This window comes from Microbacterium sp. Root280D1 (assembly GCF_001428975.1).
Taxonomy (GTDB): Bacteria; Actinomycetota; Actinomycetes; order Actinomycetales; family Microbacteriaceae; genus Microbacterium.
In genome coordinates this window covers 1-56,130 of record NZ_LMJK01000003.1, presented here as the reverse complement: position 1 = coordinate 56,130, position 56,130 = coordinate 1, and the positions used below count along the sequence as shown (strand labels likewise).

At 69.1% G+C, this 56,130-nt stretch carries 53 protein-coding genes, 1 rRNA gene and 1 pseudogene (1 of these 55 only partly in view); 25 read left to right on the top strand and 30 right to left on the bottom strand.

Annotated features, from left to right (window positions below; genetic code table 11):
• The 5 genes in view from ASE34_RS12685 to ASE34_RS12665 are tightly spaced (each overlapping or abutting the next) and all read right to left on the bottom strand, a layout consistent with a single transcriptional unit that may run on beyond the window.
• On the bottom strand, window positions 1–1,281 hold the 5' portion of the coding sequence (locus ASE34_RS12685; RefSeq protein WP_056279219.1) for an ABC transporter ATP-binding protein. It extends 303 nt beyond the left edge of the window; only the first 1,281 of its 1,584 coding nucleotides appear in the window; it begins with the start codon at window positions 1,279–1,281; its stop codon lies beyond the left edge, outside the window.
• Complete coding sequence (locus tag ASE34_RS12680; RefSeq protein WP_056279216.1) at window positions 1,278–2,144, bottom strand: ABC transporter permease; 867 nt, start codon at window positions 2,142–2,144, stop codon at window positions 1,278–1,280. Before ASE34_RS12680 ends, ASE34_RS12685 begins: the two co-directional genes overlap by 4 nt.
• A complete protein-coding gene (locus tag ASE34_RS12675; RefSeq protein WP_082586693.1) occupies window positions 2,141–3,097 on the bottom strand; it encodes an ABC transporter permease in 957 nt (318 codons plus the stop codon). The genes ASE34_RS12680 and ASE34_RS12675 overlap by 4 nt, the downstream gene beginning before the upstream one ends.
• Window positions 3,094–4,752 (bottom strand): ABC transporter substrate-binding protein, encoded by a 1,659-nt coding sequence (locus ASE34_RS12670; RefSeq protein ID WP_056279213.1) that lies wholly within the window; start codon window positions 4,750–4,752, stop codon window positions 3,094–3,096. The genes ASE34_RS12675 and ASE34_RS12670 overlap by 4 nt, the downstream gene beginning before the upstream one ends.
• Window positions 4,749–6,449, bottom strand: a complete 1,701-nt coding sequence (locus ASE34_RS12665) for an amidohydrolase (protein ID WP_056279210.1) — start codon at window positions 6,447–6,449, stop codon at window positions 4,749–4,751. Before ASE34_RS12665 ends, ASE34_RS12670 begins: the two co-directional genes overlap by 4 nt.
• A 162-nt stretch (window positions 6,450–6,611) precedes the next feature.
• On the opposite strand from ASE34_RS12665, the gene ASE34_RS12660 reads away from it, so the two are divergent.
• From ASE34_RS12660 to ASE34_RS12645, 4 genes are all read left to right on the top strand, one after another.
• The gene (locus ASE34_RS12660; protein WP_072591912.1) at window positions 6,612–7,268 is read left to right on the top strand and encodes a TetR/AcrR family transcriptional regulator; all 657 of its coding nucleotides are present in this window, start codon (window positions 6,612–6,614) and stop codon (window positions 7,266–7,268) included.
• 94 nt (window positions 7,269–7,362) lie between these two features.
• Window positions 7,363–8,631, top strand: coding sequence for a flavin-dependent oxidoreductase (locus ASE34_RS12655; protein ID WP_056279208.1), 1,269 nt, complete (start codon window positions 7,363–7,365; stop codon window positions 8,629–8,631).
• Window positions 8,628–9,083, top strand: coding sequence for a MarR family winged helix-turn-helix transcriptional regulator (locus ASE34_RS12650; RefSeq protein ID WP_056279205.1), 456 nt, complete (start codon window positions 8,628–8,630; stop codon window positions 9,081–9,083). Before ASE34_RS12655 ends, ASE34_RS12650 begins: the two co-directional genes overlap by 4 nt.
• Window positions 9,080–9,553, top strand: coding sequence for a DUF3237 domain-containing protein (locus ASE34_RS12645; protein ID WP_056279203.1), 474 nt, complete (start codon window positions 9,080–9,082; stop codon window positions 9,551–9,553). The genes ASE34_RS12650 and ASE34_RS12645 overlap by 4 nt, the downstream gene beginning before the upstream one ends.
• A gap of 56 nt (window positions 9,554–9,609) precedes the next feature.
• Here ASE34_RS12645 and ASE34_RS12640 read toward each other — a convergent pair whose 3' ends face one another.
• Window positions 9,610–11,076 carry a carboxylesterase/lipase family protein gene (locus tag ASE34_RS12640; protein WP_056279200.1) on the bottom strand — a complete coding sequence of 489 codons (1,467 nt, stop codon included), beginning with the start codon at window positions 11,074–11,076 and terminating at the stop codon, window positions 9,610–9,612.
• 124 nt (window positions 11,077–11,200) lie between these two features.
• On the opposite strand from ASE34_RS12640, the gene ASE34_RS12635 reads away from it, so the two are divergent.
• Window positions 11,201–11,746 (top strand): hypothetical protein, encoded by a 546-nt coding sequence (locus tag ASE34_RS12635; protein ID WP_056279197.1) that lies wholly within the window; start codon window positions 11,201–11,203, stop codon window positions 11,744–11,746.
• A gap of 51 nt (window positions 11,747–11,797) precedes the next feature.
• Here the strand turns inward: ASE34_RS12635 and ASE34_RS12630 are convergent, their stop codons facing one another.
• The 5 genes from ASE34_RS12630 to ASE34_RS12610 all read right to left on the bottom strand — a co-directional run bounded on the left by ASE34_RS12630 (window position 11,798) and on the right by ASE34_RS12610 (window position 16,447).
• A complete protein-coding gene (locus ASE34_RS12630; protein WP_056279195.1) occupies window positions 11,798–12,763 on the bottom strand; it encodes a DNA-methyltransferase in 966 nt (321 codons plus the stop codon).
• Window positions 12,764–12,801: 38 nt separating this feature from the next.
• The gene (locus tag ASE34_RS12625) at window positions 12,802–13,851 is read right to left on the bottom strand and encodes a biotin/lipoate A/B protein ligase family protein (RefSeq protein ID WP_056279192.1); all 1,050 of its coding nucleotides are present in this window, start codon (window positions 13,849–13,851) and stop codon (window positions 12,802–12,804) included.
• A 49-nt stretch (window positions 13,852–13,900) separates the two neighbouring features.
• Window positions 13,901–14,638: a DUF1684 domain-containing protein gene (locus ASE34_RS12620; protein WP_056279190.1), complete on the bottom strand. Its 738-nt coding sequence runs from the start codon at window positions 14,636–14,638 to the stop codon at window positions 13,901–13,903.
• A gap of 161 nt (window positions 14,639–14,799) precedes the next feature.
• Window positions 14,800–15,654 carry an alpha/beta fold hydrolase gene (locus tag ASE34_RS12615; protein ID WP_053097778.1) on the bottom strand — a complete coding sequence of 285 codons (855 nt, stop codon included), beginning with the start codon at window positions 15,652–15,654 and terminating at the stop codon, window positions 14,800–14,802.
• Between the two features lie 55 nt (window positions 15,655–15,709).
• Window positions 15,710–16,447: a copper homeostasis protein CutC gene (locus ASE34_RS12610; RefSeq protein WP_056279187.1), complete on the bottom strand. Its 738-nt coding sequence runs from the start codon at window positions 16,445–16,447 to the stop codon at window positions 15,710–15,712.
• An 81-nt stretch (window positions 16,448–16,528) separates the two neighbouring features.
• On the opposite strand from ASE34_RS12610, the gene ASE34_RS12605 reads away from it, so the two are divergent.
• The 3 genes from ASE34_RS12605 to ASE34_RS12595 all read left to right on the top strand — a co-directional run bounded on the left by ASE34_RS12605 (window position 16,529) and on the right by ASE34_RS12595 (window position 18,853).
• Complete coding sequence (locus tag ASE34_RS12605; RefSeq protein ID WP_056279186.1) at window positions 16,529–16,969, top strand: MarR family transcriptional regulator; 441 nt, start codon at window positions 16,529–16,531, stop codon at window positions 16,967–16,969.
• A gap of 5 nt (window positions 16,970–16,974) precedes the next feature.
• The gene (locus tag ASE34_RS12600; RefSeq protein ID WP_082586691.1) at window positions 16,975–18,321 is read left to right on the top strand and encodes an MFS transporter; all 1,347 of its coding nucleotides are present in this window, start codon (window positions 16,975–16,977) and stop codon (window positions 18,319–18,321) included.
• A gap of 91 nt (window positions 18,322–18,412) precedes the next feature.
• Window positions 18,413–18,853 carry a hypothetical protein gene (locus ASE34_RS12595; protein ID WP_056279180.1) on the top strand — a complete coding sequence of 147 codons (441 nt, stop codon included), beginning with the start codon at window positions 18,413–18,415 and terminating at the stop codon, window positions 18,851–18,853.
• 70 nt (window positions 18,854–18,923) lie between these two features.
• On the opposite strand, the gene ASE34_RS12590 is transcribed toward ASE34_RS12595, so the two are convergent.
• The gene (locus ASE34_RS12590) at window positions 18,924–19,184 is read right to left on the bottom strand and encodes a hypothetical protein (RefSeq protein ID WP_056279173.1); all 261 of its coding nucleotides are present in this window, start codon (window positions 19,182–19,184) and stop codon (window positions 18,924–18,926) included.
• Between the two features lie 173 nt (window positions 19,185–19,357).
• On the opposite strand from ASE34_RS12590, the gene ASE34_RS12585 reads away from it, so the two are divergent.
• From ASE34_RS12585 to ASE34_RS12565, 5 genes are read left to right on the top strand one after another with little or no spacing between them, the layout of a single operon-like run.
• Window positions 19,358–20,293, top strand: a complete 936-nt coding sequence (locus tag ASE34_RS12585) for an iron-siderophore ABC transporter substrate-binding protein (RefSeq protein WP_056279169.1) — start codon at window positions 19,358–19,360, stop codon at window positions 20,291–20,293.
• On the top strand, window positions 20,290–21,342 hold the full coding sequence (locus ASE34_RS12580; RefSeq protein ID WP_082586634.1) for an iron chelate uptake ABC transporter family permease subunit: 1,053 nt from the start codon (window positions 20,290–20,292) through the stop codon (window positions 21,340–21,342). The genes ASE34_RS12585 and ASE34_RS12580 overlap by 4 nt, the downstream gene beginning before the upstream one ends.
• Entirely contained in the window at window positions 21,339–22,403 is a 1,065-nt protein-coding gene (locus tag ASE34_RS12575) for a FecCD family ABC transporter permease (protein ID WP_230100900.1), read from the top strand. Before ASE34_RS12580 ends, ASE34_RS12575 begins: the two co-directional genes overlap by 4 nt.
• A complete protein-coding gene (locus tag ASE34_RS12570) occupies window positions 22,396–23,232 on the top strand; it encodes an ABC transporter ATP-binding protein (RefSeq protein WP_056279167.1) in 837 nt (278 codons plus the stop codon). Before ASE34_RS12575 ends, ASE34_RS12570 begins: the two co-directional genes overlap by 8 nt.
• The gene (locus ASE34_RS12565) at window positions 23,229–24,080 is read left to right on the top strand and encodes a siderophore-interacting protein (RefSeq protein ID WP_056279166.1); all 852 of its coding nucleotides are present in this window, start codon (window positions 23,229–23,231) and stop codon (window positions 24,078–24,080) included. Before ASE34_RS12570 ends, ASE34_RS12565 begins: the two co-directional genes overlap by 4 nt.
• A gap of 73 nt (window positions 24,081–24,153) precedes the next feature.
• Here the strand turns inward: ASE34_RS12565 and nrdF are convergent, their stop codons facing one another.
• The 4 genes from nrdF to nrdH are packed head-to-tail and all read right to left on the bottom strand — an operon-like array spanning window position 24,154 to window position 28,010.
• On the bottom strand, window positions 24,154–25,134 hold the full coding sequence (nrdF, locus tag ASE34_RS12560) for a class 1b ribonucleoside-diphosphate reductase subunit beta (protein ID WP_056279164.1): 981 nt from the start codon (window positions 25,132–25,134) through the stop codon (window positions 24,154–24,156).
• Window positions 25,135–25,167: 33 nt separating this feature from the next.
• Window positions 25,168–27,288, bottom strand: a complete 2,121-nt coding sequence (gene nrdE / locus ASE34_RS12555; RefSeq protein WP_056280194.1) for a class 1b ribonucleoside-diphosphate reductase subunit alpha — start codon at window positions 27,286–27,288, stop codon at window positions 25,168–25,170.
• 20 nt (window positions 27,289–27,308) lie between these two features.
• Complete coding sequence (gene nrdI / locus ASE34_RS12550) at window positions 27,309–27,770, bottom strand: class Ib ribonucleoside-diphosphate reductase assembly flavoprotein NrdI (protein ID WP_053097788.1); 462 nt, start codon at window positions 27,768–27,770, stop codon at window positions 27,309–27,311.
• A gap of 6 nt (window positions 27,771–27,776) precedes the next feature.
• Window positions 27,777–28,010: a glutaredoxin-like protein NrdH gene (gene nrdH, locus ASE34_RS12545; RefSeq protein WP_042537838.1), complete on the bottom strand. Its 234-nt coding sequence runs from the start codon at window positions 28,008–28,010 to the stop codon at window positions 27,777–27,779.
• Between the two features lie 389 nt (window positions 28,011–28,399).
• Between nrdH and ASE34_RS12540 the strand changes: the two genes are divergently transcribed.
• From ASE34_RS12540 to ASE34_RS12515, 6 genes are all read left to right on the top strand, one after another.
• Complete coding sequence (locus tag ASE34_RS12540) at window positions 28,400–29,608, top strand: MFS transporter (RefSeq protein WP_187250725.1); 1,209 nt, start codon at window positions 28,400–28,402, stop codon at window positions 29,606–29,608.
• Window positions 29,605–30,519, top strand: a complete 915-nt coding sequence (locus ASE34_RS12535) for a sugar kinase (protein WP_056279160.1) — start codon at window positions 29,605–29,607, stop codon at window positions 30,517–30,519. Before ASE34_RS12540 ends, ASE34_RS12535 begins: the two co-directional genes overlap by 4 nt.
• 44 nt (window positions 30,520–30,563) lie before the next feature.
• Entirely contained in the window at window positions 30,564–31,322 is a 759-nt protein-coding gene (locus ASE34_RS12530; protein WP_056279158.1) for an alpha/beta fold hydrolase, read from the top strand.
• Complete coding sequence (locus ASE34_RS12525; protein ID WP_053097792.1) at window positions 31,319–32,479, top strand: acyl-CoA dehydrogenase family protein; 1,161 nt, start codon at window positions 31,319–31,321, stop codon at window positions 32,477–32,479. The genes ASE34_RS12530 and ASE34_RS12525 overlap by 4 nt, the downstream gene beginning before the upstream one ends.
• 88 nt (window positions 32,480–32,567) lie before the next feature.
• Window positions 32,568–33,035, top strand: a complete 468-nt coding sequence (locus ASE34_RS12520; protein WP_053097793.1) for an Lrp/AsnC family transcriptional regulator — start codon at window positions 32,568–32,570, stop codon at window positions 33,033–33,035.
• The gene (locus ASE34_RS12515) at window positions 33,032–34,426 is read left to right on the top strand and encodes an aspartate aminotransferase family protein (RefSeq protein ID WP_056279156.1); all 1,395 of its coding nucleotides are present in this window, start codon (window positions 33,032–33,034) and stop codon (window positions 34,424–34,426) included. The genes ASE34_RS12520 and ASE34_RS12515 overlap by 4 nt, the downstream gene beginning before the upstream one ends.
• Window position 34,427: 1 nt before the next feature.
• Here ASE34_RS12515 and ASE34_RS12510 read toward each other — a convergent pair whose 3' ends face one another.
• Entirely contained in the window at window positions 34,428–35,891 is a 1,464-nt protein-coding gene (locus tag ASE34_RS12510; RefSeq protein WP_230100901.1) for a PucR family transcriptional regulator, read from the bottom strand.
• A 174-nt stretch (window positions 35,892–36,065) separates the two neighbouring features.
• Between ASE34_RS12510 and ASE34_RS12505 the strand changes: the two genes are divergently transcribed.
• Both ASE34_RS12505 and ASE34_RS12500 read left to right on the top strand, forming a co-directional pair.
• Complete coding sequence (locus ASE34_RS12505; protein WP_056279153.1) at window positions 36,066–37,550, top strand: CoA-acylating methylmalonate-semialdehyde dehydrogenase; 1,485 nt, start codon at window positions 36,066–36,068, stop codon at window positions 37,548–37,550.
• A gap of 36 nt (window positions 37,551–37,586) precedes the next feature.
• Complete coding sequence (locus ASE34_RS12500) at window positions 37,587–38,975, top strand: aspartate aminotransferase family protein (protein ID WP_056279151.1); 1,389 nt, start codon at window positions 37,587–37,589, stop codon at window positions 38,973–38,975.
• A 34-nt stretch (window positions 38,976–39,009) separates the two neighbouring features.
• Here ASE34_RS12500 and ASE34_RS12495 read toward each other — a convergent pair whose 3' ends face one another.
• The 5 genes from ASE34_RS12495 to ASE34_RS12475 are packed head-to-tail and all read right to left on the bottom strand — an operon-like array spanning window position 39,010 to window position 44,045.
• Window positions 39,010–39,738, bottom strand: a complete 729-nt coding sequence (locus ASE34_RS12495; protein WP_053097799.1) for a FadR/GntR family transcriptional regulator — start codon at window positions 39,736–39,738, stop codon at window positions 39,010–39,012.
• A 33-nt stretch (window positions 39,739–39,771) separates the two neighbouring features.
• Entirely contained in the window at window positions 39,772–40,551 is a 780-nt protein-coding gene (locus ASE34_RS12490; protein ID WP_053097800.1) for a 3-oxoacyl-ACP reductase, read from the bottom strand.
• A gap of 47 nt (window positions 40,552–40,598) precedes the next feature.
• Window positions 40,599–41,960 (bottom strand): aldehyde dehydrogenase family protein, encoded by a 1,362-nt coding sequence (locus ASE34_RS12485; RefSeq protein ID WP_056279149.1) that lies wholly within the window; start codon window positions 41,958–41,960, stop codon window positions 40,599–40,601.
• On the bottom strand, window positions 41,957–42,709 hold the full coding sequence (locus ASE34_RS12480; RefSeq protein WP_056279147.1) for a gamma-glutamyl-gamma-aminobutyrate hydrolase family protein: 753 nt from the start codon (window positions 42,707–42,709) through the stop codon (window positions 41,957–41,959). Before ASE34_RS12480 ends, ASE34_RS12485 begins: the two co-directional genes overlap by 4 nt.
• Window positions 42,690–44,045 (bottom strand): glutamine synthetase family protein, encoded by a 1,356-nt coding sequence (locus ASE34_RS12475; RefSeq protein WP_056279145.1) that lies wholly within the window; start codon window positions 44,043–44,045, stop codon window positions 42,690–42,692. Before ASE34_RS12475 ends, ASE34_RS12480 begins: the two co-directional genes overlap by 20 nt.
• Window positions 44,046–44,201: 156 nt before the next feature.
• On the opposite strand from ASE34_RS12475, the gene ASE34_RS12470 reads away from it, so the two are divergent.
• A complete protein-coding gene (locus ASE34_RS12470) occupies window positions 44,202–45,749 on the top strand; it encodes an amino acid permease (RefSeq protein ID WP_053097808.1) in 1,548 nt (515 codons plus the stop codon).
• A 22-nt stretch (window positions 45,750–45,771) separates the two neighbouring features.
• On the opposite strand, the gene ASE34_RS12465 is transcribed toward ASE34_RS12470, so the two are convergent.
• From ASE34_RS12465 to ASE34_RS12455, 3 genes are read right to left on the bottom strand one after another with little or no spacing between them, the layout of a single operon-like run.
• The gene (locus ASE34_RS12465; RefSeq protein WP_053097810.1) at window positions 45,772–46,044 is read right to left on the bottom strand and encodes a metal-sensitive transcriptional regulator; all 273 of its coding nucleotides are present in this window, start codon (window positions 46,042–46,044) and stop codon (window positions 45,772–45,774) included.
• Window positions 46,045–46,073: 29 nt separating this feature from the next.
• Entirely contained in the window at window positions 46,074–46,487 is a 414-nt protein-coding gene (locus ASE34_RS12460) for a type II toxin-antitoxin system VapC family toxin (RefSeq protein ID WP_056279143.1), read from the bottom strand.
• Entirely contained in the window at window positions 46,484–46,765 is a 282-nt protein-coding gene (locus ASE34_RS12455; RefSeq protein WP_053099257.1) for a type II toxin-antitoxin system prevent-host-death family antitoxin, read from the bottom strand. Before ASE34_RS12455 ends, ASE34_RS12460 begins: the two co-directional genes overlap by 4 nt.
• A gap of 127 nt (window positions 46,766–46,892) precedes the next feature.
• Here ASE34_RS12455 and ASE34_RS12450 point away from each other — a divergent pair, with 127 nt between their 5' ends.
• Both ASE34_RS12450 and cls read left to right on the top strand, forming a co-directional pair.
• Window positions 46,893–48,170 carry a DUF445 domain-containing protein gene (locus tag ASE34_RS12450; protein ID WP_056279141.1) on the top strand — a complete coding sequence of 426 codons (1,278 nt, stop codon included), beginning with the start codon at window positions 46,893–46,895 and terminating at the stop codon, window positions 48,168–48,170.
• Between the two features lie 141 nt (window positions 48,171–48,311).
• Window positions 48,312–49,770 (top strand): annotated as a pseudogene (gene cls / locus ASE34_RS12445) (cardiolipin synthase).
• Window positions 49,771–49,792: 22 nt separating this feature from the next.
• Here cls and ASE34_RS12440 read toward each other — a convergent pair.
• From ASE34_RS12440 to hutH, 4 genes are read right to left on the bottom strand one after another with little or no spacing between them, the layout of a single operon-like run.
• Window positions 49,793–50,698 (bottom strand): arginase family protein, encoded by a 906-nt coding sequence (locus ASE34_RS12440; RefSeq protein ID WP_053097818.1) that lies wholly within the window; start codon window positions 50,696–50,698, stop codon window positions 49,793–49,795.
• A complete protein-coding gene (gene hutI / locus ASE34_RS12435) occupies window positions 50,679–51,896 on the bottom strand; it encodes an imidazolonepropionase (RefSeq protein ID WP_056279140.1) in 1,218 nt (405 codons plus the stop codon). Before hutI ends, ASE34_RS12440 begins: the two co-directional genes overlap by 20 nt.
• Window positions 51,893–53,572, bottom strand: coding sequence for a urocanate hydratase (gene hutU, locus ASE34_RS12430; RefSeq protein ID WP_056279137.1), 1,680 nt, complete (start codon window positions 53,570–53,572; stop codon window positions 51,893–51,895). The genes hutI and hutU overlap by 4 nt, the downstream gene beginning before the upstream one ends.
• Complete coding sequence (gene hutH, locus ASE34_RS12425; RefSeq protein ID WP_056279135.1) at window positions 53,565–55,106, bottom strand: histidine ammonia-lyase; 1,542 nt, start codon at window positions 55,104–55,106, stop codon at window positions 53,565–53,567. Before hutH ends, hutU begins: the two co-directional genes overlap by 8 nt.
• Window positions 55,107–55,179: 73 nt before the next feature.
• Between hutH and ASE34_RS12420 the strand changes: the two genes are divergently transcribed.
• Entirely contained in the window at window positions 55,180–55,935 is a 756-nt protein-coding gene (locus ASE34_RS12420) for an IclR family transcriptional regulator (protein WP_056279134.1), read from the top strand.
• Between the two features lie 104 nt (window positions 55,936–56,039).
• On the opposite strand, the gene rrf is transcribed toward ASE34_RS12420, so the two are convergent.
• Window positions 56,040–56,130 (bottom strand): 5S ribosomal RNA (gene rrf, locus ASE34_RS12415); the annotation flags it as partial.

The following is a 56,130-nucleotide window of genomic DNA, read 5'->3' as shown; positions in this document are numbered from 1 at the left end:
CACACGCTGACGTTGGCCGCCTGACAGCGTGCGCGGGCGGGCGGTGAGATGCTCTTCTCCCAGCCCCACGGCGGTGATCAGTTCGCGCACGCGCTCGGCCGCGTCGTTCCCCGTGCGGCCGCCGTGGAGTCTCAGCACATCCTCTATCGCTCGCCCCACGGGAATTCGCGGATCGAGCGAGAGGTACGGGTCTTGGAAGACCATCTGCACGCTCTTGGCACGCTCGAGCCGCTCGGCGCGCGATCGCGGGATGCCCGCCATGGATCGGCCGCCGATCGTGATCGCTCCGGCATCCGGCTCCTCGAGTCCGACGATCATCCGCGCCAGAGTCGACTTGCCCGACCCGGATTCGCCCACGACGGCGAGCGCACCGCCGCGGGGAACGACCAGACCCGCGTCGATCACGGCGGAGACCGGCTCCGCACCGCGCCGCCGATACGTCTTGCCCACCCCCGTCACGACGAGTTGCGCCTCGGCACCCGACACGGCCGTCGGCGGTGAGATCTCCCCCGAGATGCGGGGGGTCGCCGCGACCAGACGCCGGGTGTACTCGGCGGTCGGCGCCACCAGCACGTCCCGCGCCACCCCCTCCTCGACGATCGCGCCGTCCTTCATGACGACGAGCCGATCGCAGAGCGACCCCGCGAGGTTGAGGTCGTGGGTGATGAACAGCATCCCCATCCCGCTCTGCTCGCAGAGATCCCGCAGCACCTGGATGATCTCCGCCTGTGTCGTGACGTCGAGAGCGGTGGTCGGCTCATCGCAGACGAGCAGGCCGGGAGATGTGCTCAGGGCCCCGGCGATCATGACCCGCTGCAGCATGCCGCCCGACAGCTCGTGCGGATGCTGCGACAGATGTTCCGCCGGAGCGGGAAGCCTGACGGCGGAGAGGAGCTCGACGGCGCGGGTGCGAGCGGCCTCCTTCGCCCACCCCTCGCAGAGCCGCAGCCCTTCGGTGATGTGATCGCCGATCGTCCGCATCGGGTTGATGCCGGCGCGCGGATCCTGGAAGACCATCGCGGCCTCGTGCCGACGGATCTCCTGTCGCTCCGCCGCGCCCGCGAGCGGGGACCGTCCGTTCACAGCGACGGCTCCGCCGACGGTCGCACGATCGGGAAGAAGACCCAGCACCGCACGGGCCGTGAGCGACTTGCCCGAGCCGGACTCGCCGACGAGGCCGACGGTCTCGCCGGAGGCGATCCGCAGCGAGATGCCGTGCAGCAGTCTGGTGCCGTTCGGAAGATCGAGCGTCAGGTCGCGGATGTCGAGCAGAGCGTTCATGAGGGGTTCCCTCCGCCGATTCGGTCGGACAGTTCTTCGCCGATGATGTTCACGCACACGACGACGAGCACGACGGCTATGGCCGGGGCGATCGCCGGCAGGAACTGCCCTGCGGCGACTCCCGACTGCGCCTCGTTGATCATCGCGCCCCAGTCGGCGGTCGGCGCCTGCACGCCGAGCCCCAGGAACGACAGGCCGGCGAGCTCGGCGAGCACGTATCCGAAGTTGAGGGTCGACTGCGCGCCCACGATCGGCGTGACGTTCGGCAGCACTCGCCGCGAGGCGATCCAGCCTCCGCCGAATCCCTGCACCCGATAGGCCGAGACATACGGCCTCGAGCGCTCGGCCATGACCAGCGACCTCGTGAGCCGTGCCACGAACGGCGCGTACGCGATGCTCATGGCGATGACCGGGGCGACCAGCCCCTTGCCGAACAGCGCGACCGCCATGATCGCGATCAGCAGAGACGGGAAGGCGAACAGCACGTCGAACATCCGGCTGAGTGCGGCATCGATCCACCCTCCGCGCCACCCGGCCCACAGCCCCAGCAGGATGCCGAGGACGGTGGAGAACAGCACGACGAGCAGCGGGCCGATGAGCGCCGTGCGACCGCCGTAGATGAGGCGGCTCAGCAGGTCACGTCCGAGGGAGTCGGTGCCGAGCCAGTGGGCCGCGGACGGCGGCGCGAGGAACGACGTGAAGTCCACCGCATCCGGGTCGTAGGGTGCCACGAAGGGGGCGAAGATCGCCGCCAGCACGACCGCGCCGAGAACGACGACGCTGGCCAGGTAGAGGAATCGCGGGCGGCGCCCGCGAGGTGCGCGCAGCACCCGCATCGCGAGCGTCGGAGTCGAGGAGGTCATCGGGCACCAGCTCCTGCAGCGGATCGGGGGTCGATCCAGGGTTCGAGGACGTCGACGATCGCGTTCATGACGACGAACGCGCAGACGACGAAGAGGACGATGGCCTGCACCACGGGGAAGTCGAGCCGATCGACGGACTGCACGAGAAGCGACCCGATCCCCGACAGCCCGAACGCCGCCTCGACGATCGAGCTGGCGACGATGAGCCCCGCCACGAGCACGCCGCTCACGGTCAGGATCGGACCGAGGGCGTTGCGCAGCACGTGCCGCCGCACGACGATCGATCGACGCACGCCCCGACTCGTCGACACCTCGACGTGCTCACGGCTCAGCTGATCGACCATGGCCGACCTGGTGACCTTGCCGACCAGCACGATGAAGACGAGCGCCAGGGCGATCGACGGCAGGGTCAGGTGATAGACCATGTCGATGAAGCCCTGGCCCGACCCGAAGGAGGGGAACCAGCCGAGCTGCACGGAGAACACCGCGATGAGGACGATCGCCCCGACGAACGACGGGATCGCGCCGAGCACCGTGAGTCCGATCAGGACGAAGCGATCCAGCGCCCTCCCGCGGTTCAGCGCCGCGACAGCACCGAGCACGACGCCGGCGACCAGCACGATCGTCCCCGCCATCGTGACGAGCATGAGGGTCACGGGAAGCCGGTCGCCTATCACCTCGGTGACGTCCTGCCGGTACTGCAGCGAGCGCCCGAGATCGCCGTGGAGCAGACCGAGAACCCATCGCAGGTACTGCTCCCACGGCGGCAGGTCCAGTCCGTACTGGGCGGTCACCTGCGCCACCGCCTCTGCACTGGGCTTGCGCCCGCGCAACAGGAAGCTCACCGGGTCGCCGGGCACGAGGAAGCGCGAGAAGAAGACGAGCAGCGATGCCAGGAACAGGGTCAGCAGCAGCCCACCGAGCTTCCCGGCGACCCGGCGCGCGGCTGTCATCGGGCGCCGATCGTGGCCGCCCACGGGTAGTACATGAAGGCGATCGACGGCTGGACTCCGGTGATCCTCTCGCCCAGATAGAGCGATATCGGCGCCTGATACAGCGGGAGCCACGGCAGCTCCGCATTCGCGATCCGCTGGGCCTCGGCTGTGAGCTCGCTGCGCGCGGCCGGATCGTCGATCGTGACGGCCTCCTGCAGGATCGCGTCGAACTCCGGGTCGGACCACCCGCCGTAGTTGCTGAAGTCGCCTGTCCGAAGCACGGAGTACATCTCCAACGCATCCGGGCTCGAGAGATACCAGCTCGTGTAGAAGAGGTCGACGCCTTCGCGGGCGGTGGGGTCGGAGAACAGCGCGGTGTAGGCGTTCGGGGTGACGGTCTCGACGTTCACCGTCAGCCCGATCGACCGGGCAGCGGCGACGGTCGCCTGCGAGATGACGGCGAAGTCGTTGCTGATCGGCGCGGTGACGTAGGTCAGCTCGGCTCCTTCGGCGCCGGCTTCGGCGATGAGGCTCTTCGCCTGCTCGAGGTCCTGCTCGTAGGAGGTGACGTCGTCGAACGCAGCGGTGCGCGCGGCATCAGAGGCGTCCTGCCAGACCGACGGGGTGGTCATCACGTCGGTCGTCTCGCCGACGCCTCGGTACGCAGCCTGAAGGATGTCGTCACGGTCCATCGCGAGCAGCAGGGCCTTGCGCACGCGCACGTCGCCGAGGGGACCGTCGAGATCGCTGACCACGATGTTGCCCACCGCGGTGCTCATCCCGAAGAGCACGTCTCCCTTGCCCGCCGATCGGAGCGTGGAGACGGCCTCCATGGGAACCATCCACGATCCGTCGACGCTTCCGGACTTGAGTGCGTTGATGCGCGCGGTGGGGTCGGTCATGAAGACGAACTCGACCTCGCCGGACCGCGCCCGGAGTCCCTCATCCCAGTAGTCGTCGTAGCGGGTCATCGTGATCGACTCACCGGACTCCCACGAGGTCAGCTCGAAGGGACCGGTGCAGTTCACACCGCCCGTCGAGTTGCCGTAGTCGGCGCCCTTCTCGGCCAGGGTCGCGGCCGACTCGATCACGCCGGCGGACCCGCCCATGCCGAGATTGAACTGCGAGTCGGGCCCGGTCATCGTCACCGTCACCTCGCGCTCGCCGGTCTGCTCGATCGACTTCACGTTCTGGTAGACGGAGTACCAGAACGATCCGACGGCCGGGTCGAGGTGTCTGCTCATCGACGCGACCGCATCGGCCGCTGTGAGCGCAGTGCCGTCGTGGAAGGTGACGCCCTCTCGGATCGTGTACACCCAGGTGTCGGGCGTCGGATGCGCGAACGATTCCGCGAGGCCGGGGCTGAGGGAGTAGTCCGGGTTCAGCCGCAGCAGAGACTCGCAGGTGTTGGCGAGGATCGAGTTGTCGGCGTAGTCGAAGGCGTAGGCGTAGTCGAGCGAGTAGGGCTCGGCATAGGTCGCGAACGTGAACGAGTCGATGTCGCCGCTGGGCGCGGCCGTCGTCTCGGTCAGCTCCCAGTCGATCGGCTCGTCCGACCCGGAGCCGGTCGTGTCGGCCGGGCCGCAGCCGGCGAGCGCCGCGACGGCAAGGACGCCGACGAGCGCGGTCGCGCCTCCTCGGGCGAGGGAACGGGAGCGGAGCGTGCGGTTCATCGGGACTCCTTGCGGTCGGTGCCGGGCGAGGTGGAGGCGAGAGCGTCTGCCGTGTGGACGCGGCGCCCGTCTATCCAGGTGGACGTGACGCGCGCCCGGTGCAGTTCCGCCACCGGCAGTCGGAAGGGATTCGGTTCGATCACGACGAGATTGGCGAGGTATCCCTCGCGGATGCTGCCGGTATCGTCATCGCGTCGGTTCACGTACGCGGACCCCGAGGTGTACGCGGCGAATGCCGTCTCGAGGTCGAGTCGCTGATGCGCTCCCCCGAGCGGCGGCCGCTCGGACCCCGGATACGAGCGGTTCACGGCGACATGGATGGCCGCGATCGGATCTGCCGTGGAGACCGGCCAATCGCTGCCCGCCGCCAGTCGCGCACCCTGTCGCACGAGATCGCCGAACGGATACTGGCGGTCCACCTGTCCGTCCTGCAGGAACGGCAGCGTCAGGTCGTCGAGCTGGTCTTCGTGGGTCGCCCAGAGCGCCTGGATGTTGGCGATCGCGCCGAGCGGCGCGAAGCGGGTGGTGTCGTCCTCCGAGACGACCTGGAGGTGCGCGAGGTGGTGGCGTCCGTCGGTGTCGCCGTTGGCGTCACGGGCGACCTGCAGAGCATCGAGGGCCTCGCGCACGGCGCGGTCGCCGAGCGCGTGCATGTGCACCTGCTGACCGGAGGCGTCGAGGGCCGTCACGTATTCGCGCAGCCGGTCCGGGTCGATGAAGCTCAGCCCGTGATTGCACGTGTCGTGTCCGGACTCGTCCCGATAGGGGGTGAGCATCGCCGCGGTCTGGTTCTCTGCGACGCCGTCGACCATGATCTTCGTGGTTCCGAGGTCGATCCGACGATCGGGATGAGCGGCGGCGGCGCGCTCGCGGCGTTCGGTCATGCGGGCGACCTGGTCGACTCCGCCGTCTCGCAGCCACCATTGCGCCCCCACGACGTGCACGAGCAATCGCCCCTCGGCTGCGGCCCGCTCATACGCGGCGAGCGGATCCGAGATCCCGCCGGAGTCCGCACCGACCATGGCGTCCTGCCACCCGGTGATCCCGAGGGCGATGAGCTCTTCCTGTGCACGCAGAAGTCCCTGGTAGGCGAGATCGGCAGAGGTCGCGGGGCGCACCGCGGCGAAGAGGTCGCCGGCGCCCTCGTGGAACGTACCGGCGGGAGAGCCGTCGATATCGCGGACGATCCGGCCGTCCGCCGGGTCCTCCGTCTCGGCCGTGATCCCCGCCCGCTCGATGGCCGCCGTGCTCGCCCACGTGCTGTGGTGATCCCGGCTCTGCAGCAGCACGGGCCGACCGCCTGTCGCGTCGTCGAGCAGTTCACGCCGCGGGTTGCCCCCGGCGAAGTGGTCCATGCTCCAGCCTCCGCCGAGGATCCATTCCTCCTCCGGGTGCGCCTGTGAGTACGCGCGGATGATCGCGACGGTGTCGTCCGCATCGGCCGCGTCCGAGAGATTGCACTGCAGAAGCTCGATTCCGCCGCCCACCGGGTGGATGTGCGCGTCCTGGAAGCCGGGGCTGAGCAGCGCCCCGCCGAGGTCGATGCGGCACGAGTCGGGGAAGGTGTCGAGGTCCGCCTCGGATTCCGGGACGACCGCCGCGATGCGACCGTCGCGTACGACGACGGCATGATCCGCGAGCGGAGAACCGCTGCCGGTGAACACGAGACCTCCGTGGAAGACGAACTCGCTCGCCATAGTGGACCTTCCCTCATCGTCGATGCTGCTGGAACGCGACAAACGTATCCTCGGTCATCTATGGTGTCAACAGTGTTGTCAGAGGCGATGCGATTCCGTTGCCATCGGCTCGGGATCGCCGCATCGCATGGCACGATGGAGCAGAGAAGACCGGAGAGACGAATGGCGAACAAGGCATCCGCGCGCGTGCGGCTCGACAGGGCGACGATCATCGACGCCGGCATGGAGCTCGCCGAGACCGGAGCGGCATCCATCTCGGTGCGAGAGCTCGGTGCCCATCTCGGCGCCGACCCGACCGCCATCTACCGTCACTTCGCGAGCAAGGACGCCCTGATGGGCGCACTCCTCGACGAGCTCAACGGCCAGGCCGCAGCAAGCGTCGACCTTCCGGTCGACGACTGGGCGGGCCGCCTGCGCATGCTGAGCGAAGCGACCCTCGCCTCCTTCACCCGCTACCCGGCCATCGGCGCGGAGGCGACGAGCCTGACCACGCACGGCGCGGGCGAGCTCGCGGCGATCGAGCTGATGCTCGATGCCTTCCACCGCGCCGGGCTGCGAGGGCAGGAGCTGGTGCGGCACTACGCACTGCTCGCCTCGCACGTGCTTTCTGGCGCCGCGGGGATCGCTCGAGCGAGAGCGGACCGCAGCCACGACGGCGAGGACAGCCCCTGGATCGACTCGCCGCTGCTCGCCGATCCGCGACAGTTCCCCCTGATCGCCGAGAACAGCGCGCTGCTGTCGGATCTGCAGGACCGGGAGCTCTTCCTGCTGGGCGTCGACGTGATCATCGAGGCCGCACGCACGGCCGCCGCTCGCTGAGGAGCTAGGTCGATCCGCCTCTTGCGTCAGATATGGTTTTGTGACAAAACTATATCTGACGGCGGCTCGGATGAGCCGCGAACAGGAGCGATCAATGAAGATCATCATCATCGGGGCGGGGATCGGCGGACTCGCCACAGCGGTCAGCCTGCACGAGGCCGGGTTGCGCGACGTCGCCGTGTTCGAGCGGAGCACGGCGATCCGTGGGCTCGGCGTGGGCATCAACCTGCTGCCGCACGCACTGCGCGAGCTCACCGAACTCGGCATCGCCGACACCATCGCCGAGCTGGGGGTCGAACCGCAGACGCTGGCCTACTACAACCGCTTCGGGCAGCCGATCTGGAGCGAACCGCGCGGGCGCGAGGCCGGATACCGCTGGCCGCAGCTGTCGGTGCACCGCGGTCGTCTGCAACTCGCTCTGCGTGACCTCGCTGCAGCGCGACTCGCAGAGCCCATCCGCCTCGATCACCGCCTCATCGACGTCACCACGAACGATGACGGCACCGAGACCGCGCGCTTCGCCACCGCCGACGGCACGGTCGAGGAGACCGCCGACGTGATCATCGGCGCCGACGGCATCCACTCGGCACTGCGTGCTCTGCGCTACCCGAGTGAAGGAGCCCCGCCCTGGAGCGGCCTCACGCTGTGGCGCGGGGTCACGCGGATTCCGGCGTTCCTCGACGGCCGCACCATGATCATGGCGGGCGACGGCGAGCAGAAGTTCGTCGCGTATCCGCTCGCACCCGCAGACGCCGACGCCGACGCCGACGGACGGATGCTGGTGAACTTCATCGCCGAACGTCGCGTCGGCGGCACGGGAGACGCCGACTGGAACCGCCAGGTCGAGCCCGGACCGATCGCCGAGCTCTTCCGCGACTGGCGCTTCGACTGGCTCGATGTGCCGGCCGCGATAGCCGCCGCCGACGAGATCCTCGAGTACCCCATGGTCGACCGAGACGCACTGCCGCAGTGGACGTTCGGTCGCACCACGCTGCTGGGTGATGCCGCGCACGCGATGTACCCGAACGGATCGAACGGCGGATCCCAGGCGATCCTCGATGCGCGCACGCTGGCCTTCCACCTCGCGACAGCCCCGAGCATCGACGAGGGTCTCGCCGCATACGAGCAGGACCGCCGCCCCGCGATGACCGCTCTGCTCGCCGGCACTCGCGCCACGGGGCCGGAGCGCGTGATGCAGCTCGCTCGCGAGCGCGCGCCGCAGGGCTTCGCCGACATCGACGACGTGATCCCCTCTGACGAGCGCGAGCGGATCGCCGCCGACTACAAGAAGGCGGCCGGTTTCCTTCCCGAGATCCTCAACGAGCGCCCCTCGCTCACCCCGGCGTCGGCGGTGAGTCGATGAGCGGTTTCGATGCGGCTCGACTCGCCGGCGTCATCTCCCCCCTGCGGCGCGCGCTCCTCGCCGCGACGCGGGCGGAGGCTGGGCTTCCCGAGCTGTCGGATGCCCAGATCGACGTGATCCGGGCCCTGCCACGCGGCACCTCGAAGGGTCCGGCGGAGATCGCCGCGCGGCTGCGTCTCAGCCGATCGACCGTGAGCAATCTCCTCGGGGCGATGGAGGGCGAGGGCCTCATCGAACGACGCCCGGCGCCCTCCGACGGCCGTCGGGTCATGGTGCAGGCATCGGCGAAGGCGCTCGACCTGTTCGACCGGTTCGACGCCGCGAACTCCGCTCTCGTCGTACAGGCGACGAGTCGGCTCGACGATGAGGAGCGAACCGCGCTCGCGGCCGCGGTTCCCGTGCTGGAGAGACTCTGCGACCTGCTCGCCCCCGACCATGAGGAGACCCGATGACCTCGCACGATGAACTCCCCCGACCCGACCTCGAGTTCGCCTTCGACGTCACCGTCGACCTCGGCCCGCTCGAAGATCACCACGCCACGAGCGTCGGTCATCGCCGTGTCGTGCCGATCCTCGGCGGGCGCATCACGGGCGCCGTCGAGGCCGAGATCCTGGCCGGCGGAGCGGACTGGCAGATCGTGCGACCCGACGGGACGATCGAGATCGACGGCCGCTACTCGGCACGGACCGACGGAGGCGACCTGCTGCTGCTGCACGCGAAGGGACTCCGCACAGGGACTCCCGACGTGCTCGAGCAGCTGCGACGCGGTGAGGACGTCGACCCGGGCGCGTACTACTTCCGCACGACCGTGCAGATCGAGACGGCCGCGCCGGCACTGGCCCACCTGCAGCGAACCCTGTTCCTCTCGGCCGCTCAGAGGCAGGCGGATGCCGTGCGATACCGCGCCTACCGGGTGAGCTGAGCCCCGCAGCCGCGCACGGGCCCGGCTCGGGCCCGGCTCGGGCCCGTCGAGGCGTGTCAGACCAGCGCACGCACCGACGCGTACGCATCGGCGACGTCGCGGGTGGGCAGGTCGTACACCCGCACCATTCCGGCATCCCCCTGGTGCTCCGGCCAGCCGGGATCACCCGTGGTGAGGAACGCGACGGCGGCACCGTGCAGCTCGTCGGCGAGTTCCTGCGGCGGATTCGGTCCGGCGAGCGCCTCCATCGAGGGGCCGTCGAGGCAGTCGAAGAAGAACGGCACGTCGAGGCAGTGCTCCGCGAAGCCGAAATGCCCCGACGGCCACGAGAACCGGTAGAGCCAGGTGGGCGCGTCGCCCCGGGCGGCTGCGATGCGGGGAACTCCGCTGCGGAACATCCGATCGGTGAGGACGCGACCGGCGAGGCGGGCCTTGCCGAGACGGGCGACGTCGGCGTTCGCGGCGAGATAGTCCGCGCGGATCGTCTTGCGCAGGCCCAGCCGGGTCAAGAGGACGCCCTGCGGCACCCAGCGCAGCGCCCTCGCGGCGCTGCCCGTGAACGCCATGGTGAACTCGTCGTCGGCTGCGCCGATCACGAGCGGCTTGTCGGCACCGACGCCGGCACGCAGAGAGTCAGGGGTCGGACGTACGAGAAGGTCGCCGTCGATCGCGGGACCGAGCGGAAGCCCCTCATCGATCATGCTGGTCATCGACGACGGACCGAGCTGGGTGGCCTTCTTCTGCAGCGCGAGCAGACGCTCTTCCGCGACCGATGAGAATCCGGCCACGGTGGGGTCGACGCTCGCCGCCGCAGCGAGCGCCCGCCCGAATGCCTCGGCTCGCGGTGCCGCGACATCGCCGAGCGCTCCCGAGATCGCATAGACGCCGTGGAACAGGTGCTGCGCCTTCTCCATGCCGAGCAGGGTCAGCACGGCGCCGCCGCCCGCGGACTGCCCGGCGATCGTCACCCGCTCGGGGTCTCCGCCGAATGCGGCGATGTTCTGCCGCACCCATTCGAGAGCGAGCAGCCAGTCGCGCACGCCACGGTTCGACGGGGCGTCCTCGATCCAGCCGAATCCGTCGAAGCCGAGCCGATACGAGATCGACACGGTGACGACGCCGTCGCGGTTGAAGTTCCGGCCGTCGTACCAGGGGCTCGCCGGAGAGCCCGCGAAGTATCCGCCGCCGTGGATCCACACCAGCACGGGAAGACCCGCCGCCGTGGGGTCGGGCGTGAAGACATTGACGTTCAGCGTCGAGTCGCCCTCGACACTCGGCTCGGGGATCAGTGTCGCCCCGGGATCGCCGCGCTGGGCGGTCGCAGCGAACTCGAGGGCGTCGAGCATGCCGTCCCAGGGCGCCTTCGGCACCGGCGCCTGGAACCGCAGGTCACCGACCGGCGCCTCCGCGAACGGGATGCCGAGGAAGGCCGCCGACCGCGGTGCGCCCCTGCCTCCGGTGGTCGGGCGCCAGCGCCCGCGAACCCGCCCCGCGGCGGTCTGCACCTCGACGTACTCGGTCATGACTCTCACACTCTCACGCCGAGACTCTCTCCCGCCGAACGGCAGCCCGGGAGGTGTCCCGTCGGCCGATCCTCGTCCCGTATGGTCCCGCCACGGACCGCGCCCGTCGCCTAGTGTCGACGTCATGGTCTACCCCCGCGCCTACTTCTCCGCGATCACGAACGAGGCCGAGTTTCTCGCCGACTACGAGCCCTCGCTCGCACGATGGGCAGACGAGGACGGATCGACCCTGCTGATGCGAGCCCTCCGCAACGCCGATCCCGCCAGCCGGGTCGCGATCGCCACGCGACTGCTCGACGACGGTGCTGATGCCGCCGCAGCGACCGAGAGCCACGTGAACGCTCTGCACGTGTTGCTGAGCGCGACAGCACACGATTTCACCGCCGAAGCGCCTCTGCTCGCCCGCCTGATCGATGAAGGTGCGGATATCAATGCCGACAGCGGCAGTCGGTGGGGCACGCCGCTGCAGACGCTCAGTCGCACGCTCAAGTTCTCCGACGAGACTCTCGCTCCGTTCTACGACGTCCTGTTCGCCCGCGCCGGTCTCGATGTGACCACCCCGAGCAGCGTGGGTCGCAGCGTCACCGAGAGCGCACAAGCCGCCATCAGACGCCGCGCCGACCTGCTCGCGCGTTGCCACGCGCACACGAGAACCCACGCACCACGCTGACGCCTGTTGCGGCAGGCGAGCATCCTTGCTGAGAGTGCTCCGCGTGCGGGACTACTCCCCGATGCGGGTCACCACGGCGTCGGGCATCCGCTCCGTCATGACGCGCACGGCCTCGGGGTTGTCGTCCACGAGCACCGAGTCGCGCCCGAGAGCCGAGGCGACGGCCCCGGTGGTGCCGCTGCCGGCGAAGAGGTCGAGCACACGGTCGCCCGGACGGCTGGACGCCCGCACGATGCGCCGCAGGATGCCCTCGGGTTTTTGCGTCGGATATCCGGTCTTCTCGCGGCCGGTCGTCGGCACGATCGTGTGCCACCACACGTCGGTGGGCAGCTTGCCTCGGGCGGCCTTCTCGGCCGTGACGAGCCCGGGAGCCATGTACGGCTCGCGATCGATGTCGTCGGAGTTGAACACGTACTCGCGGGGGTTCTTCACGTAGACGAGGATCGTGTCGTGCTTGGTGGGCCACCGACGGCGGGACTTCGCACCGTAGTCATAGGCCCAGATGAGCTCGTTCAGGAAGCAGTCGCGGCCGAAGACCGCATCGAGCATCACCTTCGCGTAGTGCGCCTCGCGGTAGTCGAGGTGCAGGTAGAGGGTGCCGTCGTCGGCCAGCAGTCGCCACGCCTCCTCGAGTCGCGGCATCAGGAAGGCGCCGTAGTCGTCGAAGCGGTCGTCGTAGGTGCGGAGCATCCCGCGCACCCGCTCATAGGCGTGGCCGTGGAAACCGTGCCGCACCTCGGCCGGCGGCGCCGCCGGTTCAGAACTCAGCACGATCGGCGTGACCGCCGCATCCGACCCGCGGGATTCCGGGAGTCCGATTCCGGACGCACCCGGTTCTTGCTGAGTCGTGAACGTGCGACGGGCGGTGACCACCTGTCGCTCCTGCGTCCGGCCCGTGTTGAACGGCGGGTCGAGGTAGACGAGCGTGAACGACGCCGACGGCAGGGTCGCCGCGACGGCGAGGTTGTCGCCCTGGATGATCGAGACGTCACCGCGGACGACTGGAGCGGGATCCACCGCCCCGGGATCAGACGAGGGGTCAGGCGCGGGGTCGGTCACGGAACCCGGTGCAGCCACGTGTCGGTGGCGAACTTCGACTCCACCAGAGCCTCGGCATCCGCGTACTCGTCGGCGCTGATCGTGCCGTCCTCCGCCGAGGTGAGCGAGCGGAAGGTGTCCTTGAAGCGCTCGATGATCTCGGCCCGCGCGAGGCCGGTCTGGCTGCGCAGCGGATCCACCCGCTTCGCGGCCGACGTCGTCCCCTTGTCGCTGAGCTTCTCACGGCCGATGCGCAGCACCTCGGTCATGGTCTGGCCGTCGATGTCGTACGACAGGGTCGCGTGGTGCAGCACTCCCCCGTTGGCGAGGCGCTTCTGCGCGGCTCCGCCGATCTTGCCCGACGAGCTGGCGATGTCGTTGAGGGGCTGATAGATCGCGTCGATGCCGAGCGAGCGCAGGGCCTGCAGCACCCAGTCGTCGAGGAAGGCATAGGAGTCGGCGAAGGTCATGCCCTGCACGAGCGACGCCGGCACGTAGAGCGAATAGGTGATGATCTGCCCCGCCGCCATGAGCATCGCGCCACCGCCCGAGATGCGGCGCACGACGTCGAAGCCGTGGCGGGCAGCACCTTCGGGGTCGACCTCGTTGCGGTACGACTGGAATGAGCCGATGACGACGGCTGACTGGTCCCACTCCCAGATGCGCAGCGTCGGACGACGGCGCCCCTCACCGACCCGAGAGGTGAGCACCTCATCGAGCGCGAGGTTCATGCGCGGCGAGACCGCCTTCTCGTGCACGATCTCCCAGTCGAAGTCGTTCCATCCCGGTGCCGTGACGAGTGCTCGACGCACGGCCGTGCCGACCGCTTCGGGAGTGAACCCGAGCAGCTGTGCACCGTCGGGCAGAGCGCCGCGCACTGCAGCGGCGATGGCCGTGGCATCCGTCTCGACCGGCAGACCGGTGACCGCCCGGTCGATGTCATCGAGTGCGGTGTCGGGTTCGAGGAAGAAGTCGCCGGCGAGCCGGAAGCGGGCGATCCTGCCGTCTTCGACCTCGAGGTCGACGACGACGAGCTTTCCTCCTGGAACCTTGTATTCACCGTGCACGGTTACAGCTTAAGGCGAGCCCGTCGCTCAGGCGCGGTGCGCCGCGGATTCAGCGCCCCAGCACGACCGCCCTCTCGCCGGCGCGGATCGGAGCCGAGAAGCGGTTGCCCGCCGGCGGCAGAGGACAGACGAACTGGTCGGAGAAGGCGCACGGAGGCAGGTATGCCCGGTTGAAGTCGATGACCACCGAGCCGTCTGATGCCGGTTCCTCGACCGGCAGGAAGCGGAACCGATAGGTCTCGGTGCCGTTGGTCCCGTCGGCGAAGACGGCGCTCAGGCCGCCCTGCGGCGCACGCGTCGCGGCCAGCGCCACCGCGACACCGTCGAGCGTGAACCGCAGCCGTCCGGCGAGGTCGGTGTCGTGCGAGCGCCCGTCGATCGAGGTCACGGTGATCGTCTCGCCCGGCGTGGGCTCGAACACCGCCGGGATCCGCCATCCCTCCCGAGGCGGATACGCGTCGATCGCGCTGAACCGCTCGCGCTCGGGGCGTCGGGGGTTGAACACCCGCAGCGCGACCTCGCCGCGCCGGTCGAACACACGCAGCTCGCGGCGTCCGAGCCGCAGCGTCTCACGGCCCCTCAGCGTGACGACCGACCCGGCCGTGCCGAGATCGCTGCCGCGGATCCCTCCGTCTCCCGTGAGCGCCCAGAGACCCGGGACCCCCTCCACGGCGGCGGGTTCGGTGATGAGCCAGTTCGTCGACTCGAGCGCGGCCGGGCCGTATTCCGCGCCGGCATAGCGCTCTCGCGCGTCGTGCCATGCACGCCACTCGTCTTCGAATCCCACCCCGCACCTCCCTCTCGCCGCGAATCTATGCGGAGGAGAGGCCGATGTGCCGGGATGACGTCACGCGGATTCACCCGCTGTAACGTCCGTTCACGGGGCGTAACACGCCGACGCGCGAGCCGCCCGGATCATGGCACGGCTCGCCCGGATCGAGGCGACGGTCAGCGAGCGGGAATGCGGGTGTCGAGCCACGACAGGATGTCGGCGCGCACCTCGTCCTGCTGCAGCTCGTTGAAGATCTCGTGACGAGCGTCGGGATACACCAGCGTCGTGATGTCGGTGAGTCCCGATCGGGTGCGGTACTCGTCGGCGAGCTTGTGCACGCTGCGCGGACCGCCGACCGGATCGTCGCGACCGACGAGCAGCAACAGCGGGATGTCGCGGCCGAGGTCCTTGCGCGGACGGCCGTAGAGCTTGGCCGCCTCGACGGGGCCGAACAGCTTCAGCAGCGGCTGGTTCGTGGTGAGCGGATCCTCGTCGAACGCCGTCCACACCGCCGGATCGCGGCTCAGCCACTCGAGGCCCGTCGCGTCGTCGGCGGCCCAGCGGGCGTTGAGCGGTGCAGCGTTGAGCGATCCGGGCGTACGCAGAGCCGAGCCCGAGAGGATCACCGCATCCCATGCCTCGGGGTGGTCGTTCACGAGCATCTGCGCGAGGAATGATCCCCACGAGTGCCCCAGCAGCACGAGGGGCAGGTCGGGGTGCTCGTCCTTGATGATGCCGGTGAGCTGCCAGATCGCCGCCTCCGCCGCACGCAGACCGCCCTTGCCGAGTCGACCGAGCTTCTCGGGTCCGCCGTGCTGACGGATGCCGGTGCGCCCGTGCCCCCGATGATCGTCGGCGTAGACGATGAATCCGGCCTCCGTGAGCGCGGCGATCAGCGCGCCGTACCGACCGGCGTGCTCGCCCACCCCGTGCAGCAGCTGCACGACTCCCCGCGCATCACCGACCGCCGGGTGTACGTCGTAGACGATGGCGATGCCGTCGGCATCCGTGAATTCGCGCGTATCGGTCACGCCCCCACCCTACTGAGAGTGCGCGACATGCGTCAGGCCGACCGCGTCGGACGCGTCAGCTCGACAGCGCGGCGATGACGCCCTGGGCGATCTCGAGGTCGGTGACCTCGTATCCTCCGACGCCGTCGGCGGCGGAGCCCATGCGCACGCCGCCGTCTTCGCTCACCGTGCGCTTCGCGGAGAAGTGCAGGGCGTCGACACCGGCGGCGGCGAGGGCGGCGGCGCTGGCGGCATCCACTCCGCTGCCCGCCATGATCTCGATCTCGCCGGCGGCCTCGGCGACGAGCGCCCGGAGCGTGTCGATGCCGTCGATCGCGACCGAGGCGCCGCCCGAGGTCAGCACGCGGCGCAGGCCCAGCGAGCGAGCGGCGACGAGCGTGGCGACGGGGTCGGGGGTCACGTCGATCGCGCGATGCAGGGTGACGGATGCCGCCCCGGCGGCGTCGCGCAGACGCCGCATGGCGGGGATGTCGAGCAGCCCCTCGTCGTCGAGGGCGCCGATCACGACACCGTCGGCTCCCGCCTCGATCGCACGTCGGACATCGTTCTCGGCGATCGCGATCTCGTCGGCGGAGTAGCGGAAGCCGCCCGCGCGAGGCCGGACGAGCACGTGCACCTCGACGCCGACGGCATGCGCGGCGTCGATCGACAGGTCGAGGGTCGCCGGCGACGGAGTGAGGCCGCCGAGCGCGAGGGCCTGGGCCAGCTCGACGCGCGCGGCGCCGACGGCTCCGGCGATGCGCACTCCGGCGGGATCCTGGACGGCGATTTCGATCGCGGGGGTTCGGGTCACCCGTCCATTGTGACCCGTGCGGCGGGTGCGTCCTGCCACCGACTTCCGATCCGGGCGTAAATTACTTAGACTGTCTAAGTAATGTCTGCGCCTGATGATTCCCTCCACCTCACCGCGACAGACCTGCGCATGGCGACGTTCCGGCTCGCACGGCGCCTGCGATGCGCTCGCGCCGTCGACGCGATGAGCGACGCGCAGCTCGCGGTGCTCGCGACGCTGCGCATGCACGGCCGCCGCACCATCAGCTCCCTGGCCGAGCGCGAGCGGGTCACCGCGCCGTCGATGACGAACATGATCAACGGGCTCGAAGAGCAGGGATTCGTGCTCCGCACTCCGGATGCCGAAGATCGCCGCCGCGTGCAGGTCGACATCACCGAGGCAGGCACCGAGATCGTGGAGCAGACCATCCGACGAAGAGACGAGCTGCTCGCCGAGATGCTCGGCGAACTGGACTTCACGGAGGACGAATTGGCGACGCTGCGCGCAGCGAGCGCCCTGATGCGAAAGGTGGTCGACCGATGAGCGCGATGTTCCGTTCCTTCTCGAACATCAACTACCGCATCTGGTTCGCCGGCGCCCTCGTCTCGAACATCGGCGGGTGGATGCAGGCGACCGCCCAGGACTGGGTCGTGCTCACCGAGCTCACCGACAACGACGCCGCGGCCATGGGCGTCACGATGGCGCTGCAGTTCGGTCCGCCGCTCGTGCTCGTGAGCCTCACCGGATGGGTCGCCGATCGCTTCGAGCGCCGCCGCATCCTGCTCGCCACCCAGAGCGCCCTGCTGATGCTCGCGATCGCCGTCGGCGTGCTGCTGCTCAACGGGGTGATGACGCTGCCGATGATGTTCTGCTTCGCTGCGGCGTTCGGTGTCGTCAACGCCTTCGACGCCCCCGCGCGGCAGGCGTTCGTCTCCGACATGGTCTCCGCCGGCGACACGTCCAACGCGGTCGCCCTCAACTCGGCATCCTTCAACCTGGCCCGCATGATCGGCCCGGCCGTCGGCGGCCTGCTGATCGTCGCGATCGGCTCGGGCTGGGTGTTCATGGCGAACGCCGTGACGTTCCTGGCGATGCTCGTCGCGCTGCTGATGCTGCGCACCGGCCAGCTCGCACCGCGCCTGAAGAACCGCCGCCCCGGCGGACTCGCCGAGGGCTTCCGCTATGTGTGGGGGCGCAGCGATCTGCGCGTCGTGTTCGTGACGGTGTTCCTGATCGGCGCCTTCGGCATGAACTTCCCCATCTTCGCCTCGACCATGGCGATCGAGTTCGGGGCGGGCGCCGACGGGTACGGAGTGCTGAGCTCGGTGCTCGCGATCGGCTCGCTCGCCGGTGCGCTCCTGGCTGCCCGGCGTGACCGAGCCAGGGTGCGTGTCGTGATCTTGGCTGCCGGGGGATTCGGCGTCGCGGCGTTCGTCTCCGCATCCATGCCCACGTATCTGACGTACGCGATCACGCTGACGTTCACCGGGTTCATGATCGTGACTCTGCTGACGACCGCCAACGGCTACGTGCAGATGACCACGGCACCTGCCCTGCGCGGCCGCGTGCTCGCGCTGTACATGGCCGTGATCATGGGCTCGACGCCGGTCGGCGCCCCGATCGCCGGGTGGGTGGCCGACACCTTCGGGCCGCGCACGGCGATCATGCTCGGCGGCACCGCCGGTTTCGTCGCGTGCGCGATCGGCGCCATCTGGGTCTTCACCTCCGGACGACTGCACCGCTCCGAGGGCAGCCGATTCCTCATGACGCTCGACGAGACGCGACCGCTGAACATCGTCGACGAGGCCGAGATCCTCGAGAAGAAGGCCGAACCGGTCGAGTTCAGCGACGAGGCAGCCGTCACCACGCCGATCCGCACCTCGAAGAAGGACTGACCGCGTTCTGACCGGGCATCGCGGGCGGAACGCGTGAGACCGGTTTGTCAATGCCCTCCACGCGCAGGCGGGGTGGACGTACCGTCACGTCATGGACCAGAACACAGGACGCACCCCGCACCCCGAGCAGCCCGCAGAAGGCTCCCCCGACGTGATCCCCGAGCACAACACCGCTCCTGACGGCCAGTCGACGGCAGACGCCGGGCGTCAGCCCGACGAGCTCGACGGAAACGCCCAGGGCTCCACTCAGGGCGGCGCGATCCAGGGCGACAGCTCGCACGGCGACTCGCCGCGCGGTGCCATCCAGGGTGACGCCGACGAGGAGAACGCACAGGGCGCTGCCCAGGGCGGCGCCATCCAGGGCGACAGCTCGCACGGCGAATCACCCCGCGGCGCCATCCAGGGCGACGCCAGCCCCGACCGCGACGCGGCCATCGGCGGCGACGAGAACACCGAAGACCAGCTGACGGCCGACAACGAGGTCGAGCAGGACACCCTGCGCACGCTGGACCCGAACGACACCCCGGCCTGAACGCGCGGGAACGACGAAGGGGGCGGATGCCGCAGCATCCGCCCCCTTCGTGCGCCGTCTGACAGGGCGTTCAGCGAATCGTCCCGGCCCGCACGAGCAACCGCCGCACGCCGATCACGCCTGACGCCACCGCCAGTTCGCCGACGATGCGCGCGCCGAACGTCGCCGTCAGCACGCCAGGCACCAAGTGCTCGGGGGAGAACACCGGCAAGGCGACGAGGAACAGCACGACGCCGGCGACCGCAGCGGCAAGGAGGATGCGGCGTGCGCTCGCCCTCGTTCCCCGCTGGAGCGGCAGGACCAGATCGAGCGCGATGGCGGCGCAGACCATCGGCACCGCCGCGATCGGACCGATCGGGGAGATTCACCCCCTGTTTTCACCCCTTGCTCGGAACGGTGGGGCGTCATGGCGCACGGCACCAGTGACCAAACTGTTAGGGTTGCCTAACCAACATCGATCTGGTCGGTGTCGTTCCCCTCCCCGGTCCCGAAAGGTCATTCACCATGCCCTCCAGCCTCCGTCTTCGCGCCGTCACGGCCTTGGCCGCCTCAGGATGCGCACTGCTTCTGCTCGCCGGCTGCGCCGCTGAGCCGACCGCCGTCACCGATGCGGCGGGGGAATCCGCCGGCACCCACGACGTCGAGCATGCCCGCGGCACCACCGCGGTCCCCGACGAGCCGCAGCGCGTGGTGACCCTCGAACCGCTCGAGCTCGACACCGCCGTCGCGGTCGGCATCGAGCCGGTCGGCGCTGCGGTCGCGAGCAACGTCGCAGGAGCACCGGCATACCTCGGCGCCGACGACGTCGAGCCCGTGGGCACTGTTCCCGAACCCGACCTCGAGGCCATCGCCGCGCTCGAGCCCGATCTGATCCTCGGAACCGAGGCCCGGCACTCCGAGCTCTACGAGCAGCTCTCGGCGATCGCCCCGACCGTGTTCATCGAGACCCAGGCCGACCCGTGGCGAGACAACGCCATGCTCATCGGCGAAGCGCTGGGCCGCGAGGCCGAGGTCGCCGATCTGCTCTCGGCCGTCGACGACCGGTGCGAGTCGCTGGCCGGCGAGTATGCGATCGACGGCGAGAGCGTGCAGCTGATCCGCCCCCGCGACGAGACGACCCTGAGCCTCTACGGACCGGTGTCGTTCTCGGGCAGCCTCCTCGAGTGCGCCGGGTTCACGATCCCCGCGCAGGAGTGGGCCGATGGGCTGCAGGCAGACATCTCGCCCGAGAACATCGTCTCGGCGGCAGCGGACCATGTGTTCGTCACCGTGACCGACGTCGACGCGGCCTCGGAGATCCCCACCGCGATCACGCAGAACGCCGCAGACTTCCCCTCGGTCACCCCTGTCGACACGAGCTACTGGGTCTCAGGAGTCGGGCCGAAGGGCGCACAGGCCGTGCTCGATGACATCGAGGCGTACCTCGAAGAGAGCCGGTGACGACTCTCACCCCGGTCGAGACGTCGGGGGCTCCGCACGCGCGGATCCCCCGACGCGGCCGTCGTGCGGTCGTCGGTGCGATCGTCCTTCTTGCTGCGCTCGCGGCCGCCGTCGTCCTCTCCCTCGCGATCGGCGCGAATCCCCTCTCCCCCGAAGCGGTCTGGACGACCCTGCGGGGCGCGGGCACGACCGAGATGGATTACATCGTGCTCGAGTTGCGCATACCTCGCACCGTCACGGGGCTCGTCGCCGGTGCGGCGCTGGGCGTGGCCGGCGCTCTCATCCAGGCCTTCACCCGCAATCCGCTCGCCGACCCGGGCATCCTCGGCGTGAACGCCGGCGCCGCGCTCGCGGTCGCCCTCGGGGTGAGCCTGCTCGGCCTGCGCGACGTGTCGCAGTTCGTCTGGCTCGCCTTCCTCGGCGCCCTCATCGTCACGGTGGCCGTCTACCTGATCGGCTCGGCGGGACGCGGCTCCGCTGACCCGCTCCGCCTCACGCTCGCCGGGGTCGCACTCGGAGCCGTGCTCTCCGGCATCACGACGGGCATCTCCCTCAGCGATCCGGAAGCCTTCGACTCGATGCGCAGCTGGAACGCCGGAACGCTGCTCGGACGTGGTTTCGACGTCATCATTCCCGTCCTCCCGTTCGTCGCTGTCGGAGTCGCACTCGCAGTGCTGCTCGGTCCCGGCCTGAACGCCATCGGCCTCGGCGAAGACGTCGCTCGGGCACAGGGCGCGAATGTCGCAGGCATCCGCGTCGGGGTCATCATCGCCGTCACCCTTCTCGCGGGCGCGGCGACCGCCCTCGCCGGCCCGATCTCGTTCATCGGGCTGATGGTGCCGCACGTGATCCGCTGGACGTTCGGCGTCGACCAGCGAGTGATCCTGCCGCTCTCCGCCGTGCTGGCACCGGTGATCCTGCTTCTCGCCGACGTCCTCGGCCGGGTCATCATCGCCCCGGCGGAAGTGCCTGTCGGAATCGTCGCGGCATTCGTCGGAGCGCCGGTGCTGATCGTGCTGGCGCGACGACGCCAGGTGAGTGCCCTGTGAGCGCGTCGATCGCCTCGGCGCTCACGGACGCCACCCGCTCCAGGATGATCCTGCACCTGGGGCCGCTGCGGATGCCGGTTCGCCGGCGCAGCATCGTCGTCGGCGTCGCTGCAGCGGCCACTCTGATCGTTCTGGGCATCCTGGCGCTGGGGCTGGGGAGCTATCCCCTCACTCCCCAGGAGGTCGTGCAGACGCTGCTCGGCGGGGGCGACGCCCTGCACCGCACGGTCGTGATCGACTGGCGCCTGCCACGCGCGATCGCGGCGATCACCGTCGGTGCGCTCCTCGGCATCGCCGGCGCGCTCTTCCAGACCGTCACGAGGAATCCGCTCGCGAGCCCCGACATCCTCGGCCTGTCCAACGGCGCGTTCACGGGCATGCTGATCGCGCTGGTGCTGGTCTCGGGGAGCTGGCCCGTGCTCACCGCCGGGTCTCTCATCGGCGGGTTCGCGACAGCCGTGGTGATCTGGCTGTTGTCGGCACGAGGCGGTGTGCACGGCTTCCGCCTCATCGTCGTGGGCATCGGAGTCTCGGCGATCCTCGCCTCTCTCAACACCTGGCTGCTCCTGCAGATCGAGCTCGAGACCGCGATGTTCGCGTCTGCCTGGGGCACTGGATCACTGAACGGCGTCACCGCAGGCCCGCTCGCGGGCGCGCTCCTGTGCGCCCTGCCGTTCGCCGTCGCAGCGCTTCTCCTGGTGCCGCGACTGCGCCAGCTCGAGCTGGGCGACGACACGGCCGCAGCCACAGGGGCTCGGCCGGGGCGGATCCGGGTCGTGGCGCTGCTCATCGGCGTCGCACTCGTCGCCGCCGCGACGACCGTCGCCGGCCCCGTGGCGTTCGTCGCGCTCGCTGCACCGCAGATCGCGCGCCTCGTGGCCCGCACCCCGCACCTCTCGCTGATGCTGTCGGCGCTGTTCGGAGGAGTCCTCCTGCTCGGTGCCGACCTCATCGCCCAGCACATGCTGCCGACTGCTCTGCCTGTCGGCGTCGTGACCGTGTCGGTCGGCGGCGCCTACCTCGTCCTGATGATCATCCTGGAGATCCGCCGCCGTGCTTGAGAACTCGACCTCGCCCGACCCCAGCGCCGCCTCGAGCCTCAGAGCCGAGAGCATCACGCTCACATACGACCGCACCGAGATCGTCCGCGAACTCTCCGTGGCTGTGCCCGCAGGAGGCTTCACGGTGATCATCGGGCCGAACGCGTGCGGCAAGTCCACCCTGCTGCGCGGCCTGTCGCGCCTGCTGCCTCCCTCGAGCGGGCGCGTCGTGCTCGACGGCCGGTCGATCAGCGAGTACCCGGCGAAGGAGGTGGCCCGCCGGCTGGGGCTGCTTCCTCAGAGTGCGACAGCGCCGGACGGCATCACCGTGGCCGACCTGGTCGCCCGCGGACGCTACCCGCACCAGAGTCTGATGCGCCAATGGTCGGATGCCGATGAGAGTGCTGTGCGGCACGCTCTCGACGCGACAGGAACAGCAGATCTCGCGTCACGCCCCGTCGATGCTCTGTCCGGTGGGCAGCGCCAGCGCGTCTGGGTGGCGATGGTGCTCGCGCAGGAGACGGATCTGCTGCTGCTCGACGAGCCGACCACTTTCCTCGACGTGGCCCACCAGGTGGATCTCATGGAGCTGCTCGCGCATCTCAATACGCAGGGACGCACACTCGTCGCCGTTCTGCACGACCTCAATCACGCCGCACGCTACGCGAGCCACATCATCGCGATGCGCGAGGGCCGCATCGTCGCTCAAGGCCCACCCCGCGAGGTCATCACGAGCGAACGAGTGCAGCAGGTGTTCGGCCTGGCGAACGTCGTGATCGATGATCCCGTCACCGGAGGACCGCTGGTGGTGCCGCTGCGCGGCTCGACTCCTGCGGGAGTGCGGTCGTGACCGCCGAGCGCCCATGGGCCTACAGCGCTTTCCCGGTGGAGGTTCGCGCACGCGTGATGCTCAGCCCGCATTTCGTCAGGCTGACCCTGGGCGGTGAGAGTCTGCGGAACTTCGCCGACTGGGGCATGGATCAGCGCATCAAGGTCGTCCTGCCGCTGGCCGACGGAGGCATCGCCGACTTCGGACTGCTCGACGAGCCGACACCGCATCCCTCCGACTGGTACACACGGTGGCGCGCCCTCCCTGAAGACGAACGCAACGTGCTGCGCACCTACACCCCCGCCGCGATCAGAGCCGAGGACCGCGAGATCGACATCGACTTCTTCCTCCACGAGCCCGCCGGGCCCGCCTCTGCATGGGCGGCCGCGGCGTCCCCGGGTGACCGCCTCGTCGTCAACGGTCCCGACGCGCGGATGGGGTGGACCGGGTACGGACTGCACTGGCATCCCGGCGATGCGGGGCGGTTCTTGATCATCGCCGACGAGACGGCATTCCCGGCTGTGCGCGGCATCCTCGACTCCCTCGGGCCGGACGCGCGCGCCGAGGTCATCCTCGAATGCGGTCACCCCGCCGATGATCTCATCTCGCCGGCTGCCCCCGACACCGCGCGCGTGCATCGCGTGCTGCGCGACGCCCCGGATTCGACGGCGATCGAACGGGCGGTGCACGCCTGGGGCGCCACCCACGGTGCGTCCGCCCGCGAGGACACCGCCTTCTACGCGTGGATCGCGGGTGAGTCCGGCATGACCACCGGTATTCGCCGGTATCTGACCTCCGACCTCGGCATTTCGAAGGAACGGGTCTCCTTCCTCGGCTACTGGCGTCGAGGTGGGCCACTCGTCGGGTGATCCGCGCAGCGGAACACGACGAAGGGGGCGGATGCCGCAGCATCCGCCCCCTTCGTGTCGTTCAGCAGGTGACTCAGAAGTCCCAGTCGTCGTCTTCCGTCGCCTCGGCCTTGCCGATGACGTACGACGATCCCGATCCCGAGAAGAAGTCGTGGTTCTCGTCGGCGTTCGGCGAGAGCGCGGACAGGATCGCCGGGTTCACGTTCGTGACGGTCGAGGGGAACATCGCTTCGTAGCCGAGGTTCATCAGCGCCTTGTTGGCGTTGTAGTGCAGGAACTTCTTGACGTCCTCGGTCAGGCCGACGCCGTCGTAGAGGTCCTGCGTGTACTGCACCTCGTTGTCGTAGAGCTCGAACAGCAGGTTGAAGGTGTAGTCCTTCAGCTCCTGGCGGCGCTCCTCGGTCTCCTTCTCGAGACCCTTCTGGAACTTGTAGCCGATGTAGTACCCGTGCACGGCCTCGTCACGGATGATGAGGCGGATCAGGTCGGCCGTGTTCGTGAGCTTCGCCTTCGACGACCAGTAGATCGGCAGGTAGAAGCCCGAGTAGAACAGGAACGACTCGAGCAGCGTCGAGGCGACCTTGCGCTTGAGCGGGTCGTCGCCCTGGTAGTAGTCCATGATGATCTGAGCCTTCTTCTGAAGGTTCGGGTTCTCGGTGGACCAGCGGAACGCCTCATCGATCTCCTTCGTCGACGCGAGCGTCGAGAAGATCGAGGAGTAGCTCTTCGCATGCACCGACTCCATGAACGCGATGTTCGTGTACACGGCCTCTTCGTGAGGCGTGATCGCGTCGGGGATCAGCGAGACGGCGCCGACGGTGCCCTGGATCGTGTCGAGCAGCGTCAGACCGGTGAACACGCGCATGGTGAGCAGCTGCTCATCGGGCGTGAGCGTGTTCCACGACTGGACGTCGTTCGACAGCGGCACCTTCTCCGGCAGCCAGAAGTTGTTCACCAGGCGGTTCCAGACCTCGAGGTCCTTGTCGTCCTGGATGCGGTTCCAGTTGATCGCCTGAACGCTGTCGACCAGCTTGAGCGGGGGGTGAGGAGTCATGATTCTTCGTCGTTTCTCGTGTTCAGGGCCGGATCAGAGCATGCACGAGACGCACTCGGTCATGTCGGTGCCCTCGAGCGCCATCTGACGCAGACGGATGTAGTAGATCGTCTTGATGCCCTTGCGCCATGCGTAGATCTGAGCCTTGTTGATGTCACGCGTCGTGGCGGTGTCCTTGAAGAACAGCGTCAGCGACAGGCCCTGGTCGACGTGCTGGGTGGCGGCGGCGTAGGTGTCGATGACCTTCTCGTAGCCGATCTCGTACGCGTCCTGGTAGTACTCCAGGTTGTCGTTCGTCATGAACGGCGCCGGGTAGTAGACGCGGCCGAGCTTGCCTTCCTTGCGGATCTCGATCTTCGACGCGATCGGGTGGATCGACGACGTCGAGTTGTTGATGTACGAGATCGAGCCGGTCGGGGGCACCGCCTGCAGGTTCTGGTTGTAGATGCCGTGCTCCTGGATCGACGCCTTCAGCGCCACCCAGTCCTCCTGCGTCGGGATGTGCTTGCCCGCGAAGAGCTCCTTGACCTTCTCGGTCTCGGGAACCCAGGCGCGCTCGATGTACTTGTCGAAGAACTCCCCCGACGCGTAGGTCGAGTCCTCGAAGCCGTCGAAGGCCTGCTTGCGCTCGATCGCGATGTTGTTCGAGGCGCGCAGCGCGTGGAACAGCACCGTGTAGAAGTAGATGTTCGTGAAGTCGATGCCCTCTTCGGAGCCGTAGTGCACGTGCTCGCGGGCGAGGTAGCCGTGCAGGTTCATCTGGCCGAGGCCGATCGCGTGCGAACGGTCGTTGCCGTCCTCGATCGAGCGGACCGAGCGGATGTGGCTCTGGTCGCTCACCGCGCTCAGCGCACGGATCGCGGTCTCGACCGTCTGGCCCAGGTCATCGGCATCCATCGACAGCGCGATGTTCATCGAGCCGAGGTTGCAGGAGATGTCCTTGCCGATCTGGTCGTACGACAGGTCGTCGTTGTACGTGGTCGGCGTGTTCACCTGCAGGATCTCGCTGCAGAGGTTGGACATGTTGATGCGGCCCTTGATCGGGTTGGCCTTGTTCACCGTGTCCTCGAACATGATGTACGGGTAGCCCGACTCGAACTGGATCTCGGCGATCGTCTGGAAGAACTCGCGCGCGTTGATCTTCGTCTTCTTGATGCGCGGGTCGTCGACCATCTCGCGGTACTTCTCGGTGACCGAGATGTCGCCGAAGGGGACGCCGTAGACCTTCTCGACGTCGTACGGCGAGAAGAGGTACATGTCCTCGCCGTTCTTCGCCAGCTCGAACGTGATGTCGGGCACGACGACGCCGAGCGACAGCGTCTTGATGCGGATCTTCTCGTCGGCGTTCTCACGCTTGGTGTCGAGGAAGCGCATGATGTCGGGGTGGTGTGCGTTGAGGTACACCGCGCCGGCACCCTGACGCGCACCGAGCTGGTTGGCGTAGCTGAAGCTGTCTTCGAGGAGCTTCATCACGGGGATGATGCCCGAGGACTGGTTCTCGATCTGCTTGATCGGCGCACCGGCCTCACGGATGTTCGAGAGCAGGAGCGCCACTCCGCCGCCGCGCTTGGAGAGCTGGAGGGCGGAGTTGATGCCGCGGGCGATCGACTCCATGTTGTCCTCGATGCGCAGCAGGAAGCAGCTGACGAGTTCGCCGCGCTGGGCCTTGCCCGAGTTGAGGAAGGTCGGGGTCGCGGGCTGGAAGCGGCCGGAGATGATCTCCTCGACCAGTGCGACGGCGAGCTGCTCGTCGCCGCCGGCGAGGCCGAGGGCCGTCATCACGACGCGGTCCTCGAAGCGCTCGAGGTAGCGCTTGCCGTCGAACGTCTTGAGCGTGTAGCTCGTGTAGTACTTGAAGGCGCCGAGGAACGTCTCGAAGCGGAACTTCTTGCCGTAGGCGAGGTCATTGAGCTTCTGGATGAACTCGAGCGAGTACTGCTCGATCACGGCCGGCTCGTAGTACTCCTTCTCGACGAGGTAGTCGAGGCGCTCCTTGAGCGAGTGGAAGAACACCGTGTTCTGGTTGACGTGCTGCAGGAAGTACTCGCGCGCCGCCCGCTTGTCGGCGTCGAACTGGATCTTGCCGTTCGCGTCGTACAGGTTCAGCATCGCGTTGAGGGCGTGATAGTCCAGGCCCTCGTAGGTCGGGTTCATCTTGAACGCCACCGTATCCGTCACTGAGTCGGCTCCTGCCTGCTCGTCAACTGCGGTACCCACCGTCGCTCCAATCCGTCGCTCACGCGATCTACATCGTCTTGTGTGCCGAAGATCTCGAGCCGATACAAGTGAGGCACGTTGCACTTGCGGCTGATGATGTCACCGGCGAGACAGAACGAGTCGCCGAAGTTGGTGTTGCCCGCCGAGATGACTCCGCGGATGTGACGCCGGTTGCGCTCGTCGTTGAGGAACCGGATGACCTGCTTGGGCACCGCGCCTCGTTCGACGCCGCGCCCCTCACCCCCGCCATAGGTGGGGGTGACCAGCACGAAGGGCTCGTCGACGACGAGTTCTTCCTGCTGTCGGAGAAGGGGAATGCGTCGGGCCGGGAGCCCGAGCTTCTCGACGAAGCGCGCGGTGTTACCCGAGGCGCTCGAGAAGTAGACCAGGAGCGGCGCGGCGGTCGCGACGGCGCTCATGGCGGATCACGCCAGACGCGAGGCGAGCTCGTCGATCTTGTCGGGGCGGAAGCCCGACCAATGACCCTCGTCGGTGACGACGACGGGTGCCTGCATGTAGCCGAGCGCCTTGACCTGCTCGAGCGCCGTGGCGTCCTCCGACAGGTCGAGGATCTCGTACTCGATGCCCTTGGCGTCGAGCGCGCGGTAGGTGGCGTTGCACTGAACGCAGGACGGCTTCGTGTAGACCGTGATCGACATCTTTTCGCTTCCCCTCACATCTCTGGCCTGCATCTGAATCAGGCTGTTTTCCGGTAGACCCTCACCGGGATCTCAATACTACATATAGGTACGGACATTCAGGGTGACCACTAGGGGTAGTAGTTACATACGTGTAGTTTTCCACCGCTCTCCACTGTTACAACACAGGTTCTCCACCGTTTCTTCCACAGGCACAGCCCCCTTGACAGTGCCTCCGAACCGCGAGAAATCGCGGCTGGGAACGACCTGTGAGAGATCCATCCACAGGGGGGACGATACGGCCGACCTCGGACATCGGATTTTCTGTGGAAACTCGGTTTGGGCGTGTCGCGGCGTGTCGCGGAGGAGCCGCTTGGACCCGCGTCCGCGCCTCCCGGTAGCGTTGACCCGTGGCGGGATATCGGGACCTTCTTCGCACGCCCGGAGTGGCGCGCATGATCGCTGCACAGCTGACCGCTCGCTTCCCCAACGGGATGACCTCGCTCGCGATCCTGCTGCACGTCGAGCAGCAGACCGGGTCATACGGCTCGGCGGGCCTCGTGCTCGCCGCGACGAGCGTCGGGCAGGCCGTCGCCGGCCCGATCACGAGTCGGTGGATGGGCGCCTGGGGCATGCGCCGCGTGCTCACCCTGACGCTCAGCGTCTGCGTCGTCGCCGTGCTGGGGCTCGCGCTCCTCCCCCTCAGCATCCCCGGCTACATGATCCTGGGCATGATCGCCGGTCTCTCGACCCCGCCGGTGCAGGCCGCCGTGCGCACCATCTATCCGAAGCTCGTGAACTCGAAGCAGCTCACTCCGCTGTTCTCCCTCGATGCCTCGCTGCAGGAGATCATCTGGGTCATCGCGCCCGTCGTGATCACCCTCGTCTCGACCCAGGTCGGCACCGCCGAGGGTCTCCTGCTCGTCGCCGTCGTGCTGGTGGGCGGCGGGGCGTGGTTCATCCTCTCGCCCGAGGTCGGTCGCGTGCGCATCCCCCGCAGCCGCAACGCCCTCGGCAAGGTCGTCCTCAAGCCGCCCGTGCTGCTCGCCACCGTCATCGGGTTCCTCCTCATCGGCGCCTGCTCCGCCGTCGAGGTCGGCGTCGTCGCCACGTTCGAGCACGGCAGCCTCGCCGCCGGCCTCGTGCTCGCCGTCTTCTCGGTCGGCAGCCTCGCCGGCGGACTCGCGTTCGGACACATCCCCATCGGCCCCTGGGCGATGGCCCGCCGTCTCGCGATCGTCACCGTCGGCCTGGCGCTCACCATGTTCTCCCTCAACGTGTTCTGGCTCGGCGGCACGCTGGTCCTCGCCGGCATCGGCATCGCGCCGGCCCTCGCCGTGCTGTTCGCCATCACGACCGCGAGCGTGAAGTTCAGCGAGACCGCCGAGGCGTTCGGCTGGGCGGGCACGGGACAGCTCATCGGTGCCGCGGCGGGCTCGGCGGTCGCCGGCTTCCTGGTCGACGCGACGGATCCGCGCGGCGCCTACCTCGCCGCGACGCTGTTCGCCGCAGCCGGCCTCGTCGTCTCGATCGTCTTCGTCCGCTCCTTCCCCGACCTGCGCCATCGCGACGCGAGTCCCCACCCCGACACCGAACCTCTGGCGGTCACCCCTTCATGAGCTCTGCCCCCTCCCCCGCATCCGCCGCCCCCGAGGTCGTCTGCATCGGCGAGTCCATGGGACTCGTCACCGCTCTCGGAGCCCCGCTCGCCGAGACCGAGACGGCTGCGCTCGGTCTGGCGGGAGCCGAGGGAAACGTCGCGGTCGGGCTCGTGTCGGCAGGGCACCGCGCCGCGTGGGCCTCACGCCTCGGTGACGACCCGATCGGCGTGCGCATCTCGACCGAGCTCGAGCGGCGCGGCGTCGACCTCTGGGTGACGACGGATGCGGATGCTCCCACCGGCGTCATGTTCAAGGACCCCGGCGTGGAGTCGTCGTCGGTCTACTACTACCGGCGCGGTTCGGCCGCCTCGCTGATGGCACCGGGGTTCCTCGACGCCGCCCAGCTCGCCGGCGTCCGCATCGTGCACACCACGGGCATCACCCCGGCGCTCTCGCCGTCCTGCCGCGCGATGGTCGATCAGCTGTTCGTCGACGCTCGCGCCGTCGGCGCCCTCGTGTCCTTCGACGTCAATGATCGCCGCGCACTGTGGACGATGCAGGATGCCGCCGACACCCTCGCCCGCCTCGCTGACGGCGCCGACATCGCCTTCGTCGGACGCGACGAGGCCGAGCGCATCTGGGGCACCGCGACCGCCGCCGAGATCCGCACCCGTCTGCCGCACTGCGGGCTGCTCATCGTCAAGGACGGCGACGTCGGGGCGACCGCGTTCCTCGGCGACGACGAGCCGGTGTTCGTGCCCGCTCCCCGTGTCGAGGTCGTCGAGCCGGTCGGCGCCGGAGACGCGTTCGCGGCCGGGTTCCTCGCCGCGTCCCTCGACGGCGCAGATCTGTCGGCACGGCTGTCCGCGGGCCACACCGCCGCGGCCCGCGTGCTGACGACGCACGGCGACCTGCCGCCCCTCGACTGAACTCCGCAGGCCTCACCGCCGCGAGCCGGTCGTAGGCTTGCTGCATGCTCGCACCGCTCACGCTGCCCCGCATCTCCTGGGGCGACCCGGCATCCGATCGTCGCGTTCTCCTCGTGCACGGGCTCGGCTCGTCCGCGGCTCTCATGTGGCGCGTCGGCTCCGACCTCGCCGACGCCGGATGGCATGCGACCGCCGTCGATCTGCGTGGCCACGGCGACGCCCCGCGCGCCCTCGACTACTCGGTCGCCGCCTACGCGGCAGACCTCGCCACCACGACGCCCGACGGAGGGGGACCCTGGGATGCCGTCGTCGGCCACTCGCTCGGCGGGGCCTCCAGCACGGCGGCGGCGGCATCCGCTCCCGAGTGGACGCGCCGACTCGTGCTGCTCGATCCGGCGATCCTCGTCGGCGGCCGGGATGCCGCGATCGTCCGCAGGAGCCAGGAGCGCGCCTTCGCCGACAACAGGGTGGAGCTGGTGCGGCAGGAGCATCCGCACTGGCACCCGCAGGACTGGGAGCTGAAGGTCGACGCGGTGCACCGCGCGAGCGCCTGGGCGGTCGAGCAGACGAGTGCGCAGAACACTCCGTGGGACGTCACTGCGGATGCCGCCCGGCTGACCGTTCCCACCCATGTGATCGCCTCGGATCCCGCGGTCTACAGCATCTTCACCGGCGAGGTCGCGGCCGGCGTCCTCGCCTCCAACCCCCTCGTCACGATGTCGGTCGTCGAGGGCGCCGGGCACTCGCTGCACCGCGACAAGCCCGAAGAGACCGTCCGACAGCTGAGAGAGGCACTCGCGTGAGCACCTTCGATCCGACCGCGTACCTTCCCGACGACCTTCTCGAGCGCATCCGCGAGCGGGCCCCGATCCACGACCGCGAGAACACGTTCCCCGAGCAGGACCTCGATGAGCTCCGCGACGCGGGATATCTGTCGATCCTCGTGCCCGCCGAACGCGGGGGCGCGGGGCTCGGCCTCGCCGAGGCGGCGATCCTGCAGCAGCGTCTCGCGACCGCCGCTCCCGCCACGGCGCTCGCGATCAACATGCACCTGGTGTGGACCGGCGTCGCGAAGGTCTTCTCCGACCGCGGCGTGCCGGGTCTCGAGTTCGTGCAGGACGGCGCGGTCGCGGGCGAGGTCTTCGCCTTCGGAATCAGCGAGGGCGGCAACGACCTGGTGCTGTTCGGCAGCGACACCGAGGCCGCGCCTACCGCCGACGGAGGCTACGCGTTCACCGGCACCAAGATCTTCACCTCGCTCGCGCCCGTATGGACGAGGCTCGGGCTGCACGGCCTCGACACGACGAGCGCCGACGCTCCGAAGCTGGTCTTCGCCTTCGTCGACCGCACCGACGCGGTCGTCACGGGCGACGACTGGGACACCCTCGGCATGCGGGGCACCCAGAGCCGCACGACGCGTCTCGACGGAGCCGTGGCGGATGCCGCGCACGTGGTGCGTCGCATCGATCCGGGCCCGAACCCCGACCCCATCGTCTTCGGGATCTTCTCCGTCTTCGAGATCCTGCTCGCCTCCGTCTACACGGGCATCGCACGCCGTGCCCTCGACCTGGCGGTGCTCACCGCGCAGATGCGCCGTTCGAAGAAGACGGGTGCGACGTACAGCCAGGATCCCGACATCCGCTGGCGCATCGCCGACATGGGCCTCGCGTACGACGCGCTCCCGCCGCAGATCGCGGTGCTCGCCCGCGATGTCGATGAGAGGGTCGACAACGGCGCTCGGTGGTTCACGCTGCTGTCGGGCGTCAAGCACCGGGCGATCACGATGTCGAAGCACGTCGTCGATCAGGCGATGCTCGTCGCCGGCGGCGGCTCGTACTTCTCGTCGAACGAGCTGTCGCGTCTCTACCGGGACGTCCTCGCGGGCGCATTCCATCCCTCCGATCCCGAATCGGCGCACTCCACCGCGGCGAGCGCCTGGCTCGGACCCCTCGAGGCATAAGCGCGATATTCTGCGGTTTCACCCCTGAGACTCTGCCGATTCTGCGGAATCAGTTGAAGACCGGCCGCTGCGGTGCGAGGATCGCATCATGGCGTCCTCGAAGAAGCACCCCCCACTGGACGATGTCGCGAAGACGATCATCGAACTGCTGCAGGAGGACGGGCGACGCTCGTACTCCGACATCGGGCGAGAGGTGGGGCTCAGCGAAGCCGCCGTCCGCCAGCGCGTGCAGCGGCTCACCGAGTCCGGCGTGATGCAGATCGTCGCAGTGACCGATCCGATGCAGCTCGGCTTCCCCCGGCAGGCCATGATCGGCGTCCGCGTCTCGGGCGACACGAGGGTCGTGGCCGAGGCCATCGCCGAGATCGCCGCCATCGACTACGTCGTCATCACCGTGGGCTCGTTCGACATCCTCGCCGAGGTCGTCTGCGAGGACGACGAGGACCTCCTCGCCCTCATCAACGATCACATCCGCCCGATCGACGGGGTCCTGTCGACCGAGACCTTCATCTACGCCAAGCTGCAGAAGCAGCTCTACAACTGGGGGACCAGATGAGCACGCAACGCCCGACACCGTCCGAGCCCGAACTCCAGGCCATGGCCAAGGACCACCTGTGGATGCACTTCACACGGCAGTCCACGATGGAGAAGAGCGGCGTCCCGATCATCGTCAAGGGCGACGGTCACCGCATCTGGGACTCGAAGGGCAAGGAGTACTTCGACGGCCTCGCCGGACTCTTCGTCGTCAACGCCGGCCACGGCCGCCGTCGGCTCGCCGAGGCCGCGGCGAAGCAGGCTTCCGAGCTGTCGTTCTTCCCGCTGTGGTCGTATGCGCACCCGGCGGCCATCGAGCTCGCCGATCGACTCGCGGCCGAGGCGCCCGGCGACCTGAACCGCGTGTTCTTCTCGACGGGCGGCGGCGAGGCGGTCGAGACCGCGTTCAAGCTCGCGAAGCACTACTGGAAGCTGATGGGCAAGCCCACCAAGCACAAGGTCATCTCGCGATCGGTCGCCTATCACGGCACCCCTCAGGGCGCACTGGCCATCACCGGCATCCCGGCGATGAAGTCCATGTTCGAGCCCGTCACCCCGGGTGGGTTCCGCGTGCCGAACACCAACTTCTACCGCGCGGCCGAGATGGGCGGCCCGAGCGACGACCTCGAGGCCTTCGGCCGCTGGGCCGCCGACCGCATCGAGGAGATGATCCTGTTCGAGGGCGCCGACACGGTCGCCGCGGTCTTCCTCGAGCCGGTGCAGAACTCGGGCGGATGCTTCCCGCCTCCTCCCGGATACTTCGCCAGGGTGCGCGAGATCTGCGACCGCCACGACGTGCTGCTCGTGTCGGACGAGGTCATCTGCGCGTTCGGTCGCCTGGGCCACACCTTCGCGTGCACGGGCCTCGGCTACGTGCCCGACATGATCACGTGCGCCAAGGGCATGACGAGCGGCTATTCGCCCATCGGCGCGACCGTCATCAGCGACCGGATCTACGAGCCGTTCTCGAAGGGCGACGTGTCGTTCCCGCACGGCTACACGTTCGGCGGGCATCCGGTCTCGGCGGCCGTGGCCCTCGAGAACCTCGCGATCTTCGACGAGGAGGGGCTCAACGAGCACGTGCGCGAGAACTCGCCCCTGTTCCGCGCCGAGCTCGAGAAGCTCCTCGACATCCCGATCGTGGGCGATGTGCGCGGAGACGGCTACTTCTTCGGCATCGAGCTCGTGAAGGACAAGGCGACGCGGGAGACCTTCGACGACGACGAGTCCGAGCGGCTGCTGCGCGGCTTCCTCTCCCCCGCCCTGTTCGAGGCCGGGCTCTACTGCCGTGCCGACGACCGCGGCGATCCCGTGATCCAGCTCGCACCGCCGCTGACGGTGGGCCCCGCGGAGTTCCGTCAGATCGAGCAGATCCTGCGGAGCGTGCTCACCGACGCCCAGTCGGTGCTCTGACTCAGTCGGTCACCACGGTGCGCCGCCTCGCGAGGAGCGCGAGGTGGAGCGCCGCGATCGTCTCGCCGTCGTCGAGGTCGGCACCGAGCAGATCGCCGATCAGCGTGAGGCGCTGATAGAACACCGACCGCGACAGGTGACTCGCGGCGGCCGCCGCCGAGCGGTTGCCCGGGTGTGCGACGAGAGCCGCGAGCACTGCGAGCAGGTCGCCGCGACGCTCGCGGTCGTGACGGATCAGCGGCGCCAGCATCCGCTCACTGTGCTCGTGCAGCCGGTGATCGTCGCGCAGGGTGGCGACGAGCCTCTCGAGCGGGCGATCGTCGACCCGCCGCACTCTGGCCCCCGCCTCGGCGCGGTCGCTGTCGGCGAGGTCGCGCGCGGCGCGCAGCGAGCCGAGCAGTCCGACGACGTCATCGGCGACCGGGCCGACGAACACCGCGCGGTCGGGACCGGCGATGCGCAGCACGACCTCGTCGGACAGCACTGCGGATGCCGGAAGCGAGAGCAGAGCGACGTCGTCGCCCTCGACCCTGGCCGCCATGACGGCGAACCCCGCCTGCCGTGCGCGATACGCGAGCTCGCTGATCGACGCCGACCCTCGGGCGACGATCCCGTGGCACTGCCGGTCGGCGAGGGCGAAACCGCCGGCACGCAGCCGCGCGTCGATGTCGTCGGCCCTCGCGAAGCGCGCCCCCAGCAGGTCATCGATCACCGTGCGCTGCGCGAGCAGCGACCATTCGGTGTCGCCGCCGTCGGCGATGCAGCCGAACGCGAGGGCCGTCGCCCCCTGTTCGAGCACCGTGACCCGCCCGGCGGGGTGAGCCGGTCCCGGCTGGGCGAGCAGCGTGCCCCAGCGCACTCCCCGCGCCTGCACCGGCACCCGCTCGGCGTCGCCACGCGAGCTCAGGACGTCGGCGATCGGAGAGTCGAGCCCCTCGGCCGCGATCACCTCACCCGCGAGGTTCTCCAGGATCACCGGTGCGCGCAGCGCCCGCGCGGTCTCGGACACCACGACATCGGCCGGCGCGCCCTGCAGGCTCAGCGCGGTGAAGAGCTCGTGCAGGTGCTGCCGCTCGTGCAGCGCGTGCGTCTGCGCGGCGATGAGTGCGTGATGCACCGCCTCGGTCACCGCGACGAACTTGACCTCTCGGGTCAACGCGATGAGCGCCAGTCCGGCCGTCGCACACAGGTCGACCAGCGGCTGGGGAACCGCCTCCCGGGCTGTGCCGAGCTCGAGCACGATGCCGGCGATGCCCGCGCGGTGCAGGCTGGTCGCGAAGTCCCGCAGCTGCTCGACGTCGCTCGGCCACCCGGCGCCCGTGGTCAGCAGCAGTTCGCCGCCGTCGAGAAGCCGCGCGACGTCCGGGCTGTCGGAGACATGCACCCACCGCACGGCGACATCGAGAGCGGCGCCGCCCACGAGCACCGACGGGCCGCCCTGCTGCACGGCGGGCTCGGAGAGCACGTCGGAGACGCTGAGAAACGTACTGCCGTCCGGACGTTCTGTCCGACCCAGCTCGAAGTCGCTACGTTCTGACACCTGTTCGCCCTCTCGTGCTCTGTGATTATGGGAGAGAACCCAGCGTATCGCTGCTCGGTCAGAGTGTTCGATACCGATCACGCAGCACGAAGGAGCCCCGTGGACATCGTCCGTCACCTCATCAATGGAGCAGAGACCGCCGACGCGGCGCGCACGGGACAGGTCTTCGACCCGGCCACCGGTCAGGTGTCGAAGCAGGTCGCCTTCGCGTCGACCGCCGAGGTCGACCAGGCCATCGCCGCCGCGGCATCCGCTCTGCCCGCCTGGCGCGAGACGAGCCTCATCAAGCGCGCCGACGTCTTCTTCCGCCTGCGTCAGCTGCTCAAGGAGCGCACGCCCGAGCTCGCGGCGATCGTCACCTCGGAGCACGGCAAGGTGCTCTCGGACGCCGCCGGCGAGGTCTCGCGCGGCATCGAGAACGTCGAGTTCGCCGCCGGCCTCGTGCACCTGCTCAAGGGAGAGCGCAGCGAGCAGGTCTCGCGCGGCGTCGACGTGCACTCGGTCAAGCAGCCCGTCGGGGTCGTCGCGGCGATCACGCCGTTCAACTTCCCCGTCATGGTGCCGCTGTGGATGGTCGCTTCGGCGATCGCCTGCGGCAACACGGTCGTGCTCAAGCCGAGCGAGAAGGACCCGTCGGCGGCCATCTGGATCGCGAAGCTCTTCCAGGAGGCAGGACTGCCCGACGGCGTGCTCAATGTCGTGAACGGCGACAAGGAGGCCGTCGACGCGCTGCTCGAGTCGCCGCGGGTGAACGCGATCAGCTTCGTCGGATCGACCCCGATCGCCCGGTCCATCTACCAGCGGGCGGCGAACGCGGGCAAGCGCGTGCAGGCTCTGGGCGGCGCGAAGAACCACATGGTCGTGATGCCGGATGCCGACATCGACGCCGCGGCCGACGCCGCGGTCTCGGCCGCATACGGCTCGGCCGGCGAGCGCTGCATGGCCGTCTCGGTGCTGGTCGCGGTGGGAGACATCGCCGACGACCTCGTCGCAGCGATCGCCTCGCGCATCGACGGACTCACGATCGGCGCGGGCACGGACGCCGCGAGCGAGATGGGCCCGCTCATCACCCGCGAGCACCGCGACCGCGTCGCCTCCTACGTGACCGGCGCCACCGCGGAGGGTGCGACCGTCGTGGTCGACGGCACGACGAAGGAGTTCGACTCCGACGGCTTCTTCATCGGGGTCAGCCTCATCGATCGGGTCGCTCCCGGCATGAAGGTGTACGACGACGAGATCTTCGGCCCGGTGCTCTCGGTCGTGCGCGTCGAGACCTATGCCGAGGCCGTCGAGCTCGTCAACGCGAACGCGTACGGCAACGGCACCGCGATCTTCACCCGCGACGGCGGCACCGCCCGTCAGTACGAGTTCGACATCGAGGTCGGCATGGTCGGCGTCAACGTGCCGATCCCCGTGCCGATCGGCGCCTACTCGTTCGGCGGCTGGAAGGACTCGCTCTTCGGCGACTCGCACATCTACGGACCCGAGTCGGTGCACTTCTACACTCGGTCGAAGGTGGTCACGACGCGCTGGCCCGACCACACTCCCTCGCAGATCGACCTGGGCTTCCCGAGCAACCACTGAGCCCCCGAGCAGACACTGAGAACCGAGACACGAGACATGACGAACTTCATCGATCGCCACGGCGCATCGCATCCGCTCCCCGCCCCCGAGGCCGAGGCGCAGGTGCGGGCGGACGACCGCGGCCACGTCTTCCACTCCTGGAGCGCCCAGGGACTCATCGATCCGCTGCCCGTCGCCGCGGGTGAGGGCTCGACGTTCTGGGACTACGCCGGCAACGCCTACCTCGACTTCTCGAGCCAGCTGGTGAACCTCAACCTGGGGCACCAGCATCCCGACCTCGTGGCCGCGATCCAGCAGCAGGCGGGTCGCCTCTCGACCATCCAGCCGGCGATGGCCAACGACGTGCGGGGCGAGCTCGCCCGACTCATCGTCGAGGTCGCGCCCGAGGGCTTCGAGAAGGTCTTCTTCACCAACGGCGGCGCCGAGGCCAACGAGTACGCCGTGCGCATGGCGCGCCAGTCGACGGGCCGCCACAAGGTGCTGTCGATGTACCGCAGCTATCACGGGTCGACCTCCACGGCGATCTCGCTGACGGGTGACCCTCGCCGGTGGGCGAACGGCACACCGGATTCCGGAGCCGTGCGCTTCTTCGGGCCCTACCTCTACCGCTCGCCGTTCCACGCCGAGACGCCGGAGCAGGAGTCGGAGCGCGCCCTCGCCCACCTCGAGCAGACCATCCAGCTCGAAGGACCCTCGACGATCGCGGCGATCATCATCGAGACCGTCGTCGGCACGAACGGCGTGCTCGTGCCGCCGCCCAGCTACCTGCAGGGCGTGCGCGAGCTGTGCGACCGCTACGGCATCGTCTACATCGCGGACGAGGTCATGGTCGGCTTCGGCCGCCTCGGCGAGTGGTTCGGCATCGACGCGTACGACGGGCGTCCCGACCTGATCACCTTCGCGAAAGGCGTGAACTCCGGGTACGTGCCGCTCGGCGGCGTCGTCATCTCCGCGCGCATCGCGAAGGCCTTCGACACCACGCCGTTCGCCGGAGGGCTCACGTACTCCGGGCATCCGCTCGCGTGCGCCGCGGGCGTCGCGACCTTCGAGGTGTTCCGCCGCGACGGCATCCTCGAGCGGGTGCGCGACCTCGGCGAGCGCATCGTCGAGCCGACCCTGCGCCGCTGGGTCGACACCCACCCGAGCGTCGGAGAGGTACGCGGCCGCGGGCTCTTCTGGGCCGTCGAGCTGGTGCGCGACAAGGAGACGCGCGAGCCGCTCGTGCCGTTCAACGCGAGCGGAGTGGATGCCGCGCCCGTCGCCGCCTTCGCCGCCGCCGCCAAGAAGGCGGGTGTCTGGCCGTTCACGCACTTCAACCGCATGCACGTGGCACCGCCGCTCGTGATCGGCGAGGACGATCTCGTGCGCGGTCTGGCCGTGCTCGACGAGGCTCTCGCCGTGGCCGACGAGGCAGCCACGAGCTGACAGTGCCGTGAGGCGCAGCCGCTGCTGCGCGGGTTCAGATCAGGAATCCGCGCAGCAGCGCTTCGGAACCGGCGAGGTGATCGCGCATCGCCGCCTCGGCGACGTCGGGCCGCCCGGCGAGGATCGCCGTCACGATCTGCTCATGCTGCTCACCCGAGTGCTGGATGTTGCGCGGCATCAGCGGGAACGTGTCGAGCCACGCATTGACGTCGGCCCGGTTCTCGGCGACCAGCGCGACGAGCGAGGGGATGCCGGCCGCCTCCGCGATCGCGAGGTGCAGCAGCGTGTCGAGACGCCGATACTCCTCGGGCCCGGCGGGCAGCGCGGCCTCATGTCGCGCCCACAGGTCGGCGCGGGTCGCGGCATCCAGCGCCCGGCTCGCCGCAGCCCGCACCGCTCCCGTCTCGAGCACCCGCCGCAGCCCCAGCACATCGTCGATCTCGTCCGCCGTGACCTCCCCGGCGTCCGAGGGCTGGGGCAGCGGATCGGCGATGAACGTGCCGCCGTACCGCCCCCGCTTGGGCACCAGGTATCCGGTGTCGGCGAGTTCGCGGATCGCCTCGCGCACGGTGTCGCGACTGACGCCGAACGAGGCGGCGAGCTCTCGTTCCGGCGGCAGCGACTCCCCCGGGGCGACGACGCCGAGGCGGATGGTCTGCACGAGGCGAGCCACCGCATCCTCGAGGGCGTTGCCTCGGCGAAGCGGCCGGTAGACCGCCCGGCGCACCTCGACGAGATCGCCGTCGGAAGGGTGCTCGCTCATGCTTTCACCTTGTCACAGTGACATGGTCCCGCTTCACAGCGGGGTGACGTAGGCGTTCGTGATGCCGCCGTCGACCACGAAGGCGCTGGCGGTGATGAACGATGAGTCGTCCGAGGCGAGGAAGGCCACAGCGGCGGCCAGCTCGGACGGCTCGGCGAAGCGCCCCATCGGCACGTGCACGAGTCGTCGCTGCGCGCGCTCGGGATCCTTGGCGAACAGCTCCTGCAGCAGCGGCGTGTTCACCGGCCCGGGGCACAGCGCGTTCACCCGCACGCCCTGTCGCGCGAACTGCACGCCGAGCTCGCGCGACATCGCCAGCACGCCGCCCTTCGACGCGGTGTAGCTGATCTGCGAGGTCGCCGACCCCAGCAGGGCGACGAACGACGCGGTGTTGATGATCGATCCGCGACCCGCCGGCACCATGTGGCGCAGTGCCGCACGGCTGCACAGGTACACGCTCTTCAGGTTCACGTCCTGCACGCGATCCCAGGCCGGCAGCTCGGTCGTCTCGATCGAGTCGTCGTCGGCGGGCGAGATGCCGGCGTTGTTGAAGGCGATGTCGATACGGCCGAACTCCGCGGCGACGCCGTCGAAGAGCGTGTTCACCATGGTCTCGTCGGCCACGTCGACGGGACGGAACGCACCGCCCACCTCGGCCGCCGCCTTCTCGCCCGTGGCGGGGTCGACGTCGGCGATGACGACGAACGCGCCTTCGGCCGCGAAGCGCTGAGCGGTGGCGAAGCCGATCCCGCTCGCCCCTCCGGTGATGATCGCGACGCGGTCCTTGAGGCGCTGGGTCAGATCGATGGTCATGTGTGCTCTCCGTTGCAGGTGGGGATGGTCGGGCCGGGTGTCGCTGGTCAGGATTCGTCTGTCGCGAAGAAGACGTTCTTGGTCTCGGTGAAGTGCTCTGCGGCGTCGGGACCGAGCTCGCGCCCGAGTCCGGATGCCTTCATGCCGCCGAACGGCGTCGCGTAGCGCACCGACGAGTGCGAGTTCACCGAGAGCACGCCGCTCTGCACGCCGCGCGAGACGCGCACGGCCCGTCCGAGGCTCTCGGTCCAGATCGACCCGGCGAGACCGTAGGCGGTGTCGTTCGCCAGGCGGATCGCATCGGCCTCGTCCTCGAACGGCATCACCGCGACGACCGGGCCGAACACCTCCTGCTGGGCGATCCGGTCGGACGGGTCGGCGAGCACCACGGCGGGCGCGAACCAGAATCCGTCGCCGCTCGGAGCGCTGCCGCGGAACGCGATGTTCGCGTCGTCGAGGAACCCCGACACGGTGTCGCGATGCGCGGCCGAGATGAGCGGCCCCATGTCGGTGTCGGCACTCGACGGGTCGCCCACACGCCACGCCCTGACCGCGGGTTCGAGCATCTCGAGGAACCGGTCGTACACCGATCGCTGCACGAGCAGCCGGCTGCGGGCGCAGCAGTCCTGGCCCGCGTTGTCGAACACCGAGCCGGGCACCGCGGCGACGGCCTTCTCGAGGTCGGCGTCGGCGAAGACGATGTTGGCGCTCTTGCCGCCGAGCTCGAGCGTCACGGGCTTGAGCGCGCGTGCGCATCCGGCGGCGACCTCGATGCCGACCTCGGTCGACCCGGTGAACACGACCTTGCGGACGTCGGGGTGCTCGACGAGACGCTGCCCCACCACGGATCCCGACCCGGTGACCACCTCGAACAGCCCTTCGGGAAGGCCCGCCTCGAGGGCGAGCTCGCCGAGTCGGATGGCTGTCAACGGCGTGAGTTCGGCGGGCTTCAGGACGACGGCGTTGCCTGCGGCGAGCGCCGGCGCGAACGCCCACGCGGCGATCGTCATCGGGAAGTTCCACGGCACGATCACCCCGACGACTCCGTACGGGTCGTGGAAGGTGACATCGAGCCCGCCCGCCACCGGGATCTGACGGCCCGACAGCCGCTCGGGGTCGGCCGAGTAGTAGTTGAGCACCTGAGCGACATGGCCCGCCTCCCAGCGGGCCGAGCCGATCGGATGCCCGGAGTTCCGCACCTCGAGCTGTGCGAGCTCCTCCGTGGCCGCCTCGACCGCACGAGCGAAGGACCGCAGCGCGTCAGCCCGCGCGACCGGGGCGAGCGCGGCCCATCGGCGCTGCGCTGCGACCGCGCGGGCGATCGCGGCATCCGTCTCTGCGATGTCGGCGCGCGCGACCTCGCGGATCGCGGCACCGGTCGACGGGTTGATGACTGTGAACGCGCTCATCGGGCGTCCTCCTTCCGCCCTGCGGCGAACGCACGGGCCTGTGAGACGAGATCGGTGAAGAGCCGCCGATCCTCGGCGTTCTCCTCGGGGTGCCATTGGACGCCGACGATGTGGCCGGCTGACGTGTCGACGAAGGCCTGCACGAGGCCGTCGTCCGAATGCGCGGCGGCGACGAGCCCCTCGCCGAGACGGTCGACCCCCTGGTGGTGGTAGCTGTGCACCCGCATCTCGGTCTCGCCGATGATGTCGGCGAGGGGTGTGTCGGTCGACACCGCGACGTCGTTCTCGGCGAAGACACCGCCGCCGATGCGGTACTTCTCGGTGCCGAGCGACTCGGGCAGGTGCTGCTGCAGGGTTCCGCCGCGGGCGACGTTGACGAGCTGCAGACCGCGGCAGATGGCGAGCACCGGGATGCCACGACGCTCGGCCGCCTGGAAGAGCGCGAGCTCCCACGCGTCGCGGTCGACCCTCGCGGGGTCGGTGAGCGGATGCCGGTCCTCGCCGTACAGCTCGGGCGCGACATCCGCCCCGCCGGAGAGCACGAGGCCGTGCATGCCCGAGATCGCCGCATCTGCAGCATCCGGATCCTGGGGCGGGAGAAGAAGGGCGATGCCGCCGGAGGAGGTCACGCTTGTGAGGTACTGCTCCGGCAGGAACGCGGCCCTGACATCCCACACCCCCTGCTGCGCGCGCTCGAGATAGGTCGTGACGCCGATCAGCGGCGCGGGGTCAGAGGCGCTCGAAGCCACGGATGCGCTCCCAGTCGGTGACGGCCGCGTCGTAGGCTTCCACCTCGATGCGGGCCTGGTTCAGATAGTGCTCGACCACGTCGTCGCCGAACGCCGCCCGCGCGATGGTCGATTCGCTGAACAGCTTCGCCGCCTCGCGCAGGGTGGTCGGCAGGTGGTCGACCGCATCCTCGTAGGCGTTGCCGGTGAAGCGCTCGGGCAGCGGCAGTTCGTTCTCGATGCCGTGCAGACCGCCCGCGATGATCGCCGAGATCGCGAGGTACGGGTTCACATCTCCGCCCGGCACCCGGTTCTCGACCCGCAGCCCCGATCCATGGCCGACTATCCGCAGAGCGCAGGTGCGGTTGTCGATGCCCCATGCCACACCGGTCGGCGCGAAGCTGCCCTTCGCGAAACGCTTGTACGAGTTGATGTTGGGCGCGAGCAGCAGGGTGAATTCGCGCAGAGTGGCGAGGATGCCGGCGATCCAGTGCTCCATCACGGGACTGAAGCCGTGCTCGCCGTCGCCTGCCATCACCGGGGCACCCGACTCGTCGCGCAGCGACAGGTGGATGTGGCAGCTGTTGCCCTCCCGCTCGTTGAACTTGGCCATGAACGTGAGCGCCTTGCCGTGCTGCTCGGCGATCTCCTTCGCGCCGTTCTTGTAGATCGCGTGCTGGTCGGCGGTCTCCCGCACCTCCGCATAGCGGAACGCGATCTCCTGCTGACCGAAGTTGCACTCGCCCTTCACGCCCTCGCAGTACAGGCCCGCGCCGTCCATGCTGTTGCGGATGTCACGCAGCAGCGGCTCCATGCGGGTCGAGGCGAGCAGGTTGTAGTCGACGTTGTAGTCGGTCGCGGGTGTCAGCCCGTCGTACTTGCGCGCCCAGGCGTCGCGGTAGGTGTTGTCGAAGACGATGAACTCGAGCTCGGTGCCCGAGTACGCGGTCCAGCCCCGCTCGGCGAGGCGGTCGCGCTGGCGATCGAGGATCGCCCGGGGCGAGGGCCCGACGGGTTCGCCGTTCTGCCACACGAGATCGGACATGACCAGCGCGGTGCCCTCGAGCCACGGGATGTTGCGCAGGGTCTCGACGTCGGGCTTCAGCACCATGTCTCCGTAGCCGCGGTCCCACCCCGACATCGCATAGCCGTCGACGGTGTTCATGTCGACGTCGACCGACAGCAGGTAGTCGCAGGCCTCGGCCCCGTGAGCCAGGATGTCCTCCTGGAACAGCCGCGCCGACACGCGTTTGCCGACCAGTCGCCCCTGCGCATCCGCGAAGGCCACGATCACCGTGTCGATCTCACCGGCGGCGATGCCGGCATCCAGCTGTTCGATGCTCAGGTTGCCCGACATCTGACGCTCCGTTCTCGTGCGGTGAAGCGATCGGCCGACCGGCTTCGCCCTCAGAGTAGATCAACTCGTCGTCTAAAGGTAGACGAAACCACCATTGACTGTCACAATCATCCGCAAGGTGCACCCGGCGCCTGCACGCATGCGAACGGAGAGCGGATGTCCCAGCAGAGCAATGAATCCCGCAAGGTCGCCGGAGCGACCTATACACGTGCCGGGAGTGACTACTTCGAGAAACGGACGCTGAAGAGGTCGGCCGGCGTCTGGGGCCTGTGGGGTCTGGCGGTCGCCGCGGTGATCTCGGGCGACTTCTCCGGCTGGAACTTCGGCATCGACTTCGCGGGTTTCGGCGGGATGCTGATCGCGTTCGCCATCCTCGTGGCGATGTACTACGGCATGATCTTCGCGATCGGCGAGATGGCGGCCGCGATGCCGCATACCGGCGGCGCGTACTCCTTCGCCCGCTCGGCCATGGGTCCGTGGGGCGGTCTCGTCACCGGAGCCGCCGAGACCATCGAGTACGTCGCGACCACGGCGGTGATCGTCTACTTCTCGGCGTCGTATGCCAACGGCATCACGAGCGAGCTGCTCGGCCTCGAACTGCCGGGCTGGGTCTGGTACCTCATCCTCTACGTCGTCTTCATCGCCCTGAACTCCGCGGGCGCCGCCATCTCGTTCCGCTTCGCGATCGTCGTCTCCGTGATCTCCATCGGCATCATCCTGGTGTTCTCCGCCATGGCGATCTTCTCCGGCGCGTTCTCGTGGGATGCCCTGTGGGACATCGTCCCCGACGAGGGCCAGACCGCGTTCCTTCCGCACGGCGTCCTGCCGATCCTGTTCGCGCTGCCGTTCGCGATGTGGTTCTTCCTCGGCATCGAGGAGCTCCCGCTCGCGGCCGAGGAGTCGCACAACCCGACCCGCGACATCCCGAAGGCAGGATTCTGGGCCCGCGGCACCCTGATCGTCACCGGACTCCTGGTGCTGTTCCTGAACACCGGCGTGATCGGCGCCGAGGCCACCGGCACCGCCGGTGAGCCGCTGCTCGACGGCTTCCGCGCGATCGTCGGCGACCAGCTCGCCGCCGTGCTCGCGCTGTTCGCCCTCATCGGCCTGCTCGCGTCGCTGCAGGGAATCATGTTCGCCTACGGACGCAACATGTACTCACTGTCCCGCGCCGGCTACTACCCCCGCTTCCTCTCGCTCACCGGAAAGCGGCAGACCCCGTGGGTCGCGCTCACTGTCGGCGCGGCGGTCGGCTTCGTCGCGCTGATCGTGCTCGACGTGCTCACGGCCGTCGACTCGGAGGGTGCCGGAACGGTCGCCGGCGCGATCGTGCTGAACATCGCCGTCTGGGGAGCCGTCGTCGCCTATGGGCTGCAGCTCGTGTCGTTCATCATCCTGCGCAAGAAGTTCCCGAACGTCGACCGTCCGTACGTCAGCCCGTGGGGCATCCCCGGCGCGGTGATCGCCCTGGTGATCGCGGCACTGATCTTCGTGGGCTTCCTGCTCAACCCGACGTTCGGCCCGGCGATCATCGCGATCGCGATCGTCTACGCGATCATCCTGCTCGGATTCGGCCTGTTCTTCCGACACCGCCTCGTGCTCTCGCCCGAAGAGGAGTACGCGCTGTCAGGCGGTTCGCACGGCGACCCGCAGGCCGAGGGCTACGACGCCATGGAGGGCGAGGTGTTCGGCGGCGGACGCTGACGCGGAGCGGAGGAGCGCGGCGCTACTTGCGGTCGAAGTCGAACGCCTTGAGCAGCTCGTCGACGGCCTTGTCGCGCTCCTCCCCGCCCTCGTCGAACATGTGCGTCACGTGCGTGCGCAGATGGTTCTCGAGCAGCAGGCGGTTGAGGGACTCGAGCGAGCGCTGGATCGCGCGGGACTGCGTGATGATGTCCATGCAGTACTCCTCGCTCTCGATCATCCGCGCGACTCCGCGCATCTGACCCTCGAGGATGCTGGTGCGGTGCAGCGCACGCTTCTTGATGTCTTCGATCACGATTCGAGGGTACTCGGATCCTGCCTCGGTCAGCCCGAGAACGGGTTGAGGACAGCGAGTCCCGGGATGTCGAAGTCTCTCTCGTTGCGGGTGACCAGCGTCAGTCCGTGGTGCAGCGCGGTGGCCGCGATGAGCGAGTCGCCGAGCGGACGCCGGTTCGGCACTTGGATGGCTGCGGTGATCTGAGCGATCGCCTGCGTCACCTCGAGAGCGGGGTGCACCAGTCCGCTTCTGACCGAATCCAGCCACCGTTCCAGAGACGCGGCGGCGACGGCATCCCGTCGCCGCGCCAGGAGGACGCCGCGCTCGAGTTCGAGCCCGGTGATCACGCTGATGTGAATGGACTCCCGAGCCGTCGCGCCGAACCACCGCGCCACGCCGAGGTCGGGCCTGGGCCGACGGATCTCCGAGATCACGTTCGTGTCGACCAGGAACGGTGTCACAGGTCGATCTCTCGTCCGAAGTCACGCGATCTGTCGGCGGCGATCTCGTCCATGATCTGACCGAAGACGTCATCGGGATCCGCCCCCTCAGGGAGGGGCCGGACGACGTCCAGGAAGGATCGCGTGTCCTCCGTCAGAGCGGCGGGCCGGAGGCGTTCGTACTCTCCGATGCTCAGCAGTACGTAGGCGGGCTCGCCACGTCTCGTGATCATCACGGGCTGCCCGTCGGCGACGCGCTGAGCGCGCGCGACGGACTGGTTGAACTCTCGAGCGGTCATGGTGAACACGATGGACCCCGTTTCGAACTGTAGTGAGAGTACTACACAGCGTGGACTCGGTGAAGGGCGAACGGACCGGACGCTGCAAGCCGACCTCAGCGAGGACTCCCCGTGAAAGGATGACGTCATGCCGCGAACCCCGATGGCGCTCCTGTCGCCCGCAGACCAGGTACGACTTCGCGCTCTTCGCCGCATGAAGGCGGTGGCTCTCGGAGCGCTGATCTTCATGGCGGTCGTGTTCGTGATCGCGTTCGCCTTCCAGGAGCGACAGCCGTGGTTGGCCTACGTCCGCGCCGCCGCTGAAGGTGGCATGGTGGGTGCTCTCGCCGACTGGTTCGCCGTGACCGCGCTCTTCCGTCGGCCGCTGGGGCTGCCCATTCCGCACACCGCGATCATCCCGAACCGCAAAGACGAGATCGGCCGCACGCTGGGCGAGTTCGTCGAGACGAACTTCCTCGAGGCGAGCGTCGTGCGCACCAAGCTCGCGAGCACGGCGATCGCGAAGCGCGCCGGTGAATGGCTGCGTGAGCCCGCCCACGCCGACCGCGTGGCGGCCGAGGGGGCGACGATCGCGACCGCCGTCCTGAACGCTCTCAGCGACGACGACGTGCGCGACCTCATCACCGACCTCGCCCGCGAGCACCTCGTCTCTCCCGAGTGGGGACCGCCCGCCGGCGCCTGGCTCGAGAAGATCGTCGAGGCCGATGCGCATCACGGGGCGGTCGACCTCGCCGCCGACAGCATCGCCCGCTGGCTGGATGCGAACGCCGAGTCGTTCTCGGGACTCATCTCGCGCAGGCTCCCGGGATGGGTGCCGAAGCTCGCCCACCGATTCGTCGACGACACCGCCTACAACGAGGCGGTCAAGTTCGTCCGCGCCGTGCAGGCCGACCCGAAGCATCCGGCACGCATCGCCGTCGACGGCTACCTCGCCCGCCTCGCCGACAGCCTGCAGAACGACCCCGCGACGAGGGCCAAGCTCGAGAACGCCAAGGCGTCGCTGTTCGACAGCCCCCGCGTGGGCGCCCTCGCCGCCGAGGCCTGGGACACGGCGAAGAACGGACTTCTCACCGCCCTCGCCGACCCCGACAGCGGTCTGCGTGTGCGGGCAGCACAGGCTCTGCAGGAGATCGGCGACAGGCTCACGACGGATGCCGCGCTGCAGCACCGCGTCGACACGTGGGTGTCGGATGCCGCGGTGTTCCTCGTCGACCGCTACCGCCACGACATCGCGTCGATCATCACCGACACCGTCGAGCGGTGGGACCCGGTCGAGACGACCGAGAAGATCGAGCTCATGGTCGGCCGCGACCTGCAGTACATCCGTCTGAACGGCACGTTCGTCGGCGCGCTCGCGGGCCTGGCGATCTTCACGATCGCGCACCTGCTGATCCCCGGGGTCTGAGCACTGAGCAGGGTTGACGGCATCGCACCCTCCGGGTGAGGGCCTGTGGAGGGGCGGCCGCGCCACTGCTAGCGTGCACTTCAATCGCGCAGGTCGCACGGGAACCCCTCTGGCATGCCGGCATCCCTCGAAGGAGGAGTCATGGACTCGCTGCTCTCCGCGAACCTGGTCTGGTCGGTGCTCGCGATCGCGGCGTTCTGCATCAACGTGCTCGCGCTGATCTACATCCCGCGCGATCGCAAGCCCACCGCGGCGATGGCCTGGCTGCTGCTCGTGTTCCTGCTTCCTTTCATCGGCATCGCGCTCTACCTGCTGATCGGAGACTTCCGGCTGCCGAAGAAGCGCCGTGACGAGCAGCAGCGCATCACGGCGATGATCGCCGAGCGCGCCCTCGACCTTCCGGATGCCGAGGCTCCGCGGTGGCTGCAGCGTGTCGCGCAGCAGAATCACGCCCTCACCGGCCTGCCGATGGTCGGTGCCTCGTCGGCGCAACTGATCGACGACTACCAGGCATCGATCGACGCGATGGTCGCAGCCATCGACTCCGCCGAGCGATACGTGCACGTGGAGTTCTACATCGCGGCGCGCGACGAGACGACCCGGGGCTTCTTCGACGCGATGGAGAGGGCCGTCGCCCGCGGGGTGACGGTGCGCCTGCTGGCCGACTACATCGCCTCGCGCAAGATCCCGAAGTCGGAGGAGACCTTCGCGGAGCTCGACCGGGTCGGCGTGACGTGGGCATGGATGCTGCCGGTTCGCCCGCTCAAGGGCGAGTACCAGCGCCCCGATCTGCGCAACCACCGCAAACTCGTCGTCGTCGACGGCCGCGTCGGCTTCGTCGGCTCGCAGAATCTCATCTCCCGCGACTACAACTCCGAGAAGAACATCAGACGCGGCCTCATGTGGCAGGAGCTGGTGTCCCGCGTCGACGGACCGGTCGTCGCCCAGGTCGATGCGGTGTTCCTGTCGGACTGGCTCATCGAGACCGGCGAGGATCTGTCCGCGGTCGAACGCGTACCGGCCACCGCGGTTCCCGCACCTCCACCCGCCGATCTGCACTGCCAGATGGTGCCGAGCGGGCCGGCATACGGCACCGAGAACAACCTGCGGATGTTCCTCTCGCTCATCCACGGCGCGACCGAGAAGGTCATCCTGACGAGCCCGTACTTCGCGCCCGACGAGGCGATGATCTATGCCATCACCACGGCATGCCAGCGCGGACTCGACGTGCAGCTGTTCGTATCGGAGCTCGGCGACCAGGCGATGGTCTATCACGCACAGCGGTCGTACTACGAGACGCTGCTGCGAGCCGGAGTGCGCATCTTCCTCTACCCCCCCGTACATCCTGCACGCCAAGCACTTCTCGATCGACGACGACATCGCCGTGATCGGCTCGAGCAACATGGACATCCGCTCCTTCAGCCTCAACTCCGAGATGTCGCTGCTGGTGCGGGGCGGGTCCTTCGTCGCGCAGATGCGCCAGGTCGAGCAGAAGTACCGCGCCGCCGGGCGGGAGCTGACACTCGACGAATGGCTGCGCGAGCCTGCGAAGTCGACCTTCCTCGACGGCCTGTTCCGGCTGACGTCGGCGCTGAACTGAGTGGCGCTCTCCCGACGCCGTGTCAGCGGGACGCGAGCGCCGCGAGCATCTCGAGCACGCACAGAGCAGCGAGCCTCACCGTGCGCAGGTCGTCGGTGTCAGCGGTCGCATCGACCTCGGCGATGTCGGCGCTGACCACACGCGGGTCGCCGACGATCGCGCGCACGAGGTGGCGCAGCTCCCACGCGGCGAAGCCGCCGGGAACGGATGCCGGGCAGCCCGGCGCCGCGGAACGGTCGGCCGCGTCGACGTCGACGTCGAGGTGGATGCGGGCGGCGGCACCCGCTCCGGCGATGCGCGTCGCCTCCGCGACGACGTCCTCGATGCCCCGGCGGCGAACCTCGTCGAGGGTGATCACGCGGATTCCCCACCCGGCAGCACGCGCCGCGTAGGCGGCGGAGTTCGCGAAGTCCGCGATGCCGATCTGGACGATCCTCGTCGGGTCGATCCTCTCGCCGTCGGGCGCGTCTTCGATCAGCCGACGGACGGGCGATCCGTTCGAGATGCCGTCACGCAGATCGAAGTGCGCGTCGATGGTGATGAGTCCGGTGGCCCCGGCACCGCGCGCGACCGGATAGGTCAGGGCGTTGTCGCCCCCGAGTGCGATGACGAGACGGGTGGCGTCAGCGAGCTCGCGCACGCGCCGGACGGTGGTCGCGATGCCGTCCTCGCCGTCCGGCTCGTCGACGTCCCCGGCATCGAGCACGCGGAGTGCCGCCCCGAGATCGACCACGGGCGGCCCCATGAGCGTCGCGCTGTACCGGGTGAGCGCCTCGCGGATCGCGGCGGGCGTCGCGTGTGCTCCGGTCGGTGACAGCGAGGTGCGCCAGGTCGGCACACCGAGCAGCACGGCATCCGCGTCATCCCCTGTCTCGAACCCGGGCCAGGAGCCCGCGCGCGGCCAGAGCTCATCGTGCGACAGTGCCATGATTCGTCCCCTCTGCCGTTCCGGATGCTGCGAAGACCCCGACGCCGTCCTTCCACACCCGCTCGACGAGCGGGACTCCGGGTCGGTAGGCGAGATGGATGCGGGTCGGCGCCGACAGCAGCACGAGGTCCGCCCGCGCGCCCGGCGTGATCACGCCGACATCGTCGCGGCGCAGCGCCAGAGCGCCCCCGGCGGTCGCCGCCCACACCGCCTCGGCGGGGGTCAGGCCCATGTCGCGCACCGCGAGCGCGATGCAGAACGGCATCGACGACGTGAAGCTCGATCCCGGATTCGTGTCGCAGGCGATCGCCACGGTCACGCCCGCGTCGATGAGTCGTCGCGCGTCGGGATACGGCTGGCGCGTCGAGAACTCCACCCCGGGGAGCAGCGTGAGCACCGTGTCGGATGCTGCCAGCGCCTCGATGTCGGAGTCGGTCAGGTAGGTGCCGTGGTCGACGGATGCCGCGCCGAGGTCGACGGCGAGGCGTACTCCCTCACCCGGGCCGAGCTGACTCGCGTGCACTCGGGGAACGAGCCCCTGTGCGATGCCCGCCTCGAGCACCCTTCGCGACTGCTCGACCGAGAACGCACCCGTCTCACAGAACACGTCGATCCACTTCGCATGCGGAGCGCACGCGTCGAGCATCGGCCCTGTCACCAGGTCGACGTACTCGTCCGCGCGGTCGGCGTACTCCACCGGCACCACGTGCGCTCCGAGGAAGGTGACCTCGGGCGTGACTTCCGCCGCGAGGCGCACCAGGCGCTCCTCGTCCCGCACGCTCAGGCCATAGCCGCTCTTGATCTCGACCGTCGTGGTGCCCTGGGCGAGCATCTCGTCGACGAATCCCCGCAGACGCGCGCGCAGCTCGTCGTCGCTCGCCGCTCGTGTCGCGGCCACGGTCGAGCGGATGCCGCCGGCGGCGTATCGCTGCCCCGCCATCCGGGCCTCGAACTCCGCAGCGCGGTCGCCTCCGAAGACCAGGTGGCTGTGGCTGTCGACGAAACCGGGGATGACGGCGCGACCCGCCGCGTCGATGACGACGTCGGCCTCCGGCGCATCCGCGGCGGATCCGACCCATGCGATCCGCTCGCCGTCGATGAGCACGGCCGCGTCGACGAGCGTGCCGAAGCGGTCGCCGTCGGGCGAGGCGACGTTGGTCGTCAGCTCGGCGATGTTCGTGATCAGCGAGGCGCTCACAGCATCGGCACCTTGAGTCCGCGTTCACGGGCGATGTCCCGAGCGTGCTCGTATCCGGCGTCGACATGGCGCATGACACCCGTGCCCGGATCGTTGGTGAGCACGCGTTCGAGCTTCTCGGCGGCGAGCGCCGATCCGTCGGCGACGGTCACCTGCCCTGCATGGATCGAGCGCCCGATGCCGACTCCGCCGCCATGGTGCAGCGACACCCACGATGCACCGGATGCCGTGTTGAGCAGCGCGTTCAGCAGGGGCCAGTCGGCGATCGCATCCGAGCCGTCCTTCATGGCCTCGGTCTCGCGATACGGCGACGCCACGGAGCCGGAGTCGAGGTGGTCGCGGCCGATCACGATCGGCGCGGCCAGCTCCCCCGAGGCCACCATCTCGTTGAACCTGAGGCCGGCGAGGTGGCGCTCCTTGTATCCGAGCCAGCAGATGCGCGCGGGCAGTCCCTCGAAGTGCACCTTCTCGCCGGCCTTCTCGAGCCAGCGGTGGAGAGCCTTGTCTTCGGGGAACAGCTCGGCGATCGCACGGTCGGTCTTGTAGATGTCCTCGGGGTCGCCCGAGAGCGCCGCCCAGCGGAAGGGTCCGCGACCCTCTTCGAACTGCGGGCGGATGTACGCCGGCACGAAGCCCGGGAACTCGAAGGCGCGATCGAATCCGCCGAGCTGCGCCTCGGCCCGGATCGAGTTGCCGTAGTCGAAGACCGCGGCCCCGGCATCCTGGAACGCGACCATCGCCGCGACATGCTGAGCCATCGACTCGCGCGAGCGGCGGGTGAACTCCTCCGCATCCCGCTCGGCCTCGGACTTCCAGTCGGCGACGGCCATGCCGACCGGCAGGTAGGCGAGCGGGTCGTGCGCGCTGGTCTGATCGGTGACGATGTCGATCGGCACCCCGCGACGCAGCAGCTCGGGGAAGACCTCGGCCGCGTTGCCGACCACGCCCACCGAGAGCGCTTCGCCCGCATCCTTCGCCGCGACGACCCGCGCGATCGCCGCATCGAGATCGGTGGTGTACTCGTCGAGGTAGCCGTGCTGCACACGACGGGCGAGACGCGATTCGTCGACGTCGACGATCAGCACGGCGCCGTCGTTGAGCGTCACCGCGAGCGGCTGCGCGCCGCCCATGCCACCCGCACCGCCGGTCAGCGTCAGCGTTCCCTTGAGCGAGTCCTTGCCCAGCGAGCGGGCGACCGCGGAGAACGTCTCGTACGTGCCCTGCAGAATGCCCTGGGTGCCGATGTAGATCCACGACCCCGCGGTCATCTGGCCGTACATGATCAGACCGAGCTCTTCGAGCTTGCGGAACTCGGGCCAGTTGGCCCAGTCGCCCACGAGGTTCGAGTTGGCGATGAGCACGCGCGGCGCCCACTCGTGCGTGCGGAAGACGCCGACCGGCTTGCCCGACTGCACGAGCAGCGTCTCGTCCGGCTCGAGCTCATCGAGCGTGCGGACGATCGCGTCGTACGCCTCCCAGCTGCGCGCCGCCTTGCCCGTGCCCCCGTAGACGACGAGGTCTTCGGGGTGCTCAGCGACCTCGGCGTCGAGGTTGTTCATCAGCATCCGCTTCGCCGCCTCCGCACCCCAGCTCTTGGCGGTGCGCTGGTTGCCACGGGCGGCGCGAACCGTGCGCGGCCCGGTGGTCGGAGTCGTATCCGTCGTGATGTCAGTCATTCGCGTGCTCCTTTGCGATGCGGGCGATGGCGCCGGACTGCACGAGTGCGGTCACGGCCTCCATGTCGGGTGAGAGGAATCGGTCGGGTCCGGGGCCCGCGGCGACCGTGCGCACCAGGTCGCGCACCGCTCCCGTCGCGGGGCCGGCCTGCAGCGGAGCGCGCAGATCCAGCGCACGGGCACCGGTGAGCACCTCGATCGCGATGACACGGCCGAGGCCGTCGATCGCGCGGCGCAGCTTGCGAGCAGCAGCCCACCCCATCGAGACGTGGTCCTCCTGCATCGCCGAGGACGGGATGGAATCGACGGATGCCGGAACGGCGAACCGCTTGAGCTCCGAGACGATTCCGGCCGCCGCGTACTGCGCGATCATCAGCCCCGAGTCGACACCGACCTCGTCGGCGAGGAAGGGCGGCAGCCCGTGGTTGCGTGCCGGATCGAGCGCCCGGTCCGTGCGCCGCTCGGAGATGGAGGCCACGTCGGCGACCGAGATGGCCAGGAAGTCCAGCACCGCTGCGACCGGTGCACCGTGGAAGTTGCCGTTCGACTCGATGCGCCCATCGACCGTGATCACCGGGTTGTCGATGACGCTGGCGAGCTCGCGCTCGGCGATGGTCGATGCGTAGCCCATCGTGTCGCGCGCGGTGCCGTGGACCTGCGGCGAACAACGCAGGGAGTATGCGTCCTGCACGCGCCCGTCCTCCGGTCCCTTGTGGCTGTGCACGATCGGCGAATCGTGCAGGAAGGCCCGCAGGTTCGCCGCCGACTCGGCCTGGCCGGACTGCGGTCGCAGCGCCATGAGGTCGGCCGCGAAGACGGCATCCGTGCCCAGCTGCGACTCGACCGACATCGCCGCCGCCATGTCGGCCGTCACGAGCAGCGTCTCGAGGTCGTGCAGCGCCAGCACGAGCATGCCGAGCATGCCGTCAGTGCCGTTGATGAGCGCGAGGCCCTCCTTCTCGACGAGAGTGAGGGGATGGATGCCGGCGGCGGCCAGCGCGTCGGATGCCGGGATGAGCGTGCCCTCGGCGTCGCGCACATCGCCCTCTCCCATCGCCGCGAGTGCGATGTGCGCGAGCGGGGCGAGGTCGCCGGAACACCCCAGCGATCCGTATTCACGCACCATCGGGGTGATGCCCGCGTTCAGCAGAGCAGCGTAAGTCTCGACCACGACGGGGCGAACACCCGTGCGGCCGGAGGAGAGCGTCTGAAGGCGCAGCAGCTGCAGGCCGCGGACGACCTCGCGTTCGACCTCGGCGCCGGTGCCGGCCGCGTGCGAGCGGATGAGGCTCGCCTGCAGCTGAAGGCGGCGGTCGGGGGCGATGAAGGTCGTCGCGAGCGCGCCGAAACCCGTCGAGACGCCGTAGTGCGGGTGCGGATCTGCCGCGAGTCCGTCGATCACGCGCCGCGTCTCGGCGACCCGGTCGAGAGCGGCGGAGCTGATCGTGACGCTCGCGCCATGGCGCGCCACCGCGACGACGTCGGCGGGGCTCAGGGGTGCATCGCCGACGAGGACGGCGGGAAGATCGGTCATGTCTCGATTCCACACCCGACGGGTCGCGCGTGGCAGGCGATCGTGACATCCTGTGTCTGTGATCCCAGACAACATGGAGGCCGCCGCGCAGGTGCCCGCCGCCCACAACACGCTGCGGATCCTGAGCTATCTGGCCGGACGCCCCTCGCCCGTCGCCGCCTCGGCGATCGCCCGAGAACTCGAGCTGCCCCGCTCGACCGTCTATCACCTGCTCACGACCCTCGCTGCGCACGGGTTCGTGCTGCACATGAAGGAAGACCGGCGCTGGGGCCTCGGCACCTCGGCATTCGAACTCGCCGGCGGATACGCGCGGCAGCAGCCGCTCGCGCGCATCGGGCGGCCTCTTGTGGCCGCCCTCTCAGATCGTCTCGGAGAGAGCACCCACCTGGCGGTGATGAGCGGCGGCGACGTGCTCTATATCGTCGAGGAGCGCGCTCCCCGACGGCAGGCTCTCGTGACGGATGTCGGCGTCCGCTTGCCTGCGCACCTCACCGCCTCGGGGCGGGCCATGCTGGCTGCGCTCCCCCGCGAGCAGGTGCGTGCGCTGTATCCGAGCGCGTCTGCGTTCCCCGACCGTACGGGACGCGGCCCCAGGAAGCCGAGTGAACTGCGCGAGCTGCTGCGCACCGTTCGTGAACGCGGCTATGCGACCGAGGACAGCGAGGTGGCAGACGGACTGCGCAGCGTCGGCGCCGTCGTCCGCGATCATGCGGGCTGGCCTGTGGCCGCGGTCGCTGTGACCTGGGCCGGCGGCGAGCTCGATGAGCGTATCCTTGCGGACGCCGTGATCGAGACGGCGTCCGTACTCGAGTCACGGCTCAAGCGCTGACGCTGCGCATTCTCTGCCGCGCCCGGTCAGTCGGCGACTGCTCTTGCGCACACGTTAACGCAGAAAAGCCACCCAACATTGGGTGGCTTTTCTGTGTAAAAGAAGTCCGGCGGTGTCCTACTCTCCCACAGGGTCCCCCCTGCAGTACCATCGGCGCTGTGAGGCTTAGCTTCCGGGTTCGGAATGTAAACCGGG

What these genes read in the sequence shown, in the direction of transcription:
- ASE34_RS12680 (WP_056279216.1), bottom strand. Translation starts at nt 2,144, where the DNA reads ATGACCTCCTCGACTCCGACGCTCGCGATGCGGGTGCTGCGCGCACCT.
- ASE34_RS12675 (WP_082586693.1), bottom strand. Translation starts at nt 3,097, where the DNA reads ATGACAGCCGCGCGCCGGGTCGCCGGGAAGCTCGGTGGGCTGCTGCTG.
- ASE34_RS12670 (WP_056279213.1), bottom strand. Translation starts at nt 4,752, where the DNA reads ATGAACCGCACGCTCCGCTCCCGTTCCCTCGCCCGAGGAGGCGCGACC.
- ASE34_RS12665 (WP_056279210.1), bottom strand. Translation starts at nt 6,449, where the DNA reads ATGGCGAGCGAGTTCGTCTTCCACGGAGGTCTCGTGTTCACCGGCAGC.
- ASE34_RS12660 (WP_072591912.1), top strand. Translation starts at nt 6,612, where the DNA reads ATGGCGAACAAGGCATCCGCGCGCGTGCGGCTCGACAGGGCGACGATC.
- ASE34_RS12655 (WP_056279208.1), top strand. Translation starts at nt 7,363, where the DNA reads ATGAAGATCATCATCATCGGGGCGGGGATCGGCGGACTCGCCACAGCG.
- ASE34_RS12650 (WP_056279205.1), top strand. Translation starts at nt 8,628, where the DNA reads ATGAGCGGTTTCGATGCGGCTCGACTCGCCGGCGTCATCTCCCCCCTG.
- ASE34_RS12645 (WP_056279203.1), top strand. Translation starts at nt 9,080, where the DNA reads ATGACCTCGCACGATGAACTCCCCCGACCCGACCTCGAGTTCGCCTTC.
- ASE34_RS12640 (WP_056279200.1), bottom strand. Translation starts at nt 11,076, where the DNA reads ATGACCGAGTACGTCGAGGTGCAGACCGCCGCGGGGCGGGTTCGCGGG.
- ASE34_RS12635 (WP_056279197.1), top strand. Translation starts at nt 11,201, where the DNA reads ATGGTCTACCCCCGCGCCTACTTCTCCGCGATCACGAACGAGGCCGAG.
- ASE34_RS12605 (WP_056279186.1), top strand. Translation starts at nt 16,529, where the DNA reads ATGTCTGCGCCTGATGATTCCCTCCACCTCACCGCGACAGACCTGCGC.
- ASE34_RS12600 (WP_082586691.1), top strand. Translation starts at nt 16,975, where the DNA reads ATGTTCCGTTCCTTCTCGAACATCAACTACCGCATCTGGTTCGCCGGC.
- ASE34_RS12595 (WP_056279180.1), top strand. Translation starts at nt 18,413, where the DNA reads ATGGACCAGAACACAGGACGCACCCCGCACCCCGAGCAGCCCGCAGAA.
- ASE34_RS12590 (WP_056279173.1), bottom strand. Translation starts at nt 19,184, where the DNA reads ATGGTCTGCGCCGCCATCGCGCTCGATCTGGTCCTGCCGCTCCAGCGG.
- ASE34_RS12585 (WP_056279169.1), top strand. Translation starts at nt 19,358, where the DNA reads ATGCCCTCCAGCCTCCGTCTTCGCGCCGTCACGGCCTTGGCCGCCTCA.
- nrdF (WP_056279164.1), bottom strand. Translation starts at nt 25,134, where the DNA reads ATGACTCCTCACCCCCCGCTCAAGCTGGTCGACAGCGTTCAGGCGATC.
- nrdE (WP_056280194.1), bottom strand. Translation starts at nt 27,288, where the DNA reads ATGAACCCGACCTACGAGGGCCTGGACTATCACGCCCTCAACGCGATG.
- nrdI (WP_053097788.1), bottom strand. Translation starts at nt 27,770, where the DNA reads ATGAGCGCCGTCGCGACCGCCGCGCCGCTCCTGGTCTACTTCTCGAGC.
- nrdH (WP_042537838.1), bottom strand. Translation starts at nt 28,010, where the DNA reads ATGTCGATCACGGTCTACACGAAGCCGTCCTGCGTTCAGTGCAACGCC.
- ASE34_RS12535 (WP_056279160.1), top strand. Translation starts at nt 29,605, where the DNA reads ATGAGCTCTGCCCCCTCCCCCGCATCCGCCGCCCCCGAGGTCGTCTGC.
- ASE34_RS12530 (WP_056279158.1), top strand. Translation starts at nt 30,564, where the DNA reads ATGCTCGCACCGCTCACGCTGCCCCGCATCTCCTGGGGCGACCCGGCA.
- ASE34_RS12520 (WP_053097793.1), top strand. Translation starts at nt 32,568, where the DNA reads ATGGCGTCCTCGAAGAAGCACCCCCCACTGGACGATGTCGCGAAGACG.
- ASE34_RS12515 (WP_056279156.1), top strand. Translation starts at nt 33,032, where the DNA reads ATGAGCACGCAACGCCCGACACCGTCCGAGCCCGAACTCCAGGCCATG.
- ASE34_RS12500 (WP_056279151.1), top strand. Translation starts at nt 37,587, where the DNA reads ATGACGAACTTCATCGATCGCCACGGCGCATCGCATCCGCTCCCCGCC.
- ASE34_RS12495 (WP_053097799.1), bottom strand. Translation starts at nt 39,738, where the DNA reads ATGAGCGAGCACCCTTCCGACGGCGATCTCGTCGAGGTGCGCCGGGCG.
- ASE34_RS12490 (WP_053097800.1), bottom strand. Translation starts at nt 40,551, where the DNA reads ATGACCATCGATCTGACCCAGCGCCTCAAGGACCGCGTCGCGATCATC.
- ASE34_RS12485 (WP_056279149.1), bottom strand. Translation starts at nt 41,960, where the DNA reads ATGAGCGCGTTCACAGTCATCAACCCGTCGACCGGTGCCGCGATCCGC.
- ASE34_RS12475 (WP_056279145.1), bottom strand. Translation starts at nt 44,045, where the DNA reads ATGTCGGGCAACCTGAGCATCGAACAGCTGGATGCCGGCATCGCCGCC.
- ASE34_RS12470 (WP_053097808.1), top strand. Translation starts at nt 44,202, where the DNA reads ATGTCCCAGCAGAGCAATGAATCCCGCAAGGTCGCCGGAGCGACCTAT.
- ASE34_RS12455 (WP_053099257.1), bottom strand. Translation starts at nt 46,765, where the DNA reads ATGACCGCTCGAGAGTTCAACCAGTCCGTCGCGCGCGCTCAGCGCGTC.
- ASE34_RS12450 (WP_056279141.1), top strand. Translation starts at nt 46,893, where the DNA reads ATGCCGCGAACCCCGATGGCGCTCCTGTCGCCCGCAGACCAGGTACGA.
- ASE34_RS12440 (WP_053097818.1), bottom strand. Translation starts at nt 50,698, where the DNA reads ATGGCACTGTCGCACGATGAGCTCTGGCCGCGCGCGGGCTCCTGGCCC.
- hutU (WP_056279137.1), bottom strand. Translation starts at nt 53,572, where the DNA reads ATGACTGACATCACGACGGATACGACTCCGACCACCGGGCCGCGCACG.
- hutH (WP_056279135.1), bottom strand. Translation starts at nt 55,106, where the DNA reads ATGACCGATCTTCCCGCCGTCCTCGTCGGCGATGCACCCCTGAGCCCC.
- ASE34_RS12420 (WP_056279134.1), top strand. Translation starts at nt 55,180, where the DNA reads ATGGAGGCCGCCGCGCAGGTGCCCGCCGCCCACAACACGCTGCGGATC.